36 protein-coding genes, 1 tRNA gene and 1 pseudogene (1 of these 38 running past the window's edge) are annotated in these 57671 nt (G+C 33.7%); 9 read left to right on the plus strand and 29 right to left on the minus strand.

The features are described 5' to 3' along the window. Together Q361_RS14025 and Q361_RS06345 are read left to right on the plus strand one after the other, a co-directional pair. Positions 1-123 (plus strand): annotated as a pseudogene (locus Q361_RS14025) (PorP/SprF family type IX secretion system membrane protein); the annotation flags it as partial. Positions 124-168: 45 nt separating this feature from the next. After that, positions 169-687: a gamma carbonic anhydrase family protein gene (locus tag Q361_RS06345; protein WP_103725887.1), complete on the plus strand. Its 519-nt coding sequence runs from the start codon at positions 169-171 to the stop codon at positions 685-687. Positions 688-690: 3 nt separating this feature from the next. Here Q361_RS06345 and Q361_RS06350 read toward each other — a convergent pair whose 3' ends face one another. From Q361_RS06350 to Q361_RS06360, 3 genes are read right to left on the minus strand one after another with little or no spacing between them, the layout of a single operon-like run. After that, complete coding sequence (locus Q361_RS06350; RefSeq protein ID WP_103725888.1) at positions 691-1608, minus strand: geranylgeranylglycerol-phosphate geranylgeranyltransferase; 918 nt, start codon at positions 1606-1608, stop codon at positions 691-693. Positions 1609-1631: 23 nt separating this feature from the next. Then, positions 1632-2570 carry a mevalonate kinase family protein gene (locus tag Q361_RS06355; RefSeq protein WP_103725889.1) on the minus strand — a complete coding sequence of 313 codons (939 nt, stop codon included), beginning with the start codon at positions 2568-2570 and terminating at the stop codon, positions 1632-1634. A gap of 12 nt (positions 2571-2582) precedes the next feature. Further along, entirely contained in the window at positions 2583-3662 is a 1080-nt protein-coding gene (locus Q361_RS06360) for a diphosphomevalonate/mevalonate 3,5-bisphosphate decarboxylase family protein (RefSeq protein ID WP_103725890.1), read from the minus strand. Between the two features lie 193 nt (positions 3663-3855). On the opposite strand from Q361_RS06360, the gene Q361_RS06365 reads away from it, so the two are divergent. Then, entirely contained in the window at positions 3856-4332 is a 477-nt protein-coding gene (locus tag Q361_RS06365; RefSeq protein ID WP_103725891.1) for a TspO/MBR family protein, read from the plus strand. A 2-nt stretch (positions 4333-4334) separates the two neighbouring features. Here the strand turns inward: Q361_RS06365 and gldD are convergent, their stop codons facing one another. The 3 genes from gldD to mutY all read right to left on the minus strand — a co-directional run bounded on the left by gldD (position 4335) and on the right by mutY (position 6559). Further along, a complete protein-coding gene (gldD, locus tag Q361_RS06370) occupies positions 4335-4898 on the minus strand; it encodes a gliding motility lipoprotein GldD (RefSeq protein WP_103725892.1) in 564 nt (187 codons plus the stop codon). Positions 4899-4963: 65 nt separating this feature from the next. After that, a complete protein-coding gene (locus tag Q361_RS06375; protein WP_103725893.1) occupies positions 4964-5392 on the minus strand; it encodes a single-stranded DNA-binding protein in 429 nt (142 codons plus the stop codon). 102 nt (positions 5393-5494) lie between these two features. Then, positions 5495-6559 carry an A/G-specific adenine glycosylase gene (mutY, locus tag Q361_RS06380; RefSeq protein WP_103725894.1) on the minus strand — a complete coding sequence of 355 codons (1065 nt, stop codon included), beginning with the start codon at positions 6557-6559 and terminating at the stop codon, positions 5495-5497. 131 nt (positions 6560-6690) lie between these two features. On the opposite strand from mutY, the gene Q361_RS06385 reads away from it, so the two are divergent. Together Q361_RS06385 and Q361_RS06390 are read left to right on the plus strand one after the other, a co-directional pair. Continuing rightward, complete coding sequence (locus Q361_RS06385; RefSeq protein WP_103725895.1) at positions 6691-6984, plus strand: HU family DNA-binding protein; 294 nt, start codon at positions 6691-6693, stop codon at positions 6982-6984. A gap of 388 nt (positions 6985-7372) precedes the next feature. Further along, positions 7373-8926, plus strand: a complete 1554-nt coding sequence (locus Q361_RS06390) for an Rne/Rng family ribonuclease (protein ID WP_103725896.1) — start codon at positions 7373-7375, stop codon at positions 8924-8926. A gap of 67 nt (positions 8927-8993) precedes the next feature. On the opposite strand, the gene pbpC is transcribed toward Q361_RS06390, so the two are convergent. From pbpC to Q361_RS06415, 5 genes are all read right to left on the minus strand, one after another. Then, positions 8994-11366, minus strand: coding sequence for a penicillin-binding protein 1C (gene pbpC, locus Q361_RS06395; protein WP_103725897.1), 2373 nt, complete (start codon positions 11364-11366; stop codon positions 8994-8996). A gap of 49 nt (positions 11367-11415) precedes the next feature. Continuing rightward, positions 11416-17094 carry an alpha-2-macroglobulin family protein gene (locus Q361_RS06400; protein ID WP_103725898.1) on the minus strand — a complete coding sequence of 1893 codons (5679 nt, stop codon included), beginning with the start codon at positions 17092-17094 and terminating at the stop codon, positions 11416-11418. Positions 17095-17306: 212 nt separating this feature from the next. After that, the gene (locus tag Q361_RS06405) at positions 17307-19178 is read right to left on the minus strand and encodes an OmpA family protein (protein ID WP_103725899.1); all 1872 of its coding nucleotides are present in this window, start codon (positions 19176-19178) and stop codon (positions 17307-17309) included. A 20-nt stretch (positions 19179-19198) separates the two neighbouring features. Next, positions 19199-20125 carry a PorP/SprF family type IX secretion system membrane protein gene (locus tag Q361_RS06410; protein ID WP_103725900.1) on the minus strand — a complete coding sequence of 309 codons (927 nt, stop codon included), beginning with the start codon at positions 20123-20125 and terminating at the stop codon, positions 19199-19201. A 38-nt stretch (positions 20126-20163) separates the two neighbouring features. Continuing rightward, entirely contained in the window at positions 20164-25560 is a 5397-nt protein-coding gene (locus Q361_RS06415; RefSeq protein ID WP_103725901.1) for a CUB domain-containing protein, read from the minus strand. Between the two features lie 178 nt (positions 25561-25738). Here Q361_RS06415 and hflX point away from each other — a divergent pair, with 178 nt between their 5' ends. Further along, entirely contained in the window at positions 25739-26968 is a 1230-nt protein-coding gene (gene hflX, locus Q361_RS06420) for a GTPase HflX (protein ID WP_103725902.1), read from the plus strand. Positions 26969-27038: 70 nt separating this feature from the next. Here hflX and Q361_RS06425 read toward each other — a convergent pair whose 3' ends face one another. The 3 genes from Q361_RS06425 to Q361_RS06435 form a co-directional block, all read right to left on the minus strand. After that, entirely contained in the window at positions 27039-28937 is a 1899-nt protein-coding gene (locus Q361_RS06425; protein ID WP_103725903.1) for an SPFH domain-containing protein, read from the minus strand. Between the two features lie 298 nt (positions 28938-29235). Next, on the minus strand, positions 29236-29844 hold the full coding sequence (locus tag Q361_RS06430; protein ID WP_103725904.1) for a 50S ribosomal protein L25/general stress protein Ctc: 609 nt from the start codon (positions 29842-29844) through the stop codon (positions 29236-29238). A 26-nt stretch (positions 29845-29870) separates the two neighbouring features. Continuing rightward, the gene (locus Q361_RS06435; protein ID WP_103725905.1) at positions 29871-30812 is read right to left on the minus strand and encodes a ribose-phosphate pyrophosphokinase; all 942 of its coding nucleotides are present in this window, start codon (positions 30810-30812) and stop codon (positions 29871-29873) included. A gap of 153 nt (positions 30813-30965) precedes the next feature. Here Q361_RS06435 and Q361_RS06440 point away from each other — a divergent pair. Next, positions 30966-31045, plus strand: a tRNA-Leu gene (locus Q361_RS06440). Positions 31046-31048: 3 nt separating this feature from the next. On the opposite strand, the gene Q361_RS06445 is transcribed toward Q361_RS06440, so the two are convergent. Beyond that, entirely contained in the window at positions 31049-32602 is a 1554-nt protein-coding gene (locus tag Q361_RS06445; protein ID WP_169929279.1) for a recombinase family protein, read from the minus strand. Positions 32603-33618: 1016 nt separating this feature from the next. Continuing rightward, on the minus strand, positions 33619-34260 hold the full coding sequence (locus Q361_RS06455) for a recombinase family protein (protein ID WP_169929280.1): 642 nt from the start codon (positions 34258-34260) through the stop codon (positions 33619-33621). Between the two features lie 218 nt (positions 34261-34478). On the opposite strand from Q361_RS06455, the gene Q361_RS06460 reads away from it, so the two are divergent. Beyond that, a complete protein-coding gene (locus Q361_RS06460; RefSeq protein WP_103725909.1) occupies positions 34479-34880 on the plus strand; it encodes a hypothetical protein in 402 nt (133 codons plus the stop codon). A 4-nt stretch (positions 34881-34884) separates the two neighbouring features. Here the strand turns inward: Q361_RS06460 and Q361_RS06465 are convergent, their stop codons facing one another. The 3 genes from Q361_RS06465 to Q361_RS06475 all read right to left on the minus strand — a co-directional run bounded on the left by Q361_RS06465 (position 34885) and on the right by Q361_RS06475 (position 37189). Beyond that, on the minus strand, positions 34885-35583 hold the full coding sequence (locus Q361_RS06465; protein WP_146046985.1) for a hypothetical protein: 699 nt from the start codon (positions 35581-35583) through the stop codon (positions 34885-34887). An 84-nt stretch (positions 35584-35667) separates the two neighbouring features. Next, complete coding sequence (locus Q361_RS06470) at positions 35668-36879, minus strand: toxin-antitoxin system YwqK family antitoxin (protein WP_103725911.1); 1212 nt, start codon at positions 36877-36879, stop codon at positions 35668-35670. A 127-nt stretch (positions 36880-37006) separates the two neighbouring features. Then, a complete protein-coding gene (locus tag Q361_RS06475) occupies positions 37007-37189 on the minus strand; it encodes a helix-turn-helix domain-containing protein (protein ID WP_103725912.1) in 183 nt (60 codons plus the stop codon). Positions 37190-37688: 499 nt separating this feature from the next. Here Q361_RS06475 and Q361_RS06480 point away from each other — a divergent pair, with 499 nt between their 5' ends. Further along, the gene (locus Q361_RS06480) at positions 37689-39371 is read left to right on the plus strand and encodes a hypothetical protein (protein WP_103725913.1); all 1683 of its coding nucleotides are present in this window, start codon (positions 37689-37691) and stop codon (positions 39369-39371) included. Between the two features lie 140 nt (positions 39372-39511). On the opposite strand, the gene Q361_RS06485 is transcribed toward Q361_RS06480, so the two are convergent. The 10 genes from Q361_RS06485 to Q361_RS06530 form a co-directional block, all read right to left on the minus strand. Then, positions 39512-41077 carry a T9SS type A sorting domain-containing protein gene (locus tag Q361_RS06485; protein WP_103725914.1) on the minus strand — a complete coding sequence of 522 codons (1566 nt, stop codon included), beginning with the start codon at positions 41075-41077 and terminating at the stop codon, positions 39512-39514. A gap of 18 nt (positions 41078-41095) precedes the next feature. Continuing rightward, complete coding sequence (locus tag Q361_RS06490) at positions 41096-42043, minus strand: glycosyl hydrolase family 17 protein (protein ID WP_211290367.1); 948 nt, start codon at positions 42041-42043, stop codon at positions 41096-41098. 2 nt (positions 42044-42045) lie between these two features. Next, the gene (locus Q361_RS06495; RefSeq protein WP_103725915.1) at positions 42046-42951 is read right to left on the minus strand and encodes a glycoside hydrolase family 17 protein; all 906 of its coding nucleotides are present in this window, start codon (positions 42949-42951) and stop codon (positions 42046-42048) included. A 19-nt stretch (positions 42952-42970) separates the two neighbouring features. Next, complete coding sequence (locus tag Q361_RS06500) at positions 42971-44395, minus strand: MFS transporter (RefSeq protein WP_103725916.1); 1425 nt, start codon at positions 44393-44395, stop codon at positions 42971-42973. A 3-nt stretch (positions 44396-44398) separates the two neighbouring features. After that, positions 44399-45889, minus strand: coding sequence for a glycoside hydrolase family 30 protein (locus tag Q361_RS06505; RefSeq protein ID WP_211290368.1), 1491 nt, complete (start codon positions 45887-45889; stop codon positions 44399-44401). Continuing rightward, entirely contained in the window at positions 45886-49335 is a 3450-nt protein-coding gene (locus tag Q361_RS06510; RefSeq protein ID WP_103725917.1) for a hypothetical protein, read from the minus strand. The genes Q361_RS06505 and Q361_RS06510 overlap by 4 nt, the downstream gene beginning before the upstream one ends. Before the next feature lie 14 nt (positions 49336-49349). After that, positions 49350-50171, minus strand: a complete 822-nt coding sequence (locus tag Q361_RS06515; protein WP_103725918.1) for a glycoside hydrolase family 16 protein — start codon at positions 50169-50171, stop codon at positions 49350-49352. Positions 50172-50197: 26 nt separating this feature from the next. Then, positions 50198-52054, minus strand: coding sequence for an Ig-like domain-containing protein (locus Q361_RS06520; protein WP_103725919.1), 1857 nt, complete (start codon positions 52052-52054; stop codon positions 50198-50200). 94 nt (positions 52055-52148) lie between these two features. Continuing rightward, positions 52149-55250, minus strand: coding sequence for a glycoside hydrolase family 2 TIM barrel-domain containing protein (locus tag Q361_RS06525; protein ID WP_245874613.1), 3102 nt, complete (start codon positions 55248-55250; stop codon positions 52149-52151). Positions 55251-55523: 273 nt separating this feature from the next. After that, positions 55524-57671, minus strand: partial view of a helix-turn-helix and ligand-binding sensor domain-containing protein gene (locus Q361_RS06530; RefSeq protein WP_103725921.1) — the 3' portion only. It continues 672 nt past the right edge of the window; 2148 of the gene's 2820 nt are visible here — the last part of the coding sequence; the start codon falls outside the window, past its right edge; the stop codon is at positions 55524-55526.

Consider the following 57671-nt stretch of genomic DNA (forward strand, 5'->3'; position numbering starts at 1 on the left):
ACGTATTCTCATTTATTAGGAAATGTGAAATTTGACAACGGTGGGTTTCATCAAATAACGCTTGGGTTTAATTTGTTTTGCTCTCCTGATAAATATGATTGTAATTGTCCAGCAAACAACTAAAATATTAATCCCGTTTAAAAACGGGATTTTTTATACATTTACGACATGATTATAAAAACAGTAAACGGAAAATCGCCAAACATACCTAATGATTGCTATATCGCTGAAAATGCTACAATTGTTGGAGATGTTACATTTGGGAGTCAATGTAGTGTATGGTTTAACGCAGTAATACGAGGTGATGTACATTATATAAAAATTGGAAATAAAGTAAATATTCAAGACGGTGCTGTAATTCATGCCACCTACTTAAAACACCCAACACATATTGGGAACAATGTATCTATAGGTCATAATGCAATAGTGCATGGTTGTACAATACATGACAATGTTTTGATTGGTATGGGAGCCATTGTTATGGATAATTGTGTTGTAAACAGTAATTCTATTATAGCTGCAGGTTCGGTAGTTACGCAAAACACCATTGTAGAATCTGGTGCAATTTACGCAGGTATACCCGCAAAAAAAGTAAAAGACATCAATCAATCAGATTTTGCTGGAGAGATAGAACGAATATCAAACAACTATGTGATGTATTCTGGCTGGTTTAAAGAAGATGAATAAATTCTATTTTACAATATAGTTTCTTCCATGTATCAAAACTTCGGGATCTATAAGTATAATGCTAAAAACACCTAGCAGAATAATTAATTTAAGTAGAAAATGAAGTTTTATAAAATGCTCTTTTTTATCTGCTTGAAATAAAGCCAACAAAAACATGATAAGTAACAATATACTGCCGTAAAAATATATATCCATATAACCTACTTCAAATATTTCTACCAAAAAATAAACAGGAATTACAGTAAATAATGTTAGTACTAAAATCACATTTTTAGCAAAATTTTCACCAAACCGAACAGGTATCGTTTGGTAATTGTTGGCAATATCTCCTTGTATATTTTCTAAATCTTTTACAATTTCTCGAATGAGCAATATCAAATACAAAAAACTTGCATGCGCAAATATTTGAGCATAGAAATTTTTATAATGCATTAAGATAGCAAAAAAAGGAAGTATTGCCATAAAGGCTGCCGTAAGATTTCCAATGATAGGGTATTTTTTTAGCTTATGAGAATAAAACCAAATTAAAAAAATATAAGCCGAAAAAAATAGAACAGCACGCCAAGAGACCAACATAGCCAAAAAAACCACTACAAAATTGATAGAAAAATAAACTTGCAATTTAGTTTTTTGACTTACTAAACGATCTATTCTAGATTTATTAGGTCTATTTATTAAATCTTTTTTACTGTCGTAAAAATTGTTAATTATATACCCAGAAGCAATAGTTAAACTAGAGGCTAAAACCAAAATAAACAAATTAAAATCGAGCAACACGGTTAATGCTCTCATTTCTGGGGCAAGAATAAATATTGCCGATAAATATTGCGCAACAGCCACTATAAAAACATTGTAGCCACGCACAACCGAAAACATACTTAAAATTTTAAGTAAGATTATTTTGTTTTTTCTAGACAACATAAAAAGTAGAGTTTCAGTGTCGATTAAAACTGATAAACTACCTCAAGTTTATAATCTTTTAAAGATTGTTGTGCTTTTTCCAAATCTTGAGTGAAACCCAAAATATAGCCACCTCCACCAGAGCCACAAAGTTTCAAATAGTAATCGTCTGTGTCAATTCCTTTTTGCCAAACATGATGAAACTGTTCGGGAATCATAGGCTTGAAATTATGTAAAACAACCTTAGACAATTTTTTAGTATTGGAAAACAGCGATTTTTTATCACCCCCTAAGAAGTTTTCAACACAAGCATCGGTATATTTTACAAATTGTTCTTGTAACATTTTACGGAAGCCCTTATCTTTTAAATTTTCCATAAAAATATTTACCATTGGAGCCGTTTCTCCAACAATACCAGAATCAATAAGAAATACAGCACCTTTACCTTGCGTATTTTGAGAAGGTATACCAGTTGCTTCTATATTATCTTTAGAATTTATTAAAATAGGAATACTCAAATAGCTATTCAATGGGTCTAAACCAGAGCTTTTACCATGAAAAAAAGATTCCATTTCAGAAAAAATGGTTTTCAGTTGCAAAAGTTTTTCTCGAGTAAGATTTTCCAAAACAGTAATTTTGTTTTGAGCATATTTATCATAAATAGCTGCAACCAAAGCACCACTACTTCCTACTCCATAACCTTGCGGAATACTAGAGTCAAAATACATACCTTTTGAAACATCATCTTTGAGTTGCTCTAAATTAAATGTAACCAAATCAGGTTGATTTTGCTGTAATTGTTCTAGGTAATGAACAAATCTTTGCAAACTTTCATTCGATTTTTTTGCTTCTTCAGATGGGTTTTGATCTACTTTTAAAGCTCCATTATAAAAATTATAAGGAATAGACAAACCTTTGGAATCTTTAATGATTCCGTATTCTCCAAAAAGTAAAATTTTAGAATAAAAAAGTGGTCCTTTCATAATTACTTGGTATTAAGCTAAACGTTGTGCGCCAAAACCTATTTCATCGCAAATATAATGACCGTTTTGACAATAGCCAACTATTTCTGAATTAATAAATTGCAAAACAACTTCTTTATCTTTTTCAGGATATAACATGTGTACATTAGCACCTGCATCTAGAGTAAAACAAACTGGTATTTGTGTGGTTTCTCTAAATTGCCAAATGGCATTTATAATATGCAATGTATTGGGTTTCATTAATATAAAATAAGGCATCGAAGTCATCATCATAGCATGAAGAGTAAGGGCTTCACTCTCAACTATTTTAATAAATTCTTGTACATTACCATTTTGTAAACACAATTTTAATGCCGAAAGATTTTGATGCGCCTGAAAAAATCTAGTTTCTGCATAAGGATGATTGTGCATAAGGTTATGACCAACGGTACTTGATACTTGTTTTTCGCCTTTATCTACCAACAAAATAGTATCTTGATAGTTTTTAAAAACCTCATGCAAAGGGGTATTAAGAGGCACTCCATACAAATCGGAACTTTGAAAAACCTCTTGATGTCGCCCCCAAACCACAACACTATCTTTTATGCTACGGCAAGCACTACCCGAACCTAAGCGAGCTAAAAAAGATGCTTTTTGGTATAGAAACTCATCTACAATAGATGGATTGAGTAGTTTTTCCAATTGCATAATGCAAAAGGACAAAGCTGCCATTCCAGAAGCCGATGAGGCAATACCAGAGCTATGCGGAAATGTGTTTTGGGTATTAATGGTAAAATGAAAAGAAGTTAAATAAGGACAATACGTCAAAATACGCTGAAAAAATTGCTCAATTTTAGGTTTAAAATCATCTTTGGGTTTGCCGTCAAAAAACAAATCGAACGAAAAGGTATCTGAACTTGTTTTTGGCGAGTAATCGAGCTTTGTTATGGTTTTACAGTGTTGTAAAGTAAAACTTAACGAAGGGTTTGCGGGTAACTGTTCGCCACGTTTGCCCCAATATTTTACCAAAGCTATATTACTCGGCGCACTACAAGTAATACTGCCCGATTGTTGAGAAATACTAGATTTATATACAAATTGTTCAGTAATCATAATAAGTAGGTGTGTTACTATGCCAATAGTTTACTTTATAGCCCTGATAGAAGCGTAAATCCTTTGCGGAGCAAAGATTGCAGCGTATAGCAGGAAATGCCATTATAAATAAACCTATTGTTTCGCTTCTTAATAATAGCTACAAAGGTAGGAGTTTTTAAGGCTATTTTTGTACTTTTGAAAAAACGATTGTATGCAAAAATTTTTAAGACCTTTATTGATTGTGGTTACGTGTTTAACGATTGGTTATTTATCGGGAATGGTAACGCGGGAAAATATTCCAAATTGGTACGTACACTTAAAAAAACCTTCATTCAATCCGCCAAATTGGGTGTTTTTTCCTGTATGGACTGCGCTATACATTATGATGGGTATTGCCGCAGGAAGAGTATGGAATTTGTTTGAAAAACAACCCAAAGAAGTTAAATCGGCTTTGCAATATTTTATTATTCAGCTTGGTTTAAATTTTTTGTGGAGCTACATTTTTTTTGGTTTACACAATTTACTTTTAGCAAGTATAGAGGTAATTTTACTATGGTTGATGATATTTGAAACCTACAAAAAGTTTGATAAACTAGACAAACTAGCCGCTAAAATGTTGATACCTTATTTAGCTTGGGTTAGTTTTGCAAGTGTACTTACAGTGAGTGTTTGGTATTTAAATAGATAATGTTATTTCCATTTCATGGTTTCCATAATATGTCTAATATCTTTTTTAACATAATCGGCAGCTGGTAAAATAGAATCGAAATTTGGTTTTGCGTAAAAATACATCGAACCCGTTACAAAATGATGAATACTATCGGTGAGATAGAATTGTGCATTTGTTGCAGCATTGCCTCCAACTTGATAAAACATACCGTACACCTTTCTGTCCTGATTTACAAAAGGCTGCTCTACTATTTCGTCGGCTTTAATAACGTGCTCATAGGTAAGTTTTTGAGCGTCTTTTAACAATGTACTCAAGTTAGATTGTACTGGTTTGTAGGTTATGTAAACCGTAGCTTTCATAGCAGGGTAATGCAATGTGAAGCCGCAATTTTCTTTTGAGGCAATTTTTGCTTTATCATTCATTTCAAACTCAAAAGGGCAATTGTTTTTTGCTACCGCATATTTTGCCTTTGGGTATTCTAATCTCAAATAGGAAGAAGGCTTTGGGAGAACATCTTCTTTACAACCAATAAAAAAAAGGGTACTTAACGTACCCAAAACGGAAAATAAAATTTTTCTATTCATGTAGAGCATTGAAAAATGTACTGTTATGAACGCAAAAAGCAAGCTTTTATTTTAATCTCAAAAAATTAATACGACAAATCATCTTGCTGAGAGTGTAAATCATCAGAAGTATGGGTTTGTTCTACATTAATTCTTTGCGATCTAGCCTCTTGCTCTTTTCTAACATTTAAAAAAGTAAATTCTGTAACTTGAATTTCAGTAGTGTACTTTGTTGTACCGTCTTCGGTTTGCCATTGACGCGATTTTATTCTGCCCTCTACATAAATTTTATCGCCTTTAGAAAGATATTTTTCACAAATCTCGGCAGCTTTATTTCTTACCACCAAATTGTGCCATTCTGTAGAAGTAATTCTTTCATTTGTTTGCTTATTTATATATACTTCATTTGTGGCAAGCGGAAATCTTCCTATGCAATTACCTCCCTCAAAATAATGCATTTTAATGTCATCTCCAAGATGACCTATCAGCATAACTTTATTAATTGTCCCGTTCATGGTAAAAATTATTTTAAAACTCTCAAAGATACAATTATTTTTGAAAAAGATATTCATTAATTATTAAAAACAGAACATTTTAATCAAAAATTAAATTATTTGTCAAGAAAATAAATAATTGGAAAAATAGTCTTTAAAGTGTTTTTCTATAAATTTCCAAATGATTATCGGGAACGGGTATAAATGTAAATCACTCACTGAAACAGCGTTTTGTAAAGAAGCATCAACACGAACTTCAAAAAAATTAATATGTAAACTTTGATGTGAGAGTTTATGAATAATAGGTTCGTTATTTAATTGACAAACAGAATTTAAGTCATAACTGAAGAATTGTTGTTGAATATCTTTTATAATTTTGGCGCTATTTTCATTTTTATGATATTCCAAACAAGTAAATTCGTACAAATTATGCCAAATATCTTTTTGTGTGCGCTTGTTAAGTAATGTGTTTTTGTGAGCGTCTATAAATATTACATAATTTAAATAACGTTGCTTTATTTTGGTCTTTTTTAATTTAACAGGCAAGTCTTGCACCGCTTTTTTCTGCAAGGCATAGCAACTATCGTTTAAAGCACATACAGCACAATCTGGATTTTTCGGCACACATTGTAAAGCCCCAAACTCCATAATAGCCTGATTAAAAACATCTGGAGAAGCTTTATCTAGAAGTTCTTGAGCAAGCGCAGTAAACTCTTTTTTTGCTTTGGTTGATAAAATATCTGTATACAAACCAAAATAGCGAGACAAAACTCGATACACATTACCATCTACAACAGCCACCGGCTCTCTATAAGAAAACGAAGCAATAGCGGCCGCTGTGTAAGTGCCAACACCTTTTAGTTTTAATAAATCTTGATAGTTATTTGGAAAAACGCCATTAAAATCACGAACTATTACCTGCGCTGTTTTATGCATATTTCTAGCCCTAGAATAATACCCCAAACCTTGCCACAGTTTTAATATATCTTGTTCGGTGGCAGCAGCAAAATCGTTTATGGTTTTAAATGATGATACAAATTTATTGTAATAAGACAACCCCTGCGCTACACGTGTTTGTTGGAGTATAATTTCAGACAACCAAACATGATATGGATTGGTGGTTTCGCGCCAAGGCAAATCTCGTTTATGCTGCAAATACCATCGAATAATTGTTTTTGAAAAATCCATACAAAAAAATGAGCCTCAAAAATAAAAGTTTATATGATTAAATTTTAGTTAATTATAGTTGAAAAATTGTTTTTTTAATTTGTATATTTGCACTCTCAAAAAAATTAGACAAATTTTAAAAAAGAAAGAAAATGACGAAAGCAGATATCGTAGCTAAAATTTCGGAAAAAAAAGGATTGGAAAAAATAGATGTTCAGGCTGTTGTTGAGGCTTTTATGGACGAAGTTAAAAATTCTTTAGAATCTGGTGACAACGTATATTTAAGAGGCTTTGGAAGTTTTATCATTAAAACAAGAGCTGAAAAAACAGGTAGAAATATCTCTAAAAACACTACAATAAAAATTCCTGCACACAACATTCCTGCATTTAAACCTGCAAAAGTGTTCGTAGAAGGGGTAAAAACAAAAACTGAAGTAGCAGTTTAAAACTTATTTATTAATCACAAAAACTACATGTTATGCCAAGTGGTAAAAAAAGAAAAAGACATAAGGTAGCAACTCACAAACGTAAAAAAAGAGCGAGAGCTAACCGCCACAAAAAGAAAAAGTAGTTTAAAACTACTTTTTTCTTTTTAAACGTTCATTGAAAACGGATTACAATCAAATAAAAATAGTAAAAACACCTGTTTTATAGGGAAAAAAACTATGGAGAAATTTGATTGATAGAAATCCAACGGGTAAATCCTGTAAAAAATGTTTAATCCATCCTTACGTTAGCTACCAGTAGTTAGCTATCAGCAATTAGCCAAAGTTATTGAGCTAAAAGCTAAAAGCTAAAGGCTAAAAGCTTTTTGTTGGGATAAAAATTTACAACATGAATAAAGAATTAATCATCCGAAGTGGTGAAAATGCTGTAGATTTTGCCTTATTAAAAGATGGAAAACTCATTGAATTACATAAAGAAGAAGAAAAAAAATCGGGAGATTTTATCGTAGGTGATGTTTTTATTGCCAAGATAAGAAAACCTGTAGCTGGCTTAAATGCTGCTTTTGTAAATGTAGGCTTTGAAAAAGATGCCTTTTTACATTATCATGATTTAGGGCCGAATTTAACTTCTTATTTAAAATTCATAAAACTTGTAAGCGCAGGTAAAATAAAAGATTATTCACTCAAAAATTTTCCTTTTGAGCCAGAAATTGATAAAGATGGCTCTATTACAGATGTATTAAGTGCAAATCAATCGGTTTTAGTACAAGTGGTTAAAGAACCTATATCAACCAAAGGGCCTCGAATGAGTTCTGAACTCTCATTTGCAGGAAGATATTTGGTGCTTGTGCCTTTTTCAGACAGAGTTTCTGTTTCACAAAAAATTGAATCTAGAGAAGAAAAAGATCGATTAAAAAAGCTAGTACAAGCTGTAAAACCTAAAGGATTTGGGGTTATTGTACGTACAGTAGCCGAAGGTAAAAGTGTTACCGATTTAGAAAAAGATTTGCAGTCATTATTAAACAGATGGACTGCAATGTGTAAGAAATTACCAACTGCTCATCATCCGTCAAAAGTATTGAGCGAATTAAACAAAGCCTCTGCTATATTGCGAGACGTGTTTAACGATACTTTTACAAGTATACAAGTAGATGATGAAGAGTTGTACCAAGAAACAAAGGACTATCTAGCCGAAATAGCTCCTGAAAAACAAAATATTGTTAAGCTTTATAAGTCTAATGATGTTCCAATTTTTGAGAAATATAGTATAGAACGACAAATTAAAACTTCTTTTGGTAGAACTGTATCGATGAGCAAAGGCGCTTATCTTATTATAGAACATACAGAAGCATTGCATGTAATTGATGTAAATAGCGGTAATCGTTCTAACAAAGCTACGAGCCAAGAAGATACTGCACTAGAAGTAAACTTGATAGCCGCTGCCGAAATTGCTAGACAATTACGACTAAGAGATATGGGCGGCATTATTGTAGTGGATTTTATAGATATGCAAAATCCAGACAATAGAAAAGTTTTATACGATTTCTTGAAAGAAGAAATGAGCGATGATAAAGCAAAACACAAAATATTACCTCCAAGTAAATTTGGTTTAGTACAAATAACTAGACAAAGAGTACGCCCGGAAGTAAATATTGAAACTAGGGAAGAAAACCCTAACAACCATTTATCTGATGATATTGATGCACCTATATTAATTGTAGACAAAATACATCATGATGTGGAACGATTATTACAAGACCATAAAAAAGTTGTACTTAATGTACACCCTTTTGTGGCAGCATACCTTACTAAAGGTTTTCCATCATTACGCACGAAATGGCTACTCGAGCATAAAAAATGGGTGAAAATTATACCTCGTGACGCTTACACGTATCTTGAATATCATTTTTTTGATAAACAAGGAAAAAAAATATCAAATTAATTCTAGCGATAGAACTACAGCAAAAACAAACCGCCTTTCAAAATGATTGGCGGTTTTTTTTATGGTTTTATTCTCTTACAAACTCTACTTTACGCCTTATTTCATTACCCAACGCATCTACAACAACTATTGTATGTGTGCCTGTTGAAGCCTCTATTGCCATTTCGTGAAAGGTTTGTGTAATTCCTTTGTAAACATTGTCTACATACCAATAAAGTTTTGATTCTTTATTGGAACAAGCTACCTTAAAAATTACAGGTTGTATGGTACTACTAAAATTTTTTGTTAAATATATCTTACTATTTGTTTTAGGATAAATAAAGTCCATACTGTGTTGCGGTAAAACAATACAATCGGGTCTAAAAGGCGGTAATGGTTTGTAATCTATATGTAAACTTTTGTAATACCACTCCATAACAGGTGGTAGTACAAACCATTTTTTACTGATAATATTGTCTACACTTTCACAACTACTATTTACTTGGTATTGCTCGCTATAATCAAGGTGTACTAATTTGTGATACGGACAAACACTTGTTTTTTTTCCATTTCGAGTAATAAGTTGTTTTGTTTTTGGGCAATCATCTTGTGCCAAATGTCCACTTTGAGCGCATACTTCGGCATATTCTAAATCATTTAATGGTGTTTGAAACCATCCTGTTTTGGGCAATGTATTAAAAACATCAAACAATATTGGTGCTGCGCTTTCTATTCCAGTAAGTTGTGGTCTTCCTTCGCCAGAAGCATTACCTACCCATACTCCTACTACATACCTAGAATTGGTTCCGATAGCCCAAGCGTCTCTATTGCCAAAACTTGTTCCTGTTTTCCACGCAAGTTGTAAAGCAGAATCGTAAAATTTCCAAGCTTCATCTCCTTGTGGTCTATTAACTTCTTTCATAGCATTATAAGTAAGGTATATTGAGCCTGCTCCTACTATGTTTTTTTCGTTAGAATTATGTCCGTAATCTTGCTGAAATCCTTTTACAATATTTAATTCTGCGAATTCTTTAGTTCTATATTCATGTGTTTGATTGTAATAATTTAATGTTGATGTAAGATTGGCATACGTTCTACACAAATCCCAAAGATTACTTTCTGCTCCTCCTAAAATGAGTGAAAGACCATAATGATCGGGGTGTTTATTAATGTTTTTAAGTTTATATTGTTGAAGTGTTTCATAAAACTTGTAAACACCATGCTCTTGCAACATTAACACCGAAGGGATATTTAAAGAACGAGACAAAGCACGTTGCGCAGGTACAGCACCATCGTAAGTAAAATTGAAATTTTGAGGTGCATAACCCGATATTTGAGTAGGAATATCGGCCACAAGAGTATTGGGTAAAATTTCTCCTTCGTCGAGCATAGAGGCAAATAGTAAAGGTTTTAATACGCTACCTGTACTTCGTGGAGCTGTAATAATATCGACATCTTTATCATGAAGCAAATCGGTAGGTGCATTGCCAACATAACTTACAACATCTCTATTTTTTATATCAATAACCAAAATGGCTAAATTGTGTACTTCATTTTGCTTGTATTGATTGTAATAGTAACTCGCTATTTGGTTTACCCTGTTTTGCAAATTGACATCGATAGTCGTAGTAATTTTTTCACCTTGATGTGTTTTAGCTACTTTATGTAATAAATGTGATGCAATTTGAGGCAAATTATACGGTTTTTGTGGCAGAGGTTCTTGCATCGATAATTCTAAGGTTGTTTTATCTATAACATGCTCTTGATATAACTTTTGTAATAAGGCATTGCGCTTTTTAAGTAATATCTCTTGATTTTTACCCGGGTATATTAGGCGAGGAGCATTGGGTAAAACGGCAAGAGTTGCGCTTTCTGCCCAAGATAATTGATGTGGTTGTACCCCAAAATACCTCCACGATGCCATTTCTAAGCCCACAACATTTCCGCCAAAAGGAGCATGAGCAGCATACAACTCTATTATTTTATTTTTAGAATAACGAAATTCCAATCGAGTTGCTAAAACAATCTCAATAAACTTTTCAAAATAAGTTCGCTTTTGATTTTTTCTAGAAAGCCTTATTACTTGCTGCGTTAATGTACTTCCGCCTCTAACTACTCTCCCTGCCTTTTGGTTTTGGCGCAACGCTTTATATATCGCTACAGGATTAAACCCCCAATGATGAAAAAAATGCTCGTCTTCGTAATACACAATACATTTTTTAAATTTATCAGGAATACTATCATTGGCAGGGAAACGCCATTGCCCATCAGAAGCTATTTTAGCGGCTAATAAATCACCTTTACTACTTTCTATTACAGTAGCATAAGGCTCTTGAAAAAGAGTTCTTGGCAATGAAAAATAATAGAATAACAAAATCAAACATAGTGCAGTAGATTTTTTTTTGTTACGTAAAATCCATTGCCTGATGTTGTAAACTAAACGTTTTAATACGACTATCATATTTTTAATATACCGAATAGGTTAAACCCTATTCGGTATTTGTATTCAATTATTTTACAACTTCAACCCATTGTCCTTTTGTTCTCGCTAAGAAATCATGATCATACATAGCCTCACATTGTAAACCTGGTAAATAATATTTTCCAAGATAAGACGCATTGAGTAAAAGCTTGAATGTTCTAGTTTCGTTTGCTTTTAGTCCAAAATAGTAATTGGCTCTATCATCACGAATATCTATATAATCGGCAACATTTTCGGTAGCATTGCCAAACTCGGTATATCTTGTATTAACAATTTCAAATCCAGATGGCAAAATTTGAGTAAGTGCCACATTAGGCACAAATTCATTTTTATGATTTGTTAATGTTACTTCAGCTATAAACTCCGTTCCTTGTGCAATTTTAGTTACATCTATTTTAGTGCCTTTTCTGTCTTTAAAAATAATATTGGCCGCCAAGTTATACTGAATAGGTTGTTCTTTTCCAACTGGCAAAATACCACTATTTGTTATTCTAATGTATATTGTATTGCTTTTATTGTTTTTAATCGTTAAGGCATTGCTACCAGAAGATACGATCAAAGTTCTTTGTGCTAAAGCTTTGTTTGATGTTATAACATTTGGTTTTTTTGCATTAGTATAAGACACAGCAATGCCTTTTCCTCCATTAAATTTGGCAAATTTTGCCATAGCATTTAAAGCATACGCCGTTGTTTGTGTGCTCATCCAAGTATCGCTAGAAAGATTTCTTGCAAGTTTGGTTGCCATAGTAAATGCTTTTTGCTTTTGACCCAATAATAGTAAGGTTTCCAATGTCATTGCTCTATTTCTATCGGCAGAACCGTAATAATAATATACTTGTTCGTTGGTTTCGTCTATAGAAGACTTACTGAGTAATGCTAAACCTATATTATTTTGCTTAATAAGTGCATAGGTAGCTGCCAATCTAATTTTTGCCTCGTTGCCTATACCTTTTGTTTCCCGCAAACGGTTCATAGAAGGCAAGTCTGGGCTACCTGCCAAAGCTAAAGTATACAATCTATAGGCTTGAGCTAAATCGGTTTGGTATCGACCTTCAAAATGCCATTGTTTTGCCATTTTTTGTTGGTATCCAATCCATTTTTGTTTAAATCCAACAGGAATAACATAGCCTTTGGTTTCTGCTTCAATTAAAAAATGTCCTGCATAACTACTACCCCAATCATCGGCTTCATGTAGGCCTTGCCAATAGCTAAATCCGCCATTTGCCAATTGAAAGCCAGCTAATTTTTGAATACCTGCCGTTACATTTTTTTGAATTGTAGCTTTTTTTGAAGCATCTAAATCAATAACATCTGAAAGGTACAACTGCGGAAATACAGAAGATGTAGTTTGTTCTACACAACCATGAGGATATTGTATAAGATAGTCCAAACGTCTGCCAAAATCAATTGTTGGCATCGATGAAACTTCGAGCATTGCTTTATTACTTCCAACTACGCCAAATGTTGTCCAATTTATTGTTTTAGTGCTATTTGGTTCTAAAATCACATCTGTATACGTATGAGTAACAGGGTTTGGATTAAATACATCGACCTCTACATCATATACCGATTTTTCTTTGCCAGAGGTGGCTATAATTTGTATTTTTCCAATGCCTGAAATGTTGCCTACATTTAGATTAAAAAACGCCATTTTTTCATCGGGTGTTGGAAAAGAAAGTTTTTGAGTAGTATTTCCTATTACTCTAACGGCATTGTTTGTTTTTATTTGAAGCGTAACATTTTTTACATGATTTTCCATTGCAAATACTGTTACTGGTAATGTTACATTTTCTGAAGGCGATATTTTTCTAGGTAAAGAAGCCAAAACCATCAATGGACTGCGTACTGCTGTTGTTTTTTCTGCTGCTCCATAAGCATTTTTCTCTGCATTTGCCGCTACAACCATAGTCCGAACAGAACCTATATATTTTGGCAATTTAATAGTGTGTGTTTTACTTCCTCCATCTAGTTTAAAAGGACCTAAAAACATTACTACAGGTTTAAATCTATTTGCTTTTTTGGCTTTGCCTCCTCCTAAATCTTCATCACCACCAATACTAAATACTTGGTTAACTTTACCTCCATAGGCACCAATTACATCGTCGTAAATATCCCAAGTACGCACACCTAAGGCTTCGCGTGAGTAAAAACTTTCCCAAGCATTTGGAGTTTTAAAACGAGTTAAATCGAGTAAACCTTCATCAACTACAGCAATGGTATACGTCATGGCTTTGCCATTTTTTTCGGAAACTTTAATATTTACAGATTGTTCAGGCTTCAAAACGTTGGGCATTGTAATTTGAGGCTCAAGAACTGTACTTTTGTCTGTAACTTCGATAGGTACAATGCCATACATACGAATAGGAGAGTCGTTTTTTGTATTGGCATGAGGCTGTAATAAACTAATATTAATGTACACATTTGGTGCCATGTCGGCAGTGATTGGCAACTCTACTGTTGTTTCTCCTTTTTGTGTTTTTGTCCAAAGTGTTTTAACTACTTTTGACCCATTTTCTATAGAAATTAAAGCTCTGCCTCCTGCACTAGAAGGGAAGAAAATTTTTGCGGTTTGTCCTACACTATACTCTTTTTTATCGGTATTAAAACGTAGCATGGTTGCTTCTTGTCCATCTGTATTTCTTGAACGTGAAGACCAATATGGATAATCTATAAACACTTTTTGTCCTGCGGCATGACCTCCGTTGGAATCATAAACTCTTATCAAGTAACTTCCCCAATCGTCTTCGGGTACCGAAAAAGCCACGCTTCCTTTCCCTGAAGCATCGGTATTAATACGAAATAATTTGTAGGCTGTTGTAGCACTAGAACTATTGTAACTTGATAAGTTATCGTTTGAAGCATCCCACCACCAACGAGATTCCATCTTATAAACGCGCACTTCCAAATTTTTAACCGAAACGGGGGTGCCCGTTTCTGAAAGTGACACCACATCAAAACGATTCACTTTGCCTGTTTCTATAAGTCCGTACTTGTTAGGCTCTGGTGTTTTTAATCCCACATATACTTTATATGGCGAATAATTCATTGAAGCAACATCGGTACTTACATCGCCTCCTTGCTCGTAAACTTTAGTTATAAAAGCAGCTTTGAGCATACCAGGAGCTTGACCTTGTATATGCGGATTTATAGAAATTGAAGCCCTACCGTTTGCATCTACTTTTCCTGAAAACACATTTACTTCTTCAGTAGAAAAATTTCGAGTAGGATCGTCAAATACATAATTAGAATATCCTTTAAAGGTTGTAACTTGTTGAGAAAATTTTGCTTGAACTTCTGTTTTCAAATCTTTTGCTACTGCTCCATGTAACCACAAAACTTGTATGTTATTGCTATTATTTTTACCTGCCGAAAGTAATCCTTGGTTAAAACTATTTTTAATTTTTAAACGGTTTGGCTTAATGGTTTCAACCTTTATGCTTTTGTAAAAATGTGCGCCACCTACACTTACCATTGCTTCCCAATTACCTGTAGGTGATTCGGGTTGTGTAGGCACTGTAAATGTATAATGGTTTAAAGCATTTTTTACTTGAACGGTTTGGTATGTTGTTTTGCCACTAGGATCATTCAATCGGAACTTAATAGGATGGTTTTCTGGTATTTTATTACTATTATCGTTTAATATGAATGATAAATACATCGTGTCGCCAGGACGCCAAACACCTCTTTCTCCGTAAATATATCCTTTAATTCCTTTTTCGAGTGTAGCACCAGATACATCAAAGTTACTTACAGACAAAGACAACTCATCGTCCATTTTTACATAGGTAGTTTGTGTACCTTTATTTACAATAGCAAAATAGGTCATTTTTTCTAAATCGAAACTTGCCATTCCATCACCATCTGTAGAACCTTCGGCTATTTTTTGTTGTTGATAATTATACAATTCTACTTTTGCACCCGAAACAGGATTCGTCGAAATGATATCGCTTACAGCAATAGTTACCGATTTGTTGTTGCCTCTTTTTGCAATAACACCTAAGTCTGACGCAAGTACATTTGCCCCTACTCTAGTGTTATAATAATAGTAATCGGTACATGGATCTTGGCTTTGTCTCCACTCATAATCTTCTTCATAGTAATAATCGTAACCATAACCACTGTAATTTACATCGTCTTCGTTTTCTTCTTCGTCATCTGTATTTGTAGATGTTTCTTCATTGCCTGCTGTACATTTGTATAAAGAATATTTCTTTTTAAACGAAAACTCTACGCGGTATATAGCTCCTGGTTCTGGCTTTATTATTTTTGAAATATCTAATGCGTAAACATTCCACTTTGAATAATCTAAAAGGTTGTTTTGTTTGAGTTCTAGCGTAGATTTGGCAATTGGTTGGCTTACTTTTCTAAGATTTTGTGTGCCGTTTAAATCGTTGTCTTGTAAAAATTGTAATACATTGTTTTGATAAATTTTATAAATTTTAACGTCTACCGATTTTAAATTGGCAGCTTCAAAATTTATCTTCAAATTTGACGAGCTAGGTAAAATCGTTCCGTTTTTTAAAAATCGAACGGCTGGTTTTATCGCATCAAACTGAATTTTTTCGGAATAATTATTTTGCATTTTAGTGCCAAATTCATTTTGAATTCCTTGAAATATTTCTACATTTTTTAATCCAGAAAAAGACTGTCCTTCATCTGAATTTTCTACAGGTTGTACCACATCTTGCGGTTCGTATACAGCTACCGCTGCAGTATCTACGGCAACAGTTACCGAATCTACTACCGCAATTGTACTATCTACTACGGCTGTTTCTACTGGAGTTGCTTGTTGTATTTGTTGTTTGTCTTCAGGGCGTGTATTGTCAAAAAATACTTTAAGAACATTGCCCATAGTGGCAAATTTTAAATTATCGGTATTTTCTATATTGACTAGACCTTTAAAATCTTGATCTTTTTTTAGTCTATCTGAAAAATTGATAAGTAAAGATTGATTGTTCTCATCTCCAATTTTTACACTTAATACTTTAAAATCGTTTTTGCCCGGAATTTCAATGGTAGTTTCACCTTCCTGATCATCAATATCGGCAGCATCTCCATCCCATTTAAGTTCGACTTCGCTAGTAGCATCAAAGCGTTGAATACTATCTATCATAAACTTAAATTCTGTTTTTGTACTTGCAGCTTTATCAAAAATTATTTTTAAATCATCTCCGTTTTGTGTAGCTTCTATAAGTTTTTTTGCCTCATCAAAATCTAAATCATCTGCAGTTTTTAGCTTTCCATATTGATAATAATAGTCTTGACTATACGATTGCAAATCTTCTGTTGTAACGGTAAAGTCTTGTTTGATTGTTTTAAAAGAGAAGTTAAATTTTTGAAGCTCTTCTTTTGGAACATTTGTAATTTTAGTTAAATCTAAAGTGATTTGATATAACGTGTTTTGATCTAGCTTTTTTTTAGGAATAAAAGCTATGGTATTGTTGGATAATGCTATAACTTTTCCGCTTACACTAGGCGATATGTCAAAAATATCTTCATCTAATTCTTGATTGAGTTTCCAATCGTTTTTATTGAAAGCCAATTGAACTCTAATATCTGAATTTACAGACTGAAACCCCGAAGTAAAGCCCGAAATATAATCTTTAAATAAAGAAGCGTCAGAATCAAAATCGGCAGCCGATTTTTTAGAACAAGAATGCAATACAAATATTGCCAAGAACAAAATGAGTGACTTAAGGGTTTTCATAAATTTAGGAAAAAGAGTTTGATTTTACTTAAAACAACAGATGCAATAATTAAACCAATAACTGAATATTAATAAAAATTATTGTAGTAAATGTAGGATATTTTTTAACAAGAAATACTTGCATAAAAAATTAATTTTCAAACCATAACAAATACATAAAGGCTACCCTATTTGGGTAGCCTTTATGAAAATTTAAAATACTTATTAAAGTATTATTTTTTTACGATAAGGAATTCAGAACGTCTGTTTTTAGCATTTTGTTCTTTGGTACATCTATCGCATTTTTCAACAGGTTCTTTTTCTCCAAAACCTTGTCCAGAAATACGATCGGCAGAAATTCCTTTAGAAATAACATATTGTACAGAAGCTTTTGCTCTACGATCTGATAAGCCTAAGTTGTACTCGTCATCACCTATATTATCGGTGTGTGATTTTACAAAAATAACCATGTCTTTGTGATCGTTCATAACCTGAACTAATTTATCTAGCTCAAAAGCACCTTGTTGTGTAATATTACTCTTATCAAATTCAAAATAAATAGGTTGTAATACTACCTCTATTGGAGTAACAATTTCTTCTATTGGATTAAGTTTAGCATCTACAGAAGCTTTTGGTCCTTTGCTTTTTGCAATAGCAAATGTATTCCCCTCGAATTTGTCTTTTGAAGCTTGTACTGTATAGGCTTGGTCGCACTCTACTCTAAATGAAACGGCTCCTTTATCGTTTGAGGTTTCTGTAGCAATCACATTGTTTTTACTATCTAAAATAGAAACTTTTGCTCCTGCCAAAATTTCTCCTGTTTTAGAGTTCGTAACAATAGTTTCAACATCTACACCACAGATAGGAGTAGCTGTAAAAATATCATCGTTACCGTTACGGTTACTTGAAAAATATCCGAAGTTTTTAGAACCATTAAATGTAAAAGAGAAGTCGTCTTTTTCAGAGTTTACTGGTTTTCCTAGGTTTACTGCTTCTGAATTTTTGCTTAAATCAACACTAAACACATCGTAACCTCCAAGTCCTTGTTTTCCATTAGATGAGAAATAAAGTGTTTTGTTGTCTTCTGCAATAAAAGGGAAACTTTCATTACCTTCTGTATTTACATTACCACCCAAACAAACAGGTGTACCAAAACTTCCGTCGGCTTTTATTTCTACTTTCCAAATATCTACGCCTCCTTTTCCTCCAGGCATATCTGAAGAAAAATATAACGTTCTACCATCTTTACTTAAAGCTGGATTACTTGTAGAATATTCTGCACTATTAAATGGTAATGGTTTAATATCATTCCATGTTTCGCCATCGTTACTTGTAGCTTTGTAAAGGTTGTTTTTTCCTAATTTTAAATGAGCTGCTTTATTTTTAGTATAAAGGTTTTCTCTAAAACTATCACTCGAAAAATAGGCTGTTTTACCATCTGTGCTAAAAGTTATTGGCCCATCATGGTATTGAGAATTAAGTGAAGCTATTGCTGTAGGTTCAGAATAATTTCCACCATCTCCTAAGGTAGATTTATACAAATCTAGATAAGGTTCGTTGTTCCAGCCATAATTTTTCTTAGCTGCATTTCTAGCACTTGTAAAAAACAAATTATTGTCTTTTAATAAAGCTCCAAACTCCGATTTTTCAGAATTTATAGCTAAAGCGCTTACTGTATATTCTGGAGATTTTTTTAATAATTTCGGAATATAGTTTGGATTTTCTTTAAATGATTTTGCACGTAAATCGTTTGGATATGCTGCTGCAAATTTTGACATCACTTTATTCGATTCTTCATATTTGCCGTTTGCTTTAAGCATTTGTGAATAACGGAAATACGTTTCTGCATCTTGATTGGTTTCCATTGCTTTGGCATACCATTTTACAGCTTCTGTGGTATTAAACATATTATAGTAGCTGTCTGCCAATTGTTTATACACATATCCGTCTGCTTTGTCGTTTTCTACCAATTTTAAGTAGGCATTGGCAGCTTTTACATATTCGTATCTAGCAAATAGTTTATCTGCACTTTTTGTATCGTTGTTTTGCGCATAGATAGAAGAGCTAATTGCTGCAAAACTTAATGCTATATATAATTTTTTCATTGGACTACGTTAGTATTATATTAGAAATATCTTGATGATTGTGATACTTTTTTGTTGAAATTCAAATTGAAAAGCAACATAAACTCATGAGAAGCTGGAGTTGTAACTTTCAAATCGGAAGTAATATGGTCGTATGCATATCCAATTCTTAAGTTTGGAGATAAACCATAGCTTACCATAGCTCCAAATGAGTCTTCAAATCTATAAGTAGCTCCAATTTCAAATTTCTCATTGAAAAGGAAATTGGTAGAAAGATCAAACGAAGTTGGTGCATTGAATGCCGTTTTTACCATAGCAAAAGGTTTGAATTTTACACTTGGGCTCAAATCAAATACGTATCCACCTGTTAAAAAGTAATGCAATGTTTCGGTACCATATTGTCTTCCGTTAAAATCAAGATATTTAGATTTTAACATGTTTGGAATAGATAATGAAACATAATACTTATTGGTATAATAAAATAAACCTGTACCAACATTAAAAAGGGTTCTTTTTGGATTCATAGTTCCATTTGCAAACGCATCATCCCCTACATTTGGTAATGTAGGGTAGATGGTCATGAAATCTATTTTATGAAAAGTTGCACCTCCTTTTAATCCAAAAGCAAGTTTAGCTTCTTCACTTACTTTTAAAGTATATGAAAAGTCTGCATACACATTTGTTTCTTCTACAGGACCTATTTTATCATTTAAGGCAGATAATCCTAGACCTACGTTTTTACCAACAGGACTGTGTAGAAAAAAAGTACCCGTAGTTGGAGCGTCTTCAATTTCTACCCATTGTTTTCTATATAGTAATCCACCTGCCAAGTTTTCTTTAGACCCTGCATAAGCTGGATTTACTACACTTAGGTTATACATATATTGTGTATAATGTGGATCTTGCTGTGCATTAACATCAAAATATGTCACTAGACCAAAAGCTAATAGCAAAGTTAATTTTTTCATTTTCTTGAAATTTTTCATTTATAATTATATTGATGTTACTATTTTATCTCTCTATTGATATAAACCCAACCTGTTTTATTATCTCCGCTTTTTAGATTAATTACATAATAATAAGTACCATCTGGCAATTCATTATTGTTTTTGTCTAAACCTGTCCACTCGTCTATATAGTTGGTTTTAGAATATACAATTCTACCGTATCGATTATAAATTTGTAACTCTTGTACATCTAATCCTGTTAAATCAAATTTATCGTTTTTACCATCATTATTTGGAGAAATACCTTTTTGAATTTGACAGTTAATGCTAGCAACATTTATAGATTTAATTGTTACACAACCATCAACATTTGTTACTTTACAGAAGTATTCACCAACCGCTGTAACTGTTAATGTACTTGTTGTACCTAAGTTAGGGTTTGTAGTAGAATACCACAAATAGGTAGCGGATGATGATGTGAAATTTGTATCTATAAGTTTCAATACATAAGTTGAACCTTCACAAGAACCAAATATGGTGTAATCTGGAAGGTCATTGTAAACTGGAGATGCGCTAGCAGAAGTGCTAGTACAGCCTGTACTCGAGTTCGTTACTATAACAGAGTATGTACCTGCCACATTAGTAGTGAACGAGGAAACGTTTCCTGGATTTGTAACTCCTGCAGGAACAGTCCATACGTAAGTATAAGTACCTGCTGCTGGAGAAACATTTGCTGTTACAGTAGACGAGGTACCAAGACAAACTTCTGGAATTACTACTTGAACTGTAGGTAAAGCATTTACAGTTACAGTTCCTGTGGCTAGAGCACTTGTACAACCTGTAGAAGTATTCGTTATTGTTACGCTATAATTACCACCTACAGTTGTTGTAAATGAAGCCACACTTCCTGGATTTGTAACTCCTGTAGGTACGGTCCACACATAAGTATATGTTTGTGTTGTATCACTTGGAGTAGCTGTTACCGTAGTAGATGCTCCCGCACAAATTGTACTACTTGAAACAGAAACTGTTGGTGTTGGATTTACTGTTACTGTTCCACTTGCACTTGTACCTACACAATTTGTTGTAGTATTTGTGGCAACAACAGAATATGTACCTGCAAAACTTGTAGAGAATGATGCAACGTTACCTGGATCTGTAGCACCTGTAGGTACAGTCCAAATGTAACTATATGTTTGTGTTGTATCACTTGGAGTGGCTGTTACAGTTGCTGATTGTCCTTGACAAATTGTAGGACTGTTTACTGTAACTACTGGTAACGGATTTACTGTTACAACAGCAGTAACAGGTTGGCTTACACAAGATGTTTGAACATCTGTTATTTGAACTGTATAATTTCCTGCTACATTCGTAGTAAATGTAGAAACATTTCCTGGGTTTGTAACACCTGCAGGAACACTCCATGCATAAGTATATGTTGCTGTAGTGTTAGAAGGAGTGGCTGTTATAGTTGCTGTTCCATCTGCACAAATAACTTGATTATTTACTGAAACTACAGGTAATGGATTCACTGTTACGATTCCTGATATAGAACCAGTTACACATCCTGTAAATGTATCTGTAACAATAACTGAATAAGTACCCGCTACATTTGTAGTAAATGAAGAAACATTTCCAGGGTCTGTAAATCCTGTAGGAACACTCCATGCATAAGTATAAGTACTAGATCCATTAACTACTGCTTCAACTGTTGCTAACCCATCAGCACAAATTACACTGTTTCCAACTGTAACATTTGGTAAAGCATTTATTGTAACCGTAGCTGTAGCTGGTGTGCTTTGACAAGTAGTAGCTGTATTTGTTACAACAACAGAATATGTACCTGCAATTGTAGTAGTAAAAGAAGCTACACTACCTGGATTTGTTACACCTGTAGGAACTGTCCAAGCATAAGTATAAGTACCTGTAGAAGGGGTAACATTTGCTGTTAAAGTGGCTGTTTGACCATCACAAATGGTTTGACTGGCAACAGTAACAACTGGTGAAGTATTAAATGTAACCGTTTTAGTATCTTCAGAAGTGTTTAAACCACAAGTTATCACACATTTGTAAGTTCCTGATTGTGTTACAACTAGAGTACTAGAAGTTTGTCCGGTAAGAAGTGTTGTACCATTATACCACGCATAGCTATCTGCATTTTGATTACTTGATGTTATAGTATATGATGTTTGATTACATAAACTCACATCTGGTCCTAATTCTACACTACATACTATAGCGCAGTCCGTTGTTCCAGCTCCTGTTTGTCCATTATTAGTTTGAGTAAAATTGACAGTACCTGCTTGATTACTATAATTTGTAATAAGTATAACATAATACTCTCCTGCTTGAGCATTGGTGATAGTAAAGTTTTCTATAGGAGCTGCAGAGTAACTACAAGCCACAATATTACTTGGCGTTATTATGTTTCCATCTGGATAATCATTTAAACTATTACAAACTACAGAAAAATCATTAGAAGAAAATGGCCCCCAACAAATAAAGTCTACGTCAATACCATTTCCAGTTGAATTACTAGTTTGAGAAATTTGTAAACTTAATGGTCCTGTTTGATCTACTTGCATAAAATACCAAGCTGGATTTGGTGTAGTAAATAAACAACCTATAGAACCATAACTTGGTGCTCCTGTGATATTAGTATAATTTAATCCTGTTTCTCCACAGAAAGGCATTGAGTCTGCACAGGTTTGAGTAATGTAGAATGATTTTGGTCCATTCCAAGTACTATGGTCTGTAGACGAACAAATAGCTCTAACCCAATATTCGTATGAAGTACCTGGTGTTAAATTATTAGGGGTGTATGTAGGAGTACCATTTACAATAACACCTGTTGCAGAAGCAGAAGGCATTCCTGTTCCTGAAGGTTGTACAATAACCTCCCATTGTGTTGCTGTTCCATTTTCTGTCCAAGTTAATGTAGCAGAGGTTGAGTTTAATGGCGTTGCAACAAGATTTGTTGGTTTTGGACAGGTTGGAGGTGGTGCACAAGTAACACTTGCTACCCAACCTGCTGCATTTACAACACTATCTGAAGTAAATACAAAAGTTAAACATCCTGTAGGATTTGTAGCATCTATTTGTGGAGGTAAAGTTGTTCCTGTATAGTTACCTATTTGTGTAGCCGCAGCACTATTTCCGTCGTAAACTTTTAAAAAGTCAAAATTGTTTTCAAGAGCAAATGAAGTGAACGTTACTGTAACCACATCACCTGGGTTTGTTGGACATATTGTGTAAGTAATATTGGAACTATTTGCATAATTTGCATTAGCTCCACCTGGATCTGTAAATGTGCCACCACAAACTGGCGGTGCCGGTTGTGTAGTTGCAGTAGCTGCTTGAGACCATAATGACAAATCTGTTGAAGAACATACTGCTCTTACATAAAATTTATAACATGTATCTGGTGTAAGACCTGTGTATACAAATGGATTTGCAGAAGCTGTTTGCCAACCTGTTGTTGATGCGTCTGGAGCTGCTGCTGAACATGGTAAAGCAATTACTTGAAATTGTGTTGCTGTACTATTATTTGTCCAGCCTATAGTAGCTTGGTTTGAAGTTACTGCTGTTGCTGTAATAGCTGTTGGTTTAGGACAAGTTGGTGGAGCTGCACATGTAACACTTGCTACCCATCCTGCTGCATTTACACTACTATCTGAAGTAAATACAAAAGTCAAACATCCATTGGCAGCTGTAGAAGTAATATCTGGTGGCAATGTTGTACCTGTGTAATTTCCTATTTGAGGTGCAGTATTACTATTTCCGTTATAAACTTTTAAGAAGTCCCAATTATTCTCCAGTGCAAATGCTGAAAAAGACACAGTTACTACCTCTCCAGGGTTTGTTGGACATATTGTATATGTTATATTAGAACTATTAGCATAATTTGCTGTAGCTCCACCTGGATCTGTAAATGTACCTCCACAAACTGGTGGAGATGGTTGTGTAGTTGCAGTTGCTGCTTGAGACCACAACGACAAATCTGTTGAAGAACATACTGCTCTTACATAAAATTTATAACATGTATCTGGTGTAAGACCTGTATATACAAATGGACTCGCAGAAGCTGTTTGCCAACCTGTTGTTGATGCGTCTGGAGCTGCTGCTGAACATGGTAGAGCAATTACTTGAAATTGTGTTGCAGTACTATTGTTTGTCCAACTTATAGTTGCTTGATTCGATGTAACTGCTGTTGCAGTAATAGCTGTTGGTTTTGGGCATGTTGGTGGCGGAGCACATGTAACATTTGCTACCCATCCTGCTGCATTTACACTACTATCTGAAGTAAATACAAAAGTTAAACAACCATTAGCCGCTGTAGAAGTTATACTTGGAGGTAATGTTGTACCTGTGTAATTTCCTATTTGAGGTGCAGTATTACTATTTCCGTTATAAACTTTTAAGAAGTCCCAATTATTCTCCAATGCAAATGAAGTAAAAGTAACTGTAACTACATCTCCTGGGTTTTGAGGACAAATTACGGTAGTGACATTTGCACTATTAGCATAGTTTGCATTAGGTCCACCTGGGTCTGTAAAGTTTCCTCCACAACCTAATGGTGCTAATGTTGTTGTAAAAGAAAACGGACCAGCCCATGCACTATTACTATCAGTACATAATGAACGAACATAATAGCTATAAGCAGTGTTTGGTGTTAAACCATTTACAACGTAAGGTAATGCTCCATTATAAACAGTTCCCGTTCCTGTTGGTGCTGTAGTACCTTGTACAACTTCTATTTCCCAAGAGGTAGCACCATTGGGAGTCCAAGTTAAACTAGCACTATTATGAGTAAGTGCAGAAGTGGTTAAATTTGTAGGAGGTAAACATTGTGAAATTACTCGAGCATCATCAATAAACCATCTATCGCCAGAAAGCGTTGTTCCTGTTTGCGTAAACTGCATTACAAAAGCAATATAAATCTGACTACCTGGTGTATAACCTGCCGCAACAAGATCTACCGTTTTTTCTTCGTAAACATTATAAGTGGTAACCAAAGATGTCTCTGTCCATTCTTGAATTGTAGTATACGAAGCGGTGTTTGTTTGAGAAGGCGCCGTAGCTGGTGCAACTCGTATTTGAAGCTTAGCACCTGCGTCACCATTGTAACCTAAACGTGTCCAAAAACGTAATTGACCGTTTGTTGGTACTGTTACTAATGGAGTAGCAAGAAAATCTTCAGAGGTATTGTTTTGTCCAATATTTTCTCTGTCGATAAAAGCAGCTTGTGTACCTGCATAAGGAGTTGCGTTTACTGTCCAACGTTTGGCTAAACCAACACCGTTGTCAAAAACTGCCCAATTCCCTGTACCAAGAGTCCAGTTGGTTGCAGGTAATGCGTCTGGACCTGTTGTGTTTTCAAATCCCTCTAAAGCAAGTTGTGCAAAACTGCTTGCTATAGAGAATAAGAAAATCACTAGAAAAGTAATTTTTTTCATTAACACAGATTTTTAATTTATAGATTGTTTTGTAAGATTTTAATTTCCAAATTTAATAAAAATTCCAAAAGTCTTAACAAAATGTAAATATTTAACTAATTTATTTTACATCAAATTAAAAAAACGAGTATAAATAGTAGTGTTTTTGAAAATAATTACCTTTGTAAAAAATATTTTCATGTTAGAAAAACAAACTACAAATTTTGAAAAAACCGTTATTGTAGGTGTCGTCACTCAATTGCAAAGCGAAGACAAACTTCAAGAATACCTTGATGAATTGGAATTTCTAACTTTTACAGCTGGTGGAGAAGTGATAAAAAGGTTTTGGCAAAAACTAGACAAACCAAATCCAAAAACGTTTTTAGGCTCAGGAAAAATGGATGAAATTCATCATTTTGTAAAAGAATATGATGTAAATACTGTTATTTTTGATGATGAACTTTCTCCTTCTCAACAAAAAAATATTTCAAAAATTTTAGATTGCAAAGTTTTAGACAGAACAAACTTAATTTTAGATATTTTTGCACAACGTGCCGAAACTTCTTATGCAAGAACCCAAGTAGAACTTGCTCAATGTCAATATTTACTACCAAGATTATCTGGAATGTGGACGCACCTTGAACGCCAAAAAGGAGGTATTGGATTACGTGGCCCTGGAGAAACCGAGATAGAAACAGACAGACGTATTGTAAGAGATAGAATTTCACTGCTAAAAGAAAAAATAAAAACTATAGATAAACAAATGTCTATACAAAGAAGTAACCGAGGCGCTATGGTTCGTGTTGCTCTTGTAGGGTATACCAATGTAGGAAAATCTACTTTAATGAATGCCGTAGGCAAGAGCGATGTGTTTGTAGAAAACAAATTATTTGCTACCTTAGATACCACCGTTAGAAAAGTTGTTATAAAAAACTTGCCTTTTCTATTGTCTGACACCGTTGGATTTATTAGAAAATTACCTACACAACTTGTTGAGTCTTTTAAAAGCACTCTTGATGAAGTTCGCGAAGCCGATTTGCTTTTGCATGTTGTAGACATTTCGCATCCCGATTTTGAAGACCATATAGAATCTGTAAATCAAATTTTAAAGGATATTAAAAGTGATGACAAACCTACTATAATGGTGTTTAACAAAATAGACCGTTACCAACCTCAACATATAGATACAGATGACTTAATAACAGAACGCACTTCTAAACATTACACCCTTACAGAGTGGAAATCTACATGGATGAGTAAATTAGGAGCAAAAAATGCTCTTTTTATTTCGGCTACAGAAAAAAAAAATTTTGAAGAATTTAGAGAAAAAGTATACGAAGCCGTTCGGGAAATACACATTACTCGTTTTCCGTATAATAATTTTTTATATCCAGAATATAAAGATGTAGAAGAAAACGCAGAAGATTAGTTGATTTTTTTAAACATTAAAACCTCAAGCGTTACTACACTTGAGGTTTTTTTTGAGAAAATACTTTACATTATTGATTATTTTCTTTTTTTTCAGCTCCCATAAGCTCCATCAATTTCATACCTAATAGTCCATTTATTCCTCCGTCAGTACCATTGCTACCGCTAATAAGTATTTCTGGAATTACTTTTATATTGCCTTTACCTATTTCTTCGGTAATTTTGTACTTGGTAAAATTATCACCTCCCATTGCTGTAACTTGTAATTGATAAGCTTCGGCAGTAGATTTACCTATAGCCATAATTTTTTCGGCTTCGGCTAGACCTGTTTTAGAAATTTTTTCGGCTTCGGCACTTGCATTCATTTTTGTTGCTTCGGCTTGAGCTCCTGCTCGTGCTTTGGTTGCCTCTGCTTCTGCAATAGCTCTCATTTTTGTTGCTTCGGCTTCTGCATTTACACTCAATTTCAAACTTGTAGCATCACCTTCTGCTTTTTTAACAGTTGCATCGGCGGTACGTTGTGCTATTTCTACACTTTGGGCTGCACGAACAATTTCTTTTTGCATATCTGCAATGGCTGTTTCTTTTTCAACCCCTTGACGTTGCTCTTGTGCCATACGCTGAGTTTGGTAGGTTTTTTGCTCTTCTTCAGCAATTTTTCTATCTGTTAATGTTTTCATTAATGATTCTGGAGGAGTAATATCACCTATTAATGTATCAACAGCGTTTACATTATACTCATCTAAAACCGCTTTTATATGCACTTTGGCAGACTCTTGTCGCTCTTTTCTAGTACTTAAAAAGGAAATTACATCACTATCTTGCGCCGAGTTTCGGAAGTAATTTCCAATTGTTGGTTCCAAAACTTGCGAAACTAAATTATTCATGCTTCCAAATCGAGCAATCACTTTAGGGGCTTCATTTGCAGGTACATGTATTATTTGAGAAACATCTAAATTAAATGGGAAACCATCTTTGGAACGCACTGTAATAGTAGATAAATTTTTATCTAAATTATGCGATTCGCTTCGTGCATTTGCCCAATTAAGTACTAAATTGGTAGTAGGCACAAGTTCAAGTTTGGTCGAATATTTATTTAAAGCATATTTTCCTGGCCCTAGTGGTTCCATCCAAACACCTCTTTGTCCTTTTGAAACAATATTACCATGTTTAAAGCTTTCTCCTGTTACATCTTGCCCATCTTCTCCTATATATGAAATAACTACTCCAACATGACCTATAGGCACATCTGTCATTGGATTTTGTTCTATTTGAATAGCCCAAGTATTAATATAATACGATCCTGCTAGCATTACTTGTGGTTGTAAACCTCTATTTCCTCCATTTTCTAAAAAAGCATCAAAATCTTGAAAATTATTATGCCCTTCTACAAATTTTCCTGCTATTTGACCAATTGGAATTGGTTCTCCGTCTAGAGCTGTAGCAATACCGATCATGTTTTCGAATATTTTTACTTGATCTGTAATTACTATTTCAAATAAAAAAGTATTTATACGATATGATCCACTTGTAATAAATGCTGTTTGTCGTCCTTTTTGCCCGCCGTTGTTTAAAAATGCTGTGGCATCTTGATAATTGTCGCAATTAACTTTTCTAGCTAATATTCTCCCTGTTGGAATTTCTTTACCATCTTTACTTAAAACAAGCCCTATTTGCCCTTCGGGTATTATGGTAAAAGGTGTCATATCTACAGAGTATTGCCATATCCACATACCCCAATATAGACCAGGGGCGAGAGTTTGGGCTTGAAAACCTGCTTCTCCTTGTGTGGCTATAATTCTACCATCGGGCAATGATTTGTGTGCTCCAAAAAGAACAAATTTTTTGGTTACTAGCCCTATTCTATCTTCGGGTACTATAACCATTCCAAAGAAAACGCGTAATACAAATTTGTAAAAAATGATAGATAATACAATAAGTATTAACCACCAAAAACTTAGGATTCCCATTTTGATAATTTTTTAAAATATATAGACTGTTATGATTATTGGTTTAATTTAAAAGGTTCGTTTGTTTTCTTGTAATTCAAGTGAATAAAGAATCAAAATTAATTTTTGAATAAATTTCAGAAGTAGCTGTAACGAAAAAACAATTTAATATTAATTTCCAATAGTTCTTATTATACGATTTCTTTATAAGAATGTTACACGTTTATTGTAAAATATTTTTGAAAACTTGGTTTTTGAAAATAAAAAAAGAGGCCGAAGCCTCTTTGTGTATTTGAATTTAAAAAAGAAAAATATTTTATTATTTTTTCTTTCCTTTTGCACCTTTTTCTGCTTTGGCAGCTTCTTGAGCAGCTTTCATAGCAGCACGAGATATCTTCACTTGACAAACTACAGTATTGTCTGGGTGCATTAACTTGAAATTATTTGTAGGTAATTTTGTTACATACAATTTGTTACCCATTTCAAGGTCTGTAATATCTGCCTCTACAAAATCTGGAAGGTTTTTTGGAAGAGCTTTTACTTTAAGACGTCTTAGATTTAAACGTAAAGTACCCCCTGCCATAATACCTTTTGAGTTACCTACAATTTTAACAGGAACTTCCATAACAATTTCTTTATCATCTTTCAATTGAAAGAAATCTATGTGGTTTATTTTATCAGAAACTGGATCAAATTGAATGTCTTGTAAAATTGCATCCATTTTTGTACCATTTTCCAAATCAATTACAACAGTGTGAGCGTTTGGAGTGTACACCAAGTTTTTGAATGCTCTTTCATCTGCTGCAAAATGTACTGGTTGTGCTCCTCCGTAAACAACGCAAGGCACCATTCCAGCATCACGTAAGGCTTTTGTTGCTTTTTTGCCTACGCTTTCTCTTTCTTGTGCTTTAATCGTAATCGATTTCATTTAAAAATATTTATAGTTAATAATTACTACATTAAAAATTTGCCACTTATTGAATTGTTGTTTTGCACCATATGCATCACTTCGGCAAATAATGGGGCGCAAGATACAACTTTTATTTTATTTATTTGTTTTTTTAACGGAATTGAATCTGTAACAATTAATTCACTTAGTTTTGAGGCTTCAATTTTTTCGTAGGCATTCCCCGATAGTATCGCGTGAGTACAAATTGCTCTTACACTAAGAGCACCTCTTTCTATCATTAAGTCGGCTGCTTTAGCAAGAGTTCCGCCAGTATCTATCATATCGTCTACCAATATTACATTTTTGCCTTTTACGTCTCCTATAAGTTCCATAGTACCTACAACATTAGCCTCTTTTCTTTGTTTGTAGCATATTACCACATCAGAATTTAAAAATTTAGAATATGCGTAAGCTCTTTTAGATCCGCCCATATCTGGTGAAGCAATCATTAAATTGTCTAGCTTTAAACTTTCTATATATGGAAGAAAAATTGTAGAAGCAAAAAGATGATCTACAGGTTTTTCAAAAAACCCTTGAATTTGATCGGCATGTAAATCCATTGTCATGATTCTAGTAGCTCCTGCTGTTTCTAGTAATTTTGCAACTAATTTTGCTCCTATCGGTACGCGTGGTTTGTCTTTTCTATCTTGTCTTGCCCAACCAAAATAAGGAATAACAGGTGTTATATGACGAGCCGATGCTCTTTTTGCTGCATCTATCATCAATAAAAGTTCCATTAAATTATCTGCATTTGGAAATGTAGAGCACACAATAAATACACGTAATCCTCTAATAGATTCTTCATAAGAAGGCTGAAATTCGCCATCACTAAATTTAGAAAAACTTACTTTACCTAAAGGTATTCCATAAGCTTTGGCTATTTGTTCAGCGAGATAAGTACTTTCTGAACACGCAAATATTTTTGCTTCGGATTCGTTGTGATGCATTTAAACAGTTGTTTTGTAGTTAGTTAGTATTGAAGTTGTTTTGTTGGGCACAAATTTAAAAATTATTGACGGCTTGTATAGCATAATTTTGAGTATTTTTCTATGAAATGAGAAAAAAAGTTTTATTTTTGCACTCACATTTTAAGCATCCAAGCCCGGATGGCGGAATTGGTAGACGCGCACGACTCAAACTCGTGTACTTAGGTGTGTGGGTTCGATTCCCACTCCGGGTACTTTTACGGAAAAGCTGTCATTTTTGACAGCTTTTTTTTATCCGTACTTTCGAAACCCTTGTCATTCCTAGTCAAAATGCGAATCACTTCGTTGATTTCTGTGGTTCGACACTTCTCTTTTCCAAATATTAATTTTTCGGTGAATAATGAACCAAGTATCATTTTTTTTCCTTGGTTATCGCTTTCAAAGAACATATGGTCAAGGTTTTCAAGGAGCAGAAGACCTGTTTCAATGCTTTCTGAAATATCACCATTAATTTGCTGTAAAACTTCGATTTCTAGCTCTAATTGCATCTTTTCCGTATTGTATCGTTCAACCGTAATATTATACCTGTCAGATGGCATTTTGCCAGCTAAGAACATGTCATCAGCATTAGTGAGTTGCATTTGAATTTCGCTAAGCCTCGTTTTTTTTACTTTTAACTCATTGGCTTTATTACCGTTTAATTCGTTTGCAGAATCTTTTAAGATATCAACAAACAACGATTTGATATTTGAATTAATACTTAATTCGGTCAAAAGTTGACCAACAGTATTTTCAGCTTTCTCCTTTCTAATTCTGGTTTTGCATTGATGTCTACCATGGTAGTACCCATATCGTTCGTTTCTGCCTTTGGAATAACTCGCAGTTAGGTTCTGACCACAACATTCGCAAACAATGAAGTTACGCAATGGAAAATCATCCTCTTTCTCTGGTTTACGGAGATATTTCCACTTTTTGTTCTGAAAAACATCTTGCACCTTCAAAAATGTTTCCAAGTCTGTCAATGGAGCGTGCACTCCATCGACCAACTTAGCGGATTCGTTTTTGAACTCGTGAACTTCAATCTTTCCAGCATACAGAATGTTTTTTAGCATGAGATTGAATGAGCTTTTGCCTAATTGCATTCCTTGTTTATTTAGTCTTTTGCGGACAACTTCTGCTGGTTCAATACCCAATGATACGGCTCTGAAAGCTTCGGTAACATAATGCGCATTCTCATTAGGCACAAGTTTAGTACGCTTGATTTGCTGACCGTTCCGTTGAAGTCGATTTCCTTCACGATGACTTTTATAGCCGAATGGAGCACGATGTGCATAGTATCCCTCACATTTAGCTTGATAAGTTCCTAATGCAGTTCGGATAGAAATTTTATCCCGTTCAACCTCTCCAGCTGTTAGGTAAATTGAAAGTACCATTTTGTTATCACAATTCGCCATATCAAGGTACTGTTCCGATGAGTTAATTTCGATACCAGCCGAATCAAACTCTCTGATTTCCCTCAATGCTTGCTCCACATTTCTCGAAAATCTATCCCATCTGGTGACCAAAACCATGTTCACTGCTTTCTTGTTTGCTTTTACATACGTTTTCAATTCATTCCATCTGGGACGTTTGAAGTTTTTAGCAGAATGGTCTTCACGAAATACCTTTACAATATTGTAGCCTTTGTAAGTACAATATTTTTTTAGTGATTCTTCTTGGTAGTTCAAGCTGAATCCTTTTTCAGCTTGCTCGTCCGTGCTAACCCTACAGTATAGGATTACATTGATTTGATTGTTATTAGTTTTTGTCATTTGTGTTGTTTTTGTTGTTAATAATTTTATGGCATTCGTTTGCCAAAATGTACAGTACCCTTCTGATTGTTTCGACCTCTTGGTCATCAAAGTGCACACCGTTTCTGTTTAGTTTTTTTTTGCATTCGGTAATAGATAGCATTGTTCATCCTATCGCCTATCTTCATTTTTTTACTATGGCGGAAGAATTATTTTTTAGTCAAGTATGACCATTCCGAAGCGCACGACCATGGCGAATCAGACACAAGTTAAATGCAAAAAGCATAAAAACCCCTCGTTAGGCAGAAATGCCTTATAAATCAAAAAGAATGTTTGCTGAATCGACTTTTTAGGAACAAAGTGGTGAGTTATGTTATACGTCTTCACAGCCTTACTGTCCTCGTACGATTTTCGAGTAAAATGAGTTCTAGGAGCTACTTTTGTAGTTTATACCCTATGCCTCAATCTTTTACAAAGGTACGATTTTGTTTTGATGGATGCCAACATTTTAGAATCACTTTTTTTAAAATAAATCGTAACATTATGATATTCAAAACTATAAAAACCAACTTTTTTCTGCTATCCTCTGTAAAGCCTTCCGTTTACAAAAATCACCTCGACACCCATACTTTTCACGATGCGTTCAACTTCATTTCGGTAAAATTTTTCGAGGTTCGTCACTTAAAAAACATGCTTTGTTTTTTTCCAATTGGTGGGTAATTGTTATACTGTGTTTTTTCATATCAATCAATTTAAACTGTATTCATAGTCGATTCCGAACTTGTTTTTCTTCTTGTTGAAGTGGAGCATCAGATAAATGCTTCCATTTTCAACCATAAAGTTGAAGTATCGAACGTTACTAATGTGCTTATCGAAAATTTTTCCAAGCTTAACTTGGTCAACTTGCGTGTTTTCGGGTAAACGAAATTCAATCAATGTTTCAACGGGTGACGTACCTAAATAGCTCATATCACTATGCACATCAAACCGTTGACATTTGTATTGCCTCGCTATTTCCATATAGATTCTTGATAAGTTTACTCCGAACATACAATTACTTTTTTTCTGATTTTTGCTACGGTTGCTAATGAAACATCATAAAGCTTAACACATTCTCTGACACTAAATCCTTTCTTCAACCCTTCGACCACCTTTGGGTATTTGGAAATGAAAATAGCTTCTTCTTCCTTGCTGTTCTTTGGTCTACCACAGTGGATATTTTTCGCTTTGGCTTGATTCATACCAGACCGAATCCTCTCAATTAGATTTCTGCGCTCGTTCTTTGCGAATAGGCTAAGCATGTGGAGCATCATTTCTGTTTGGAAGCTGATTTCGCCTTGTTCGTTCAACGTTTCTGTGTTAAGGTCTTGGAGGTAAATGCTGATACCTTGTTGATGTAGCTCTTCAACTAGCTTTAATGTTTGAATCGTGGAGCGACCTAAACGAGATACCTCAGAACACAATACTTTTTTGAACTTTCCATCCTTTGCCTCAGCAAGAAGTTGTTGAACTCCTAATCTTTCGTGATTGTCTTTTGCGCCCGAAATTTTTTCTGAGATAACGCTGACAACTTCATAGTTGAATTTATCGGCAACTTTTTTGAGGTCGGATATCTGTCGATTGAAGTCTTGTTCGTCCGAACTCACTCTTGCAAAAATTGCTACTGGAATTTTACTCATAAGTGTTATAAAAAAAGGGTTAAACAATATCGAGGTCATTTTGCTGGGATTGAACCACCTTTTTTGTCCTCTTTGCTGTTATGCCAAAAGGTTTTCCTTTTTTCATAACAACTTTGCAAATATTCCAGGTATTTTTGGAATACGCAATAAATCGGACTAAAATCCTGGATTTCAATTAAATAAATATTTTAACCCGATATTTATCTATAAAACGAAATATGAAAAATCAATCTATAAAATTGGATTGCGGTCACGAAGTTGAAGTAATCGCAATTGATATAAGCAGAACCTACGGTGAAATTTTGGCTGGGTCACCGAGCTTTGAAGATAACGTTTATGTATACGAGAATCTGAAAGCACCAGAGCGTTGGGGAAAGCGTAAAACCGTGATGAATCAAGAGAGTTTTAACTTAGATTTGAAACACTTCAAGAAATACACCGTTTATCTTTGGCTTTCATCAAGCAAAAGTATTGATGACCCGTTTCAAAAATTCGATGGTTCTGAATTGGTAGTTGTTTGGGCATTAGATGACCTGTTCTCATTTTCAATCAATTCACTAATTGATGAAGGCATCAAAGAATTTAATTGGGAAACTTATGCTGTTAATACCCAAATTTGAAATATTACATTGGACTATATCCCTCGTCTTGAATCAAATCTAAAGTATTAGTATAAATTTCGTGATTTCGGATTTCTAAGCAATGTATACCGAAGCATGCTTTCTCATTATCGGATACACTATAAATTTCCTCTATTTCTGGATTGTTGTTCCCATCTTGCCATCTTAGGAATAAGATTAAATGTTTCGGAGTATTTGCGTTGTTTTGTACTTTGTCATAATAGACAACAAATCCCTTTGTAATATGACCCATATGGGGTTCAAAAACATCTGGTTCACCTAAATATACCTTTGCTTTTTTCAAAGAACCATCTATTAGTTCCATCTGAATTTCATGAAAAGATTTGGTGTTAGAGGATGCTATTGGTTGTTTTTCGAAATTTCCATTTTCCATGAAAATTGTTAGCTCATCAAAAGTAACGGTTGACTTCTCTTCATCGAAATGATAAACATTTTCAAAATCTCCATTAGAATTAAATACTTCTAGTGCCCAACCTTCTCCATCATCACCGTGACCAATTCTATAGCAATCAGAACATAATTCTGTTGAAATGACACCATTAAAAAATGTGCCTTCTGTTTCTTTTGAACCTTGAATAATGGTTACTTTGTTATCGTCAAAAACAAAATCACAAGTCGAATTACTTTCAATACTTTTAAAGCTTACCTTTAATTTCTTATTCTTTGTTCCAGAATTAATCAAAGGTTTGTTTTCTTTGTTTTGATTATTGCAACTACACGCAATTAGCAGTATTAAGAATACAAAATATTTTTTACACATCACTATTTAATTTTCTCTGATTTCTGTAAAAGGGTCAATACTGAATAACGATTGACTTACTATTTTCCCTGTTAAATCATAGTGTTTCAAATTACCACCAAATATTCCTTCGCACTTTATTTTTCCATTTTCGAAGTATGAAACAAATTTTTTGTTTACTAGATATTCTTTTGAACCACTATAAACAATTTTGTCAGCGTTACCATTAGCAAAATAGGTTTTTGTTTGTTTGTTACAAACACCATTATTTTGATTGCAATTAACAATTCTACTTGAACTACCTCCGCCAATAATTAAATCAACATTATTCTCATAAATTTCAATTTTTTTTGGTTTAGAATTCGAATAATACTCTGAGATTTTTACTTGCAGAATGTTTGAAAAATCATAATGATACGCTAAATATCTAATTTTAGTTGTTTTGTCAATCTTATGAATTTCCCAAATTTTATTAGGTTTCCCCATGTCATAACTGCCTTTTTTAACCAGAGTGTTACTGCTATATTCAAAATAATCACCATTAACAATGCCATTTGAGTAGTAATATAATTGTTCTATTTCACCGTCTACAGTTGTTTTACAAACTCCATTTTTACAACCATTTTCATAATTCGTTTCTCTTTTTTTATTCCGAAAATAATCAAACCATAACCCGTTTGGTTTACCGTTCAAAAAAACATGACTGTACCACTTTATTCCATTGTGCTCCTCGTACCATTCTCCGTTTGGAATTCCATTCCGAAATTCTTGATGAACATGACGGGTTTTATTTTGAATTGTTTCTGTTTCATCCCAAGCACCCTCTGCTAAACCATTTCTAAAATTGCCAGTTATTGTTTTATTAGAACTAGTGTATTTCCATTTACCATTAGGAATATTATTGGTGGTTTCACACAAGAATACATCTGGATTTGAGTTTACTTCAACCCAATTCACATTTTCCCAAGATACGTTTTCGGTAGTTTCTAAGTTCATTGAAGGTATTACCCAAAGTACTTCTAAATTGTTTTTTACCCATTTTAAATCCTTGTTTTTTTCACTATCAAACTGATAGCGTTCATTAACTTCATAGGTCAAATAATAATTGTTTTTATTGATTGAATTCGGTGTTAATTTAAAGACTGAATCTACAACGGATTCGTTGTCTTGGGAAAATCCCAAAAAACCAATTATCAATGAGATACCAGTCAATGTGTTTTTGAGTATATTTTTTATCATTTATTAATACTTTTAATTACTTACTTAACCTATCATAAACCTTCTTCAACATATATCCCTTCACCACATCGCCAAATTCCTTGTCATCCATCATTTTGGTGAAAACATCTTGGTACTGCTCCATGCGCTAATTCAATAATTCCTTAGCATTCACGTTAAGCAGTTTAGCGATTTTGTAGAGCAACTCAATACTCGGTTGTCGTTTATTGGTCACGTAACCGTTAACCATATTGTAAGACTTTCCGAGCTTTTCAGCCAACCAAACTTGCTTGATTCCTTTCTCTTTCAGAACTTCTTTTATCCGATTCATGCTCGTGAAATTTTGACACAAGGTAGGAAAAATATCTTAATTTATGAGATATTTATTTTTCAGCTCCAAAATCTGGGCGAGTGATTGAAACCCTTGATAAGAAAGGTTTTTGATTGATTGTCAGACACGTATTTGCTATAAGGGTCACATAGTTGATACGTGTTCGTCACGGATAAATTAGTACGTATTCCATCTGGAATTAGTACTTGTACTAATTTTTTTGGTCAAATTTTTCCCAGAAAATTTTTAATCGAATACCATCAAGTGGCGCAATGAGTATCCATACGGGGGGAGGGAGGTTAGGGCGGTAACGGAGCGAGGGGTGACCGTGGGGAGTGGTTATACCCCAGCACTTGACTTTTTTTTAAAATTCGTTATACTTATAAATACGGACAGTAAAGTCCCCAAATCCCACCATCCTTCTGGTCGCTCCAGAAGGTTGAGGCTGGTGGTCAAACATTGCCTTAAACAATAACGAAAGCCTCAATAGTTATGAGAATTGAAAAGAAAAACAGCTGGGCAAAAGCGACCAAAGATTACACGTACCTCCTATGTTTCACTACCAAAAGAATTGGTTAGTGATATCACACAATTACCACTCACGAAAACCCAAATCTCCCATTCCATCAAATTTGTTGGAATCCTCTACCGTGATTCAATTGAAGAACATTGGGATGCAACCCAACCAACACCCAAACCACAAGCCTATCTAACGAAAACCTTTGATGACAAATATTACCAATGGTTGAATGTTCTCATTGATACAGGTATTGTGATTCGTTCTGGAACTCCATCTCAAATGAATCATCTCTGTTATCAATATGTGGTTAATCCTAAGTATCATTCTAGTTTAGTATATCCTATAAGTAAAAAGTCATTCAATGTACTATGTAAGGAAAAATCTCCAGAACCCTTATTGACATTGGGATATAAGGATATTATTAAGAATGAGGATTTGGTTGATTTGACCTATTACAATTGGTTTAAAAAGGATTTTGAAACATTGACCATCGACTATGATTTGTTACAAGAAATTGCAATAAACCTTATCAACAACATCACAATTGATGAATTTATTGTTGACAGGGAGGTGTTGCCACATAGCGTAAAATTGAAGGGTGCTAACGGACGAGAAATATACCGAAACACTGAAAAACTAATTGCTAGTTTGAGTGAAGGTCAGTGCCTTGTCAAAGACAAAAGTTGTTTCAAAGTTGTTGTACCAGAAACTTTTCTGGCAGAGAAAAAAGCAACAATGCTTTTGTATTATACCAATAGCATAGAAAGATTGCGCAACAATTGTTTGAGCGTTAAGCGCAATACCACCAATAACAGATTGGATTCAAACTTCACTAACATGGTGTCAGAACTGGTTGACGAGATTTGCAGACAGAATAATTTGGTTCAAATTGACCTCTCGAACTCACAGTTTGCTTTACTAACAAATCTGCTTGAAAAGCATCTTGAAACGTACGATTTCAAGCTGTTTAAGCAACTAACATCAGTGGGTCAGCTATATGCTTACATAGCCAAAGAAATAGGTCTTAAAAACATTAAAAACGGAAAACAATTGTTGTTTGAAGTCTTGTTCAGTAGTCATAGAAACAATTCAACTTTCAAGAAAAAAATCAAAGAATTGTTCCCAAGTGTGGTTGGTTGGATTGACCAATATAAGAAGGAGCATGGTGATGCAAAGTTTTCAGTGATGCTCCAGCTTACAGAATCCGAACTGTTTGTGGATAGGATTTTGAAGCGCATTAAAAAAGCTAAAATGCTGTGTTTTTCGAAACACGATTCCATGATTGTGAGAAGCGAAGACCTTGACCAAGCTGTTCAAATCATGCAAGAAGAATTCGCCAAGGACGGATTGTTGTACCGACTTAAAGTGACATCACCCGAAATGGAATACTTTATCCAATCGGGTGACGGTAATGTGAACACAGAACAAGCTGACGAACAAAAGGAACTACTTAGAACAAGTTATTCGGGATATTTCACGTACATGTCGCCAACCTATACATTAACTCCAGCGCAGTTCCATGAGCTTACTGATAGAAAGTTTTTGGGTACTTTACCGATAACCGAGATTCTGGTTAAGGTTCAGTACTATGACAAAAACGGTTTCAACTATTTTTGGAGCGATTTACAAAGCTTTCACACCAATTATAATAAAACATATTAGGATTTTTCGAATTGCGGTTAAATGCCTGTAAACGTTGGCTAAGTGTTCTAGGTCATTGATTAAGCGGTTCGACAAAACGACCTTTGTGGGTACAAAAAAAGGCAACCTTTTGGGTTGCCTTTTTACTTGGTTCTTTTTTACTATTTGACAATAAGTTTAGAAACTTTACTTAAGCCACTGTTATTTATTGCTTTAACCATATAAACACCTGCATTTAAACCTGATGTTTGAATGATATTACCATTATCTTTAGAAACTAATTGTCCGTTAATGTTATAGATTTCTACAGAAGCTGTATCTTCAGAAATTACCACTTGTTGCCCTGAACTTACTGGATTTGGATACATTTTTAATGTTGCGTTACTAAAGCTATTTGTTGATAGTGGAGTACCTTTATACAAATATAAATTATCAAAATACACTACACCTAAATTTGAGGTAATTACAAACTGCGCTATATCGTTTCTGTTTGTGTTATTAGACCATGAACTTAATGGTACATCTATAGATAACCATTGCCCAGAAACCAATGCTGGCGTTGTACCTGTATTTAACGGAAGTTCTAAAGCCGAAACCTCTCCTGAGGTTCCTCCCCATTGTGAAAATTTAAGATTGAATACTTTTCCTACTAAATCGGCAGTATCTGTCCATATATCCATATGGAAATGTGTAAATGTTGATGCGTCTATATGATGACCAGCGCCACTAAAATCAATTCCAATAAAGTTAGTAAATGTAATTTTTTTAGTATCATTCCCAGCTACTTGAAGATCTGATATATTAGAATCATCCCAAGGAGCAGACCATGCATCAATTGGAATATTTGTATAAACATTACTAAACAAAGAGATTACATCTGTTGCATTGCGTGCAGGCGGATTTGGTGCTGCAACCCCTGGTCCATCAAAAATATAATTTACAGTATACGTTTTTGTAGCTGTTGCATTTTGTGAAGTTACCACTACAGTAGCACTACCTGGTATAGATGTTGCTTGTGTAATTACTTTTGTTGCTGAAGCATTTGTTGTTGTAGCAGTAGTAATTTGTGGTACTGTAGTTGTACCCTGAGGCACACTAAATGTATAGGTTGTTGTAGACGGACTAAATCCTGTTACTGTAGTTCCGTTTACTTTTAAATCACTTAATGTTGCATCTGAAGCTGGATTAACAGCTGTTTTCCAAAAATAGATGTTGTCTAGGTAAATTGTTGAGGGTGTTGTACCTCCTTGTCCATCAAATTTCATTTGAAATACAGAGTCCCAAGTCATTCCTGTAAAAGCAGATTTTGGTAAATCTACACTACTCCAACCTCCATTTACTAAAGGTACATTTACTAAAAACTCTGATGCTCCACTACCATTATTAATAGGAGAAACCTTAACATTAGTAGCTGTAGATGTCCAAATATCAATATGTAAATATTCCATAGCAGCCACATTGGTTGTAGCTACATCTGTGCCTTGATAGTTAAAATTTGAGTATACCATAATGGTATTTCCAGAGCCAGCAACTGCTTCAAAAGCTGTATTTACCGTGCCAGATTGCCCCCAACCTGGATTGTAATTGGTAGCAATATTGGTATACGCATTACTATATACCGAAATTACATTGGCCGCAAGTTGAGACGGCGTTGGCGCATTGGTAGTAGGTTGCGAAAAACCTAATACAGTTGCAAAGAGCAACATAATTTGTGTAATTTTTTTCATTGTATTAAAATTATTAAGTTAAACATTTATTTTTTGTGTAATTGTTTCGTTTTGCATTACTAATTTTGGTGTTCTATCTATTTTGAACAAACCCCAATGTTTTTCTGGCTCTAGGGGTTCTGGAGAACCTTTCCAATTTTCATCAAAAGCTTCAAAGAAAAAGGTTAAAATCTTTTCTTGAGTACTCCAAGTTATTAAGTCGTTGTAATATATTTTTTGATTTTCCTCACTCACATTTTCTGGGTGTATCCCTTTTCCATTAGAATTTGTTGCCCAACCTGCTTCGGTAATTACCACAGGAATATTAGGATATGTATTGGCTACAGCATAATAATTTTGTTTTGTATACTCTAGCGATTCGTGTATGTGCTTATATTCCCAAACAGGATAAGTATGTATGGAAATAAAATCTACAACTTCTGTCAAAGGCTTGAGTTTGGTAAGCCAAGGAACATAGTTTTCACAAAATGTAACAGGCTGTTTGGTATTTTGTTTCACCATTTTTACAAACTCTACTACTCTATCTACAGGCACATAGTGGTCTGTCCAGTCTACACAAGCTTCATTTCCTACTGATGTAGAAAAAATAATATCTGAATATGTATTTGCCCAATTGATAAGCTTTTCTATTTGGTTTTGGTTTTTAATTCTATTTTCTTGCAATTCTTCTTCAGAATATATACCTCCTCCCCAAGGACAACCAAAATTATTCATCTCGGCAACGATATAAGAACCGAGCATAATTTTAAAATCAAAATTTTCTTTCTGTATAACTTCTAATACGGTTTGAGCGTGTTTATCACAATCGTATAATCTTAAATACTTCCAACTACTACTTAAAATTTCTAAGTCTTCTTTTATTTCATGATAATTTGGATATACTCCTCCCGGCTGCTGACCTTCTCGAAATCCAGAATAACATATAGCATTGGCTGCGGGTATATTCAATGTATTAAATACGTTCATTATTAATATTTTAATTGCTCATTTTTATCCCATATACCCCAATATGCGCCTACCTCTCCTTCTGCGCCTACTTTCCAAGACTCATCAAATGATGAAAAATAAAATACATCAACATTATCTTGTTGTGACCAAAGTTGAGTTTGAATAAAATATTGTAAAGCATTTGTTTTGCTCGGAATAGCTTCTTTTAAATTCTCTCCTTGACTAGGCCAGCCTGTTTCTGTAATAATTACTTGTTTTCCGTTGGCTACAGCTTTGGTTTGATAATACATTTGTTTCATGTGTTGTATAGCATATTGATAAGGTGTGCCTTCCCAATAAGGATAACAATTACACAAAATGACATCGCAAAGAGCTGTTATATTTGGCCGTAGAGAAAATTCGTAGTACGCATCTACATAACCAACAGGTATATTGGGTAATGCGTTTTTTACATATTGAATACATTCTATTAACTCTTGTTCTGTCAAGTCTTTTCTATATAATACTTCGTTTCCTACAGCAGCAATATCTACATATCCTTTTTTTGCCAAATCGATAAGTGCATCGAGCTCTACTTTATTCTTTTCTTTATCGTTGCCTAACCAAGCTCCCACCAATGTTTTAATCCCTTCTTTTTTTGCCAGTTTGGGTATTAGTTCATTTCCTTGGGTACATGAAAAAGAACGAATCCATTGGGCATGGGGTTTTATTATATTTATTCTTCTTACAATTTGCTCTTGGGTAACTACATCGCCTGGTTTTTGCCCTTCTTCATATAAGCTAAAACAAAATCCGTGAACACCATTTTTTAAGATTTCTTGAAATAAAGTTCCGCATTCTAATTCTGGTATTTCAAACAAATCTTGTGAGAAATCATCATGAGAAATGGCAAATTTTTTGAAATATGATTCTAATCTAAAAGACATTTGTACTGCTTATTTTTAATTAATTTTGAGCTCTTCTTTTTTCAAGTTCTTTTTTAATTTCTATAGCACGTTCTTCAGAAAGATCGTAGTTCCACATTACGAGTATAGCTAATCCTGCTGTTACAGATGGAATTATTATGTCCCATATTCTTAAATTGTGCATTGTTTCTATAGATTGTACTTTTGCATTTTGGTCAAAACCAACGCCTTCTAGTACAAATCCGCCTATAGCAAGTGCTAGAGCTTGCCCTAATTTTACCATCCACCAATATACTGCACCAAAAGTTCCTTCTCTACGAGGTAAACCGTTTCTCAATTCATCTAAATCGCATACATCGGCGGTCATACTCATCATTAGGGTAAACAATCCACCTAGTCCAAATGCAATAAATGGAACAGGCATAAATATCATATAAGGATTTTCTGGATTAAAGCCCCACCATTTTAAAACATATCCTAGAATTGAAATAATGGTTGAAATAACAAAAGCATTCTTTTTACCAAACTTATTTGCTAAGAATGTTACTATAGGAATTACCAAAAAAGCAGTAGCCAAAGCACTTATAGTAGCAAACCATGCAGGTAAAGTTCCAGCTTGTTCATAACTGCCATTAAACATATAAAACACAATAATGAAAAAACTGAATGATGAAACCATTTGAAAACCATTAAAGACTAAAAATGTAGCTCCGCAAAGTCTCATAAATGGGTTATTCTTAGACATGTTTTTCATATCTTTCATTAAATGTTTCAAATTATTGAAAGCATTTTTAAGATTCAGTTTTGCTTGATTTTCAGGAGGTGTTGTGTTTTCTTCTTTACAAAATAAAGCAGGTAAAACACCCAATACTATACAAATTAAACCAACTACTATAGAGAGCTTTCGCACACCTTCTGCCTGATTTGCAAATAAATTTTTATCGGCAATAAGTACCCAAAACCAAGGCACAATCATCCAAGCTAATTGACTTATGGTTTGAGAAAATCCCATTAAACGTGTACGTTCTTTATAATCGCTAGTCATTTCATAGCCTAAGCCTATTAATGGTGTAGCAAAAATGGCATTAAACAAAATGAATAAAATAGAACAAATAAGAAAGTACCAAAAATTGAATACTGTTCCGTTTTTTTCATCCATTTGCCATTGAACAATAAAAAACAAACCACATAAAATAGCTCCCACAAAAATAAATGGTCTACGACGCCCCCATCTAGAGTGTGTGTTATCGGAAATAAAACCAATAATTGGATCAGATAAAGCATCTATAAACCTAGGAATTGCAGATAAGAGCCCTGCATATATAGGATCTATACCAAAAGCTGTAAGAAGAAAAAATGAAAACACGCCTAAAGCACCAGGAAATAAATTATTAACCAAATGCCCTGCTCCAAAAGCCATTTTTTGCACAAATGGAACTCTACCGTTATTTGTATTAGTATTCATGTTTTATTGTTTTGCGTTGAACACAATAGTTTGTATGCTTTGCGGGGCTAGTTCTACAACTTTAGAAAAACCATGTAGCTGTAACTGAACCTCTTGTTTATTTGATTCTTTGTTTAATACAATAACCACTACTGAACCATTTGGGTTTTCTAATGCGGTTACCTGCAAATTAGCAGTATTTGAAAATCCTATTCTGTGGGCATTAGGTTCTATAAACTTGCTAAAGTGTGCCATAATGTAATATAGTGGTGTGGTATAGACCTCATCTTTTTCGGCGTCTACAATAATGGGGGCAATACACCAATTTTTAAACCAGTTTGGCCCACCTTGTTTGTCTAAAACCATGTTCCAATCTACCCAACCGTTTACCCAATGGTTTAAACAACCTATTATATCTTCGGCGTAGCGGTATACGGGTACATATTTAGGATGCAAGTATTTTTCTTGTTCAGATGCCCAATCAAAACCCCAATCTGTAGCGTGAGGTTGCCAATACCAATTATCGTCTTTCCAAACGGGCACTTCGGCATCTATGCAAGCCTCTGTTTGGATTAAATATTTGTTTGGCGACTTGCTATGTGCATATTCTAGAGCTTCAGGAAAATAATCGTAGGTGCTTTCATACCAATGAACGGCTGTTCCTGCAAAATATTTTGATGTTTTTTCAGATTGAAACATAACATCTACCCATTTTTTTAAATCGGCTCTATTTTGGTCGTAACCCAAAATTTGAATGTCTTTATAGTGGTTTTTTTCTAAATGTGGCCCTAAATAATTTTGAACAAAATCTGTCATCTCTTCTGGAGAATACAACATACTTTCCCAATTGTTTCCGTTTCCGTTAGGCTCATTTTCTACCGTTAATCCCCAAAAATTGATATTATGTTTTTTATAAGCATCAAAGTATTTCTGAAAATACAAAGTCCACGTTTTGTAATATTCTTTTTTTAATTTTCCGCCAACCCAAGCATTGTTGTCTTTCATCCAAATAGGGGCTGTCCAAGGCGAGGCTATAAGTTTAAATCCATTTTTAGAATATTTTTGTGCTTCTTTTATGGTTGGGATAATTGTTTCTTCATCTCTTGCAATACTAAAATCTTTTAAATCAACATCGTTGGGTGTATTTGCGTAAGCGTAATGATTTAATGAAAAATCGCAAGAGTTGATATGAGTTCTACAAAGTGAGTATTTTGCACCTGATTCTGAAAAATATAATTCTAAAATTTTAGCTCTGTTTTGAGCACTTAACTTGGAAAGCAAATAGGTGGTCGATTCTGTAAAAGCTCCTCCAAACCCAACAATTTTTTGAAACTTAATTTGTGGTTCTAACCTAATTACAGCACTCGATTGTGTATTTTCTAAAACAAGTTCTTTTTTTTGTAACAATTTGCCTTGTGCAGAAGTTTCCCAAGCTGTTACTTCCCAACTTTTATTTTGAGCCATAGAAAATTGTATTGCTATATAAACTAAAATATGTACTCCTTTTAATTTCATTTATAGTTGTTTAAAAGTTGTTCTTCATTTATAAAAACATAAATTGCTTTTACTTTTCCAGTTCTTTTAAAAATTTCAGCACTTACATCTTTTGGCAATTCAAAATGTTCTTGTTTAGATTTTTCTCCAGAATTAAGAATTATTTCTAAACTGTTGGTATCTGATATTTTATAAATCACGGGGGTTTGACAAAAAGTAAATGCTACTGTTTGATTTTCTACATTAATTTTTTGAAGTTGATTGTTTACAGTATAGTAACTATACGTTTCTGCTGTTTTTAAAAATTCTTCTCTAGATAAGAAAAAAGGATTAAACAACAGTGTACCATTAGAAATATTGACTCCTAGTTCGCCCCAACGACAAATAATATCTTCTTTTACTTGACCTGTCATTCCGGGTTGTTGTGCTCCTTTTGTAGCAGGCGTATGCGAATAAGGGTCGGTAGGAAATGCACCGTAGAGTGTAGGCGATTTATGTACTCCAATTCCTTCGGCAATTTGATAATAATGGTTTATAAGTTGTTTTTGAATACTTGTATCGGCTTGGTTTACATAGGCATCTTTCACACACTCTTGTGTTGCTAACATAAGTTTGGAAACCATGTGCCAGTAAATAGAACCAAGCCCTTCGTAGCCATAAAAAGTTCCAGAACGACCTGTAAAGGCTTTATGATTAAATATTTGTTCGTACAAATCGAGCACCTTAACAATTTCTTTTTCAGTACAAGAAAAAGTAGACGTGTCTAATCGATACAATGCTTCTTTTAAATTGGAAGCATTTTTAAAGTTGGCATTAAAGTGTAATTTCCCCAATACATCTTCTTCTATAATCTCTAAATTGCCTATTGCTAACAATTCTTTTACTAAAAGAGAATCTTTAATATCTTCTTTGGAAAAAGTGTTTTTTGTTAAAAATGAAGGTAGTTTTTTATTCGGATACAAAATATAGCTGTTTTGGTCTTTTCTACACAAATTACTATTTCGTAAAGCATCTAAAACATGTAAAGCTTGTTGGGCATTTAAAAACTTCGAACTTAAAACAGCCACCTGCCCTTCGAGCATTTCATTGAGATAGGAAATCGAAATTTTAGTATTACTAAAAGAAGCTAAATTGTAAGCATGATAAAGTTTATCTTCTCGCTCGTTAGCTTGTATAGTATGATTTATAAAATCAAGCGCAACTGTACAAAAACGCTTTAATCCGCTTAGAGATATACTGCGTTTGGCACCCCAAAAACCATGTTCATAAATATGCCATCTATAAGAGCTTGCTGTTTCTCCAAGAGCATCTACTATCAATTTTCTATCTGTATCACTTATTTTGTTTGCAAGTAAATGTTGGTTATCTTCAAATATTTTACGAGTGCTTTTGTAAAAGTCAATTAATTCTTGAGATACTTTTATTTCTTCTAAAGTAGATTTTTCTAGAATTTCTAAGAAAAAAACTACAAATCGTCTTAAATAACACAACGTAACTACCGATACGCCATTACCTACCAAAGCATTGTTTGCATCGTTCCACTCGGGCCTTTGCGTATTCATCCAAACACCTGCTTCGGGTATAAAATTGGATAACTTTGACAAGATAGTTGCTAGTATTTTTTCAATAAAATTTACTTGGTGTATTTGGTGCTTTTCATTTTGCAACAACAAAGCATCAGCACCAAATTCTAGTTTATTATGCTGTAATTTTTCGTCTAATTTGTAATCAAATTCAATGGTGTCTTTTGGATTTTTTACAATATCTGCGTAGCGCTTAATTTTGTAGGGAACATTGGCATAAACAAATGATTCTTGTGTAAATAAATTTTGTAACGCATTAGGATTGTAATTTTCAATAAATTCTAAAAATTTAAGCAAATAAATAATTTGATGATCGCCCCAATAACCTATGTATGCCCAAGGATCATCGGGTTCTATAATTTCCCAATCAAAGCCATCTTTGGTTACTCTATATGGGTTGTACCCTTCAAAAGTTGATGCGTTGAGAAATTTATATATCATGTTTTCAACAAAATCTGGGTAAGCGTAAGCTAATGCTTCCCAATTTTGAAAAATATCACGCCAGTTTCCTTGATAATCTAATATTTTACTACCATCTAATTCGTTTTGAGTATTGATAGAAAATTTATTCCAAGGTCGTGAAGGATCACCATGTCTTCTACTAAAATACAACGGCAGATATTCTTTGGCAAAGCGTTTAAAATCAATATTATTAGTGCTTAAATCTAATTCTTCTAAAATATCTTTTGAAAAGTTTTCGGGCAATTGATTGTAGTAGTTTTGCTTAAAATGTGCTGCCAATTTAGGATTAGCATTTTGTAAATAAGCAACAAAATCATCTTTGGTAATTTGGTAGTTTTTATCAAAAACACCGCCTCGCATACAGTTGAAAACTACATTAGCAAAATGGCGAGAATCTTTTAAAAAATCGCCTGTTTTTTGAATTCCATCGGCAGTATTAACCAAGTTTATTAAACTATTGGTGTTGTTTTTAATATCGGTTAAAACTGCATTTATTACCTGATATGGATTTTTTAATTCGTTACTGAGTTTAACTACTTTTGACTGATTTTGATTAACGTTTGCAACAATAAACCACTCTTTGGTTTCTGTTTTGATTTGTATATTTTTTACTAAAAAATAAGCTCCTTTTCCACCTTTATTTTCGTTTTCGGTATATATATTTTGGTTGGTTCTAAAATGTTCTAGTTGGTTTACAGAAAGTAATATTTTTGAATTTTCTAACCCAAAACTCCAAATGGTGTTGGCTTTAAGCGCCTCGCTAGGTTCAGCTCTATCTACAATTACAGCAGAAAGCGCATAAATACCTAAGCTTACTTCTTCTACTAGCTCACTACTTTTGTAGGCATCTACCAAATTACTATACAAGTTTTGTAAATCGCTACCAACACCTGCCGGAAGTATATTTTGTAATCCGTCTAAAACAACTAAATCGTAGGTTTTTGTACTCCAATTATCGAGTGTAGCTTTGCGTACAAATCCAAATTGTTCTGTATTGCTCCATTGGTATCTAAATGTAATTTGAAGTGTTTCATTTATTTCTTCAAAAATTATTTGATTGCCATACACACTTTTGTATAAATTTCTACAAATACTAAAAGTAGTTTGTTGGTTGGTCGAAAAAGGTTCCCAAATAAAAGATTCCTGATTGTAAATTCCTTTGATAATCGTTTTGCAACCTGTGTTTTCTACAGATTCGGTAATTTTATCTTCGGTGTAATACGGAAATAAAGCGTAGTCGGCATTTTTTCTTCCTGCAGAAAGTGCTCCATTACTCGATATAAACATCCAATGATTGGAAGGACTTAAAATAGTCATAAAAAAAGCTGGCATCTTATCATGGTTTGTAATTTGATAAAATGGAATGCCATCAAAATTTTTTATTTCTAATGTTGTTGCTTTATTTTCTTTTACTGGAATCATTTTTGAACCTTATACTATTGATAAACTTTTACGTAATCGATATACATTTTTTGAGGAAAAGGTGTTTGTGCTGTTGGAAACCCTACGTAATTTCCGCCAACAGCTACATTTAAAATAATGTAGAAAGAAGAATTATTGAAAACCCATTCTCCAGAAACATCAGATTTTTTTATTCTTTGATATAAATAATCATCTACAAAATAATCGATATGGTCTTCGTACCATTCTACGGCAAACAGATGATAATCTACATCAAAACGTGTGTTTGGAATACTATAAGGCGTTGTCATAGCATTGCCTCCCGAATAACCAGGCCCATGCAAAGAACCATTTATAATATGAGGTTGTTGCCCTCTTAATTCCATAATATCTATTTCTCCGCATTGAGGCCACCCTACGGTATTCACATTATCTGAAAGTAACCAGAATGCTGGCCAAATACCAGGTCCATAAGGTGTTTTAATTCGGGCTTCAAATCGACCTTGTTTTTGAGAGAACAATCCTTGCGTTTTAATACGTGCCGATGTAAAAGGAGCTCCATTGTATATTTCGCTTTTGGCAGTAATTACTAAATTTCCATTACCATCGGTAGCTACGTTTTCTGGTCTATTTGTATAGTATTGTAATTCGCTGTTTCCCCAGCCACTATTTCCAATATCATAAGTCCATTTGGTGGGATTAGGCTGGGTTCCAGAGGCATCGTTAAAATCGTCGCTCCATACTAATGACCAATTTTTTTGTTCTATTTTTTGCTTATCATCTACTTGACAAGAAGATGCTAAAAACAACAACGGTGTTATAGCAAAAAACTTTATTATAAATTTATAGTGAGTCATATTTTAAAATTATTACGAGTTATAAATTATTTGAAATAAATGTTATCCATATAGATATCGCCATTACCGTCAAATTTTAATTGAAAAACATTGGATAGGTCTACAGGTGAAAATGATGTAAGTGGTATATCTATGCTTTGCCAACCTCCCATAGAAGGAACTGTTAAAGTATATGGTGTTTCTACTGGGCCAGGGCTTATTAAATATATTTTTAAAGAAGTTGAATTTGCAGTGTAATAATCTACGTGTAAAAATGTTTTTGAAGAAACATTTTGATTACTACCCAACTGTATACCTTGATAGTTTAACCCTTGCATTTTAAATGTATTGTTTCCTCCAATACTAACTATTGATGTTTGTGTAGCTTGACCCCAATTTGGATTGAAGTTTGTACCCGCTACATTGGTATATGCATCACTAAAAATAGAAATTACATTGCTTGACGGGGTTGTAGGTGTAGGTGCAGCAACCGTTGGAACACTCGGAATTATACTTCCATCATTATAAAAATAAATATTATCTGTGTAGAAGTTGGTAATATTAGTTCCTTCAAAAATAATTTGTCCTAAATGGCTTCTCGATGCCAAACCTGTTAATGAACTAAATGGAATATCTAGACTTACCCAATTTTGTCCTTGTAGTGTTGGTGCTGTAAAAGTTCTAGTACTACTCGTATCGTTTCCGCCTCCATAAACACCGTCTGCCCCAAAATCTACAACTTGTACTTTAAATATTGCTCCACTTGCTAATGTACTTGGAATGTATAAGTCTAAATGTAAATGAGTACGCATTGTTGCGTCTATTACAGGAGAAGAAAATTGTACTCCTACAAAATTAAAGTTGGTATAGTTAAGAACATGATCGCCAGCAACTTCAAAATCTGCTGATTGAGTAGTTTGGTATGGCGCCCAATAACCATTGTAGTAATCTACAGGAACATTAGTATAAGCATCACTAAATAAAGATGTTACACTGCTAGGGCTACGAGTTGGTGTGGGCGCATGAACAAAACTACCAGGAGAATTTATAATTAAAGAACCTGTTGCGTTTATAGAACCTAATTTTCCTGTAATAGTGGCTGTACCTGCACCAATAGTATTTACAACACCTAGCGGGCTAACCGTTGCTACATTAGTATTTGATGAACTAAATGTAAAATAGTATGGCGTAACATTTACTGCTTGATTTGTACCATTTGGCATATTAAATATAGCGGTTAAACCATTTACAGTATTTGACACACCAATAAAAGAAGTAACTGTTTGGTTGGCGCCATTTAGTATTGTAGCTTGTGGGTGTGCAATGGTTCCTAGTTTTTCAAATTTAACCTCATCAATCCAAAAACTATATCCGTTGTTGTTTTCTGGGCCTTCAGATATAAAAAACATACCTTTTTCTGCGGTTAATTTTGATGGATCTGGAATTGGAATAATATATTTTTTCCAAGCTGTGCTTACTTGTAGCCCCGATATAGAAGCTTGATATTTATTTTCTCCAAAATCATTACCAAAACCTACCACATCAATAGTGGCTGTTTGAGAAGACTTTGCCCAAAATGTAAGCGCATCATAACCCGATAAATTTCTTGGCATGTTTGTAAAGTATGAACCTCCTGCATATGCCCCATTAGGGTCATTAGCATTGGGAACATCAAATCGCATAGATGCACTAGAGTTGTTATAGGTAACTGCATTATCTACTTGAAATGCTGTAGGTACAGAACCTCCAAAGGCAGCATAATTTAAACCTGAACTAAATGCATCTATAAAAACTTCTCCATTGGTTGGATAGGTTGCTGCATCTAAATTTTCTACATCTCTCTCGCATGATGTAAAAAATAGTAATGAGCTGGCTATATATATTATAAAACTATATTTTTTCATATGTATCTATTTATTGATTTTTTAAAGTGATGTGTAATCGTCTATTTCATTGTGTTTAAAACCAACTATTTTTTATGACAATTCAATCCTATTTTTATAAATTAAATTGGATATAAGTTCGTATTTCCCATTCTTTTCCGTTATCAAAACCAATTGCATTTGGATTGCTTACAAAATTTCCAGCCGCATCTATAGATAAAACAGGGCTATATCTTGGAGAATATTGATCTAGGGTTCTATAAGTACCTCGTATACCAATTTTTGTATTAGGAACAGAAATGAAATTTATTTTTCCTAATTGGGTTGATAAATCCAGCATTTGTTGCATAGGATAAGTTAAGTTAAAATCTCTATGATAATCAAATGGCCCCCAATCGTTAATTTTTAAGAAATAATTTAATTTTACTTTTTTGTAAATTACGCGTACGTCCATTCCAGAACGTTTAATGGTTCTAGCATCACTACCATTTGCCTGAGCCGTACCTCCATATAAATTGGCTATTAAACCAAAATTTTGATTTACTCTAGAGGCAATTTTAGCTTTTGCTTCCCATAAATCTTTTGCGGGTGCCGCTCCATTAAACGCATAGGTAGAGCGTCCATCTTTTTGAATACCAATAGCGGCATCTTGTGAAGTTGGTAAATGTCTATACACAAATCCTGCGCTTACTGCAAATGGAGCGTCTTCTGTATTATCATTATCCCAGTCGTACATCCACGTGGCAGGGGTAGGGTCGTAAGTAAATAATATTTCGCCTGCTACTTGCTCTCTATTTGCTCTTACTACAAATGGATCTTCTAGAATATTTCTTGGTCTTGCAGGTGCTGGAACATCTTTTGTAATAGGTCCTTCTATAGGTTTTTGCCATAAAAAGTTTGGTGCTATTTGAAGTTTTCCTACACTATAAGTAAATCCACTTAAAAAATTGTATTGATTTCCACTACCACTATCTTTAAGAGTCCAACCTGTAAATGTTTTGGTATAATCTGCTCCTCCATTGGCTACCAATCCCATTACAGCTCCTTGACCATACCAGTTGAATTTTCCACCTTGATAGGTAAGTTTTAGTTTTCCACCCCAAGTGTCTTTGGCATTTATTTTATCTTGATAGACATTGTAAGCTCCATTTTCTTCTCTCACCAATTGAAATTGTCTACCTTCGAGAGGTTGGCCTGCCCAAATACCACCTAAATCTATTGAAAAATCGCCAATTTTTCTATTTGTGTGTAAAGTAACTCTTCTTGTTTTAGGTTGTGGTACAGCAAATGAACTGTTAATATTACCTGACTGCTCTAAATCTTCATGATAAATACCTGTAATTTTAAATTTGGATAACTCTGTAGAATATTTTATTAAAACTGCTGGATTAGCTCCCCACCATAATTGCGGTCCATAAGCTACTTTTAAACCATGCAAGAATTTTTTTCCTTCTACTTCAATACCTGCTGGGGCATCACCATTATAAATATCAATATTCGATCCGTAATTAGCCTCTGGATACAATCCGAAGAAATCGCCTTCGTAACCCCAATGATAATGTCCTGTTCTATAAAAACCTGTTAGGTTAAAATATTTTTCATTCCAATTAAATTTGGAACGATATACTTGAATACGATTATTGTCTGAAATTACTTTTTGTCCATTATTGGTGTCTACTGTAATTTTTCTGCCTCTGTTTTCATAGAAAACCTCATCTATTGGGTTTTCAGCAACATTACCCAAAACATTGAATTCTACACTAGCACTTACATTACTTGCTGGTTTTACCTCTGCTCCAATATAAAAAGATTCCATGTGATCAAACCCTAGCTGATTGGGGTAATTTGTACTGTTTGCTACTGGAGTGTCGGGTGTTGTGATAAGTTTCCCTCCTGTATTGAAGGTGGTAAATTCTGCCGTAAGTCGGCTTAAAGATATTAGATTGTTATTCTCACTTTGCGAAGCAACTTTATCTACTTTTGATTTGAAAGCAGATTCGTTTAACGATATTGAACTAAAATGTGAATTTATAGAATTGGTCGATTGGTAGGGATTAAACTTGTGAACTTCTTTTAGTGTATAATAGGCTGCTCTTGGATACAAGGTGTAAAGTCCGTTATCTTCGGGGTTTCCTTTTGCGCAAATACCAAACCATTCCTCGTTCATATTGTTTTCACCTTTTTCATAATCAAACGAGTAACCTCCGTTAGACCATGAAGCATTTGTGTCGTGAATATCTAAATTGGATGTTAAACTATATTTCCACCAGCCATCGCTAAACTGAAATGTAAGTCCGCCAAGAGCATTTCCTGCTTTACCCATTCCAGCAGCATTTTGATAAATATCTTTCCAATTATTAAGTAAGTATTCTGCTTGTGCCATTTGATCTTCTTTACCTGTTTTGGCATTAAAAGCATCACTACCAAATTCTGTTAATAGCACAGGTTTGTTAAGTTTTGTTTTTATTTCTTCAAAAGCATTTGTAAAGTTTATACCTCTATACATATTGGCTCCAAACACATCTACATCTTTACATTCTTTGGCAATAATATCTATAAATTGCGTGTCGCCATTACACAAAGCAACAAGGTGGTTTGTATCTATTGCTTTGATTGACAATGCTGCTTTATTGAATAATGTGTACAGATAATGTGCCTCTTTGGTGGTTTTTCTGTCTTCAAAAGGTATGTTTTCTGTTTCTGCACCTTGCCAAAAAAGTCCGTAATTATTTTCATTTCCTAAAAGATACATTAGTAATCCTGGAGTATTTTTGGTTTCTTGCACCATTTCGTTTACTTCTTTTAGAAGTTGTTGTTGCACAGCTGGGTTGGCATAATTTGTATTTGCTTGCCAAACACCATTTACATTTACACCATATCTTCCGAACGAATGATTCAAGATAGTATAAATACCATATTTTTCATAAATGTATTTTATCCATTTAGGGGGTATACCTGTATATTGCCTTATGGTATTTACTCCCATGTTTTTTAAAAGGCTCATCTCATTATCGAGTGCTTTTGCAATTACAACATCAGATTGTTTCCACAAACTATAATTGTAATTGGTTCCAATAGGGAAATAATCCCAATTCATTCCATTAACAAAAAAATCTGCACCGTTTACTTCTAATTTGTAACCCGATGCGCTATTTTTTATGGATACTTTTTGCGATTGTGAAAATCCTAACATACTGAATAGGATAAATCCAACCATTGAGATATAATTTTTAAGCATATGACAAAAAATTTAATTTTTATTTGGTATATGCTAAAATATTCTAAAAAATAATTGGATATCAATAATCAACCTTTACAAAAATTATACACTTTTAAAATTAATTATATGCAAAAAGCAAAAGTGTTGTAAATACAGCTAGTGTATAGGTAATAATGAACCAAAATTTATTGTTTTTTGGGTACTAAGTTGTTTCGAAAACGTTTTATTGTAGAGGTAATGTTGAGGTAAAATAGCGTTTTAAATATCCTATTATATACTTAAAATATAATTTACCAACCCATCATCATGTAATAAATTTAATTTTTTACGCAAACGATATCGTTTTATTTCAACACTTCTAATAGAGATGTTTAACATAGGTGCTATTTCTTTTGATGACAAGTTTAAGCGTAAATAAGCACACAGTTTTAAATCGCTTGACGTAAGTGTAGGGTGAGCCGCTTTGATTTTCTTTAAAAAATCTTTATCTACACTATCAAATGCTTCTTTAAAAGTATTCCAAGTGTTATCTTTTGATATACTACTATTAATAGATGATATCACAGATTTTAAACTTTTGCCATCGTTTGTTTCTGCTGTTTTTTTAAGATCTTCTTTAATTATGGCAAGTAACTCGTCTTTTTTAATTAAAGATAATGTAGAGACGGCTAGCTCCTTGTTTTTTGCGTCTACATCTTGAGATAATTGCTCGTTTCGCAACTGCATTAATTGTTTTTCATTTTCTAAAGCGGCTATCTCTAGCAAACGATTGTTTTCTTCTATAAGTTTATCTTGTTGCTTATGGTAATAATTTTGATACATTTTATTTACATAATTTGCTAAAACAATAAATAGCAATAAGTAAATAATAATGGCTAGGTTTGTAGCATACCAAGGCTTATTAATTGTAAAACTATATGTTGCAATGTTTTCGGGATTTGAGTTGGCTACTTTGGCTCTTACTTTAAATATATAGTCGCCTGGCGAAAGATTTTTAAAAGAAACCGAAGTACGCGAGTTCCATTCGCTCCATTTTGATTGTAAGCCCTCCAAAATATATTGATACTCTACATTAATAAAGCTATTGTATTGCGGTACAGTATATTGAAATACAATATTGTTTTCATCTGAATCTAAAACTCCTTTTTTTACAATAGACTGATTTTTTTCTCTATTTTCTAGTTTATTAACTACAACACTACTTAATACTACTTTATGACTTTTTATTCTAAAGTCATTTAGATTTATTATAAAATATCCATCGGTTTTGCCAACCAAATACCTATTGTTTGAAATATGGCTTATGTTTTCATAGCCAACCATTGTATTTGTAATATTGGCAGGTATTGGAATTTTGTGGAATTTCAATCCTTTTGTAAAATTGCCCGAAGAGAAATAATAAATATAACTTTTTGTAAACAACCACATTTTATTATAATTATCTACAATTAGCTTTCCAGAAATATACTCTTCATTATCAAATATTTTACTTAACTCATTGTCTCGAACAAAAATGTTTTTTGTTTCATTAAGCTGAAAAAAACCTTGTTTACCTGCAAAATAAATAACATTATTAAACTTTGTCAATCCTATATTTTTACCTTTTGTAGGATTGGATAGTGTGTAAAGTTTTTTTACAGAATTAAAATCTGGATTCACTACAAGTTTTACAATACCTTTATATTCATGACAAACATAGATATTGTTTTTGCTATCTATTTCAAAATAACGAGAAGATATATTGTGCCCTAATAATTTATTGCGATACACCCATGTATTACCTTGTTTTTGAAGTATAGACAATCCATTGTAATTTCCTTGAACCAACAAATCTGGATGATTATCTATTTTATTAAACATCCATGTACCCGATTGTCTATACAAATGATTGACTGTGTTTCCAGAAACAACAAAAGTTCCTAAGTCATGACCACAAAATAATGTATTGTCATAAATCATTAAAGACCACACTTGACCTTTAGTTCCAGCAATCATTTGAAAATTACTTCCCGTACTTTGCTTTCTATAAAACAAACCTTGATTGGTGCCTAAATACAAATAATCTCCAAAAACAATAGAGGCATATACAGTACCTAGATAACCTCCATCGTCTTTAAAGCTTCGTATAGGTGATTGTAAATTAATACAATCAATCCCGTTATCCAAGCCCAACCACAAATTGTTATCTGTATCTTCTAGTAAAGAAAGAACGGTATTGTTGCTTATACCTAAATTTTGAATAATATGATGTCTTATTTTACCATTAGAATCAAGTATATAAATACCGTTTGATATAGTTCCTAAAGCATACCCGCCATCAGATAGTTTTTTGGCACTAAAAATAGAATTTAAGTTTATTTCATCTTCAGACACAAAATGATAAGGAGTAAGTAAACCTCCTTTAAGTTTAAAAACCCC

Source organism: Flavobacterium croceum DSM 17960, from assembly GCF_002917885.1.
Lineage (GTDB): Bacteria > Bacteroidota > Bacteroidia > Flavobacteriales > Flavobacteriaceae > Flavobacterium > Flavobacterium croceum.

Coding starts and splice junctions, on each gene's coding strand:
- Q361_RS06490 (WP_211290367.1), bottom strand. CDS start 42,043: ATGAACGTATTTAATACATTGAATATACCCGCAGCCAATGCTATATGT.
- Q361_RS06515 (WP_103725918.1), bottom strand. CDS start 50,171: ATGACTCACTATAAATTTATAATAAAGTTTTTTGCTATAACACCGTTG.
- Q361_RS06400 (WP_103725898.1), bottom strand. CDS start 17,094: ATGAAAACCCTTAAGTCACTCATTTTGTTCTTGGCAATATTTGTATTG.
- gldD (WP_103725892.1), bottom strand. CDS start 4,898: ATGAATAGAAAAATTTTATTTTCCGTTTTGGGTACGTTAAGTACCCTT.
- Q361_RS06350 (WP_103725888.1), bottom strand. CDS start 1,608: ATGTTGTCTAGAAAAAACAAAATAATCTTACTTAAAATTTTAAGTATG.
- Q361_RS06415 (WP_103725901.1), bottom strand. CDS start 25,560: ATGAAAAAAATTACTTTTCTAGTGATTTTCTTATTCTCTATAGCAAGC.
- mutY (WP_103725894.1), bottom strand. CDS start 6,559: ATGGATTTTTCAAAAACAATTATTCGATGGTATTTGCAGCATAAACGA.
- Q361_RS06510 (WP_103725917.1), bottom strand. CDS start 49,335: ATGATTCCAGTAAAAGAAAATAAAGCAACAACATTAGAAATAAAAAAT.
- Q361_RS06470 (WP_103725911.1), bottom strand. CDS start 36,879: ATGATAAAAAATATACTCAAAAACACATTGACTGGTATCTCATTGATA.
- Q361_RS06345 (WP_103725887.1), top strand. CDS start 169: ATGATTATAAAAACAGTAAACGGAAAATCGCCAAACATACCTAATGAT.
- Q361_RS06520 (WP_103725919.1), bottom strand. CDS start 52,054: ATGAAAAAATATAGTTTTATAATATATATAGCCAGCTCATTACTATTT.
- Q361_RS06430 (WP_103725904.1), bottom strand. CDS start 29,844: ATGAAATCGATTACGATTAAAGCACAAGAAAGAGAAAGCGTAGGCAAA.
- Q361_RS06375 (WP_103725893.1), bottom strand. CDS start 5,392: ATGAACGGGACAATTAATAAAGTTATGCTGATAGGTCATCTTGGAGAT.
- Q361_RS06435 (WP_103725905.1), bottom strand. CDS start 30,812: ATGCATCACAACGAATCCGAAGCAAAAATATTTGCGTGTTCAGAAAGT.
- hflX (WP_103725902.1), top strand. CDS start 25,739: ATGTTAGAAAAACAAACTACAAATTTTGAAAAAACCGTTATTGTAGGT.
- Q361_RS06485 (WP_103725914.1), bottom strand. CDS start 41,077: ATGAAAAAAATTACACAAATTATGTTGCTCTTTGCAACTGTATTAGGT.
- Q361_RS06385 (WP_103725895.1), top strand. CDS start 6,691: ATGACGAAAGCAGATATCGTAGCTAAAATTTCGGAAAAAAAAGGATTG.
- Q361_RS06410 (WP_103725900.1), bottom strand. CDS start 20,125: ATGAAAAAATTAACTTTGCTATTAGCTTTTGGTCTAGTGACATATTTT.
- Q361_RS06455 (WP_169929280.1), bottom strand. CDS start 34,260: ATGAGTAAAATTCCAGTAGCAATTTTTGCAAGAGTGAGTTCGGACGAA.
- Q361_RS06505 (WP_211290368.1), bottom strand. CDS start 45,889: ATGAAATTAAAAGGAGTACATATTTTAGTTTATATAGCAATACAATTT.
- pbpC (WP_103725897.1), bottom strand. CDS start 11,366: ATGATAGTCGTATTAAAACGTTTAGTTTACAACATCAGGCAATGGATT.
- Q361_RS06390 (WP_103725896.1), top strand. CDS start 7,373: ATGAATAAAGAATTAATCATCCGAAGTGGTGAAAATGCTGTAGATTTT.
- Q361_RS06360 (WP_103725890.1), bottom strand. CDS start 3,662: ATGATTACTGAACAATTTGTATATAAATCTAGTATTTCTCAACAATCG.
- Q361_RS06365 (WP_103725891.1), top strand. CDS start 3,856: ATGCAAAAATTTTTAAGACCTTTATTGATTGTGGTTACGTGTTTAACG.
- Q361_RS06405 (WP_103725899.1), bottom strand. CDS start 19,178: ATGAAAAAATTATATATAGCATTAAGTTTTGCAGCAATTAGCTCTTCT.
- Q361_RS06445 (WP_169929279.1), bottom strand. CDS start 32,602: ATGACAAAAACTAATAACAATCAAATCAATGTAATCCTATACTGTAGG.
- Q361_RS06460 (WP_103725909.1), top strand. CDS start 34,479: ATGAAAAATCAATCTATAAAATTGGATTGCGGTCACGAAGTTGAAGTA.
- Q361_RS06475 (WP_103725912.1), bottom strand. CDS start 37,189: ATGAATCGGATAAAAGAAGTTCTGAAAGAGAAAGGAATCAAGCAAGTT.
- Q361_RS06355 (WP_103725889.1), bottom strand. CDS start 2,570: ATGAAAGGACCACTTTTTTATTCTAAAATTTTACTTTTTGGAGAATAC.
- Q361_RS06495 (WP_103725915.1), bottom strand. CDS start 42,951: ATGTCTTTTAGATTAGAATCATATTTCAAAAAATTTGCCATTTCTCAT.
- Q361_RS06500 (WP_103725916.1), bottom strand. CDS start 44,395: ATGAATACTAATACAAATAACGGTAGAGTTCCATTTGTGCAAAAAATG.
- Q361_RS06525 (WP_245874613.1), bottom strand. CDS start 55,250: ATGGTTGGATTTATCCTATTCAGTATGTTAGGATTTTCACAATCGCAA.
- Q361_RS06425 (WP_103725903.1), bottom strand. CDS start 28,937: ATGGGAATCCTAAGTTTTTGGTGGTTAATACTTATTGTATTATCTATC.